This window comes from Paenibacillus chitinolyticus (assembly GCF_045038035.1).
In the GTDB taxonomy this organism is placed as follows: Bacteria; Bacillota; Bacilli; order Paenibacillales; family NBRC-103111; genus Paenibacillus_F; species Paenibacillus_F chitinolyticus_A.
In genome coordinates, this window is sequence record NZ_CP173427.1 from 3,625,505 (window position 1) to 3,683,047 (window position 57,543).

The window sequence follows — 57,543 nt, forward strand, 5'->3', positions numbered from 1 at the left end:
ACCAGCGTTTCCGCTCCCGTCGCCTCGCTCGTCGCGACCTCGCAAGCCGCGCGGACATCGGAGGCGCCGTAAGGCACTTCCGTGCCGTCGGCGATTCTCACCTGGACCGCGCAGCTGCTTCCGGCGTGCAGACGGCCGAGTTCGGACGCCAGTTTCGCGGCGGCCAAAATATCCTCGTCCGTTCCGAACAAAACGCGCTCCCCCTGGACAGGCTGCATATGCCGCAGAAAAATCGGCTCCTGCGCCCGGAGGACTGCCGAGATTTCGTCCCAGCTTCCGGGCGCTTCCGCAAGAAACGTCTCCGTCGGAACGAGCGTCCGGAATTTCACGCCGGGTATAAGCCGCCGGATTTCTTCCTGGGCATGCTGGGCGAACCCGCGGTTGGCCGTGCCGATGAGGCGGGCCGTGTTTGTAGTCGAATCATGTTCTGTCATTCCTTACAGCACCTTTATCCATGGTCTATTGCGGAACCACTCCACTTCGAGCGGTACCTGAAAAGCTTGGTAGAGATGTTCCGGCGTCAGCACTTCTTCCTTAGGTCCGGCCGCAATGATCCGTCCCTGTTCGATCAGCGCGACATGCGTAAACATCGGGATGATTTCTTCGATATGATGCGTGACGTAAAGCACGGTCATATCCTGATCGCTGAATTCGCGGATCGCCGCCAGCAGCTTTTCGCGTTCGTAAAGGTCCAGCCCGGAGCAGGGCTCGTCCATAATCAGGAGTTCCGGCTTCTGCATCATGGAACGGGCCAGCATCACTTTCTTGCGTTCGCCCTGCGAAAGCGTTCCGATCGACTGCATCGCGACATGCGGCAGTCCGATTCTTTCCAGCATGCCGATCGCTTTCTTTTTCACATCATCGGGAATTTCCTGGTAAAAGCGCAGATAGGCGTACTCGCCGGTCGCCACCGCTTCCCACACCGTATCCGCCAGATTCATTTTCTCAAACAGAGACTGGGAAATATAGCCGATCCGCTTGCGGACTTCGCGCACATCCACTTGACCGTATCGGTTGCCCAATACCTCGACTTTGCCCCTGGAAGGAAACTGGTAGCCGTTCATCAGCTCAAGGAGCGTCGTTTTGCCGGACCCGTTCTTGCCCAGCAGGACCCAGTGCTCGCCTTTTTCCGCATGAAAAGATACATCCTGCAGGATATGCCGTTCTTCGCGTATAAAATAAATATCGTTCAAATGAATCATGTCGAAGACTCCTCTCTTCTCTAAAAAAACGTATAAATGAGTCAGCCCCCGGCAAGCTCGGTCAACAAACCGGCAGGCGGAGGTCCCGGATGAAGAGAGGTTGTGGAAGGAACCGAAGCGTACAAAGCCCGGTACATCCGGTTCCGGCCTTCCAGGCTGGACGTGTGCAAATAAATGCGGGCCGGAAAAGTGCCGGTCCCGATCATCCAGGCTACGATATCCCACCCGGATTCGTCCCAGCCCAAATCGTAATCAAGCGACAGGATGTCCACCTCGCATTCCTGCAAAAGCAGCCGGCATTCCTCCACATTGCGCGCAAGAGTAAAACCGGCCGGACATCTGCGCTGATCGTCCAAAAAAACGTGAATCTTCATCAGGGTTCCTTTCCCGCCGCACCGGCTGTCTGCTTGACTAGCGCAATCTCTTTCCTGTGCGTACCGTCCGGGCCGCTGCCTGTTTCGAGCACAAGCGGAATCCCCCGCACGGTATCCGAAGCCAGTAAGGATTTGAATCCTTTCAGGCCGATATACCCGTCGCCGATATTGGCGTGACGGTCCTTGCCGGAGCCGTGTGGATAGAGGGAATCGTTGAGGTGCACGGCCTTCAAATGATCGAAATACCCGAGCTCGCCGCCTCTTTTCTCCACCTCGTCCCAATCGTTCCCGTGCCAGAGACCTGCCGCAAACGCGTGACAGGTATCCAGGCAGAAACCGATTTTGTCCGGATATTCCGAAAGCTGTCTGATCCGGGCCAGCTCCTCCATAGTCGTGCCCATCTGGGAACCGCTGCCGGCCTGGTTTTCAAGCAGGAGAAGCGCGCTGCCCCGCCACTGGCTCAGCGTCTTATTCGTACATTGTATTATATTTTTATAGCCTTGTAACGGATCTTTTCCGGAAAACTTCCCGAAATGCACGACCAGACCTACGGAACCGCACGCATCCACAATCTCAAGCGCATTGAGCATCGCTTCCACCATCACGTCCTGACGGCCGCCTTCCACGGCCGGATTCAGGGGATACGGTGCGTGCCCGATCGAAAGAAGGCCGTTTTCCCGGGAATATTCCGCGCACCGCCGGGCGTCGTCCCAGTCTACGTTTGTTTTCAGAATGAGGCTGCGGGGATTTTTCGGAAAATATTGAAAAGCCCCGGCTCCGATTGCGGAAGCGGTCACTGCGGCCTGGTAAAATCCTTTCCGGGTGCTGATATGCGACCCGATGTGAAGATCTTCTTTCTTTTTGCGCGCCATATTCTTCATTCCCCTCCGCTTATCATGTCTGGCAGTTGCCGCAAAAGAAGCATTTACGCGAAGACAGCGTCTGAAACACAATCGGGTTCCCGCATCTTACACACGGTTCGCCGCCCCGGTCGTAGACACGGCACAGCTCGTTAAAGCCGCCCGTCCGCTCATCCCCATTGTAGAGAGGCATCTCCATGTAGCCGCCTGCTCTGAGCGCTTCGGTAAGGACGCTGCGCGTCGACGTGTACAAACGGGCCGCCTCGTGCTCATCCAAAGCAGCCGGGCGTCTGGAAGGCAGGAGACCCGCGGCAAAGCAAATTTCGTCGGAATAGCAGTTGCCGATTCCGGCCAGCCAGTGCTGATCGGTCAAGCACGTTTTCAGATTGCCCTTGCCCCTTTTCAGCATGTCTGCAAACCGGGCGGCGGTCAAATCCGCGTCAAACGGTTCCGGTCCCAGGGATGCCAGCTCCGCTTCCAGCCCCTGTTTGCCGTACAGGTGCAGATACCCGAGCCTCAGCCCGATAAAATACAGGACCGTCTCCCCGAAGTGAAGCTCGATCTGCGTCGTCCGGTCGGGCTTGTCCGCTTCCGTGCCGAGAACCATCATTCCGCCCAGCATAAGATGTAGGAGCAGATAGCGTTCTCCGCTCAACGCGAAAACGAGCTGCTTCGCCCTCCGGTCCACGCGCTCCACGACCGCTCCCAGGACGGCCGCGCGAAACTCTTCTTCCGGTACGTTCAGCGATTTCGGTCTATTTACGGTAATACCGCTGATCGTGCGGTTTTGAATCCTTTTGTTCAATTCCTGCCGATAATGTTCCATTTCGGGCCATTCGGGCATAGGGCCACATCCTTTCTCCGGCTTCTTACTGGTATGTCCGTGCTCTTCCCCCTTTAAACGTTAAATTCTTCTTCAGCCCGCCCGCAAAAAAACAGCGCGGACCGTGATAGACGGTCCGCGCCGGGCTTTACTCATCGTTTTGCGTTGTACGATCACGAACGCATTGGAGACGGCGACGATGATAATGTCACCCCCGAGGAAGTGTACCCTCTAGGTGACCTCAGCGATATTCACAAGACGGCGGTCGCGCCCGCCGGAGCCTGCCGCCAGACGGATGCCCGATACGACTTGGGTGCGTAGACATTCTCCGCTTTTATTTAATAAAAAAAGGAAAACGCCCTGCCCGTAATGGGGCAGGACGACGTATGGAAAATTCGGACTGTGGAATTTTATTCCGCGGTAAGTGAATTGTGACGGGCGTCAAGCAGCGACGCTGCCCGCCGGTTCAGCCGGAGTTGCCGGACACGTCGAACAAACTGTCGGCCGCATAAGCGGGCCGGAGCTTGCCGGACGGCTTGGCGGACCTGGCTTGGCCGGGGGGCTTGGCCGGCTTGGGGAGGCCGGACGAATCAGCCGACTTCGCGGATGCCCCGCTCCCCGGGGCCGGCTTGCCGCTACCCCGGAGTTTGCGCAGCAGCCGTTCGATCCGGTGCGCGATCCGCCGCTCTTCGTCGGCCGCCTTCTCGCTGCGCCGCAAGAGCCTGCGTCTTTGGCGCAGGACGTCCAGCGCTTCGCGCGACAACTCCAACGCGAGCGGATAATCTTTGCAACCGTGCTCGTAGTGCATCGCGAGCTCGATATAGGCTTCCACCGGCGCCGCAGCCGCAGGTCCCGCCTGACGAATCAGCCGGGTCCACAATTCGACGGCTCTGTCGCGGACGCCGGCTTTTTTATAGTAAGCCGCGTAACGGAGAAGCAAATCGCCGCTGACCGTGTGCCCCTTTTCCTGTTGCTCTAACAGTCTGGTAAATCCCAATTCCAGAATCTTCTCGGCGGAAGGGAGGCGGTTCATTTTCAGCAGCCACTGGCCCAGGCGGAACAGGTCTCCGGGCGATTTTGGCTCCAGAGGCTCTTCATCGGCCAAATACCGTGTAATCAGAGCGGATAATGCCGCAAGGGACACTATATCCCGCTCGTTATGGACGAAGACGCCCCGCAGCACATCCGTGTTGCCTTCGGCCAGATACAGGACATACAACTCGGGAGCGAATGCCCCGGAAACGTCGTCTTCGCGTGCATACCCGAGCTGCGCTTCTTCCACCTTGCCCAGCCGTACGGACGGCATGGAATGCTTCCACAGGCTGCGGGAAGGATGCAGCAGATCCAGATGGAGCAAACGGTCGATGTCCGGCCGCATCCGGTTCAGAATAAACCGGTTCTGCAAAATCGGCCAGTCGAAGGTCCTCCCGTTGTAAGAGACGACATGGGTGAACCGCTCCATCTTCTCCTCCAGATAAGCCAGCATCGCACGCTCTTCGGCCGGATGCCGGATAAAAAGCTGCTCGACGACAAAACCGCCGGCTTCGTAATAGCCGATGCCTACGAGAAAGGCGACATTGCCCGCCCCGACTCCGAGACCGGTCGTCTCCGTATCGAAGAACAGGAGGCCTTCCGCATGGACCGGACCCGCTTCGGGGTGGAACGCTCCGAGCTCCCCGACATGCTCATGGAGCGCGTCAAGCCGGTACCGGCCATGGTAGGCATCCATCGGGTAGGTGCATATGCGCCGTACGAAGGACCCAGCCGGGAACTCGTACAGCTCCGCGCCCAGCTTCGCCCACGCTGCCGCCTCCGGATGCGCCGGGACCGGTGCTGCGGGAGCGACGGGCTCGCCCGCCTGCCCGCTTGCGGGCCGCGTGTCCGCCGGGGAGCCGCTGACGGTGTGCCCGGCATAGCCGTGGGCTCCCTCTGCCGGCGCAGAGGTGGAGACGCCGCTGACGGCGCTTTCTCCGCTGGCGACGGGCTCACCCTCCTGCCCGCTTGCGGGCCGCGAGTCCGCCAGGCCGGCCACTGCGCCGGCGGCGGGCTCGCTCAGCGGACCGGCGGCCTGTCCGCCGCCTTCCGCCGCTCCCGGCTGCGCCTGTTCCGGCGTCAGCTCAGCCTGCCGCTGTTCCGCTCCCGCCTCCGGTGCGGCTGCGGCCTTGCCCGGCTTCAAATGCCGGGCAAGCCGGTCGCGCAGCCCGCTCATCGGGCCGCTCCCGGCGCTGCCCAACCAAGGCCGTGCACCCGCTGCGCAGCGGGCGCGAAGAATCGTGGGAGTCCCCGCGTCTCGGGGGATTCAAGGATCGGTTGCGAACCGCCGGACTCACAAGTTTCGATCGCCAAAGCCTCTTCTGCACCCACAGGCTTTTTAGTTTGCTGTTCAGTCTTTCTGTTTCGGTACCGGTACATGACGGGCATCCATCCTTACATGGGCATTTTCGGGTAGCGGGTATTTAGCGTTCATCCGCCGATAACCTTGGACATACGAATATTGGTCGCTTCGAAACCGGCAGATCGATAGAGGTTGAGGGCGATTTCATTGTCTCCGAAAACGTGCAGTGAAATTTTTGGAGGAAAGTCCCTCTCTTTTATGAAAGCTTCCAGAGCCTGCAGCGTTTGCTTGCCAAACCCTTTCCCCCGAAAATCTTCACACATGCGAATCCCGTAAATAAATACATCCCGCTGTTCACTTCGGATTTTGATCCACAACGTGCCGACGATTTGATTGCTTTCCTCGTCCGTCGCATTAAATATATAACTGTCCGCCGTGTTTAATCCGTCCGGCAGCAGCTCTTTAAATTCACGGGCCGAATCTTCCTGCGCTTTCTCAGCCGCCACGTTGCCGGCTTTTGTTTTGCTTTCGGCGTATTCCTTTACGGAAAGCTGCAGCCACTCGTTAAACTGCTCGGGTAACATCGGTTCTAACGCGATCATATGAACACCTCCGTTTATTTCATAAGTTTACCGCTTAGAAGACTCGCGGAGATTAAAACTGATCCAACAACTGCAGGCTCGTTCGCTTCGCATGGATTCCTTCAATCTCGGACCCGATACAGGACGGGCAGCCGTCTTCGCACGGACATTTCTGAATGAGATTTTTCGCGGCCTTTCTGACTTCGTCGAAACGCGTATAGACTTCTTCGGCAAGGCCGATACCGCCGGGATAATGATCGTAGAGGAAAATCGTCGGCAGTCCGGTATGGTTCGCTTTAATTTGGGAAATCACATGAACGTCGTTCCGGTCGCACATCACCAAAACCGGCACAATGTGCTTCATTACGTTTGCGATGCCCCATAAAATTTGTTCCAGGGCTTTCGTGCCTACCTCCAAATCCGGTTCTTTCAGCTCTACCCATGCGGCGCTTGTATGCAGTTCTTCTTCCGGCAGATGGATAGGCCCCGATCCGATATTTTCTCCGGTCGTGAGTTTGATTTTCTTAAAAATAGTCGGAATGGCATTAATCGTCACATCCCCGAAGTTCAGGGAAGAGCGGTCCCGGGCCGACGTTTTGTCGATTTCCAATACTTTCAGCTGGATAGCCAGATTCGCATCGGTATAGTACTCCACGTCGACTTCGCGCACGTAAGCTTTTTTGTGCTCCCAATCCAGCTTCTCGACCTGATATTGCACGCCTTCGTGCAAATAAATCGCTTCGTCGTGCAGAAGCGTCATGGCGCTGAACCGGTCCATCTCCCCGATAATCCGTACGTTCGCCACATCGGATTGATCGACGATGACGACGTTTTCCTGGGAAGCCGAGCGCAGACTGATTTCATTGGCCGGAAACGACTGGCTGGCCCAATAAAACGTATCCCCGTTATGATGCAAGACGCGTTCTTCCACTAAAAATTCCATAATCTCGGCAACCTCCAGGGGGCCGAATTCTTCCGTCTCTTTGAATGGCAGCTCGTATGCCGCACATTTCAGATGATCGACCAAAATAATTAAATTTTCCGGATTGATCCGGGCGGCTTCCGGCGTCCTGTCGAAAAAATAGTCCGGGTTCTGGACTACATATTGATCGATAGGGGTAGAGCTGGCTACCATCACGATAAGCGCCTCTCCGTGCCGGCGTCCGGCACGTCCCGCCTGCTGCCAAGTGCTCGCGATGCTTCCCGGATAGCCGGTCATGATGCAAACCTGCAGCTGCCCGATGTCTACGCCAAGCTCCAGCGCGTTGGTGCTGACAACGCCCAAAATCTCCCCGGCCCGCAATCCTCTCTCGATTTCACGCCGCTGTTTCGGCAGATAACCGCCCCGGTACCCCCGGATGGATTTGGTCCCAAGCTCATTCTTAACGAGCTCCTGGATTCGGCTCAAAATAATTTCCACCCTGACCCGGCTTCTCGCGAAAACGATCGTCTGAATTTTATTTTTCAGAAATTGCTTGGCCAGGTTATTCACTTCCGCTGCGGCGCTTCTGCGGATATTAAGAGGCTTGTTCACGACGGGCGGGTTGTAAAACACGAAATGTTTCCGTCCTCTGGGTGCGCCGTTATCGTCGATGAGCCTCATCGGAGAGCCGGTCAGCTGCTCCGCAAGCTCTTTCGGATTGGCAATGGTGGCGGAGGTACAGATAAATACCGGATCGCTGCCGTAAAACTTGCAGATCCGTTTCAGGCGCCGGATAACGTTCGCGACATGGCTGCCGAATACGCCCCTGTACGTGTGCAGTTCGTCGATGACGATATATTTTAAATTCTCGAAAAGGCTGACCCATTTGGTATGATGCGGCAAAATGGCGGAATGAAGCATATCCGGATTCGTAATGACGATATGCCCCGCTTTCCGTACGATCTGCCGTATGGCCGGCGAAGTATCCCCGTCGTACGTGTAGCTTTTGATATCGATGCCCATTTCACCGATGATTTCGTTCAACTCGCTCTTCTGGTCCTGCGCCAGAGCTTTCGTCGGAAACAGGTACAGCGCGCGGCTCGTATCGTCATCCGCAATGGCCTGAAGCACAGGCAGATTGTAGCAGAGCGTTTTGCCGGAAGCCGTCGGCGTTACCGCCACGATGTTCTGTCCGGTGTGCACCGTCTCATAAGCGGTGTGCTGATGGGTGTACAGCTCCGTGATCCCCCGCTTTGCCAATGCGGACTTGATCCGGGTATCCACGCTCCCGGGAATGGCTTTCGTTTTCGCTTCCTGGGGTTCGATCTCGTGCCAGTTCACTATATTTTCATCGGTCCGGAGTTCCTGAATTAATTCGGCAAGCTGTTTCTTCCTCATGGTTCGCGTCCCTTCTTAACCTCAACTGCTTAGAACGGCTGTTCTCATTTATTATACGCTCCCCGGGCAAAAGAAAAAAAGCCCCAGTTTTTACGGGGCTTTCGTTAAGCACACCACCGGCGCCGGATGCGAGGGCAAGATCTTCTCTGCCCGCCGCTTCGTCAAGCAGGTTCGCTCCCTTCATCGCGATCGGGATTCCCTCGCCTGGACGCAAAAAAGGAGTGGACATCAAGACGTCCAATCCGGTCGGCACACGTTTATAATCTTGGAGAAACAGCGCAGTCTGCAGGGCTTATCCGTGAATACGAAAGCCGAACGGATATTGCATCCGGAAGACATGGCCGACTCGAGCGGTTCCATATACCGAGCCCTATACGGGCAGGCGTCCCACGGACTGAAACCGGCCATCCATCGCGGACCGCCGGATTCAAGGCCTTTATTAAGCGGGCGGAACCACACCCCCGGAAGAAGGGACTCCGACGGTCGCGCGGTATGCCGGCGGCAAAGCCATATCCCGCAGCTATCCGGTCCGTGACCTTTACACGAGATCCGACGAATCGTCATAATCATAGCGGATGCCATCCTGAACGGCGGTTGTGACGACGCTCTGCTCCTGCAAAGCCTGCATGGAACTCAACTGAAGCTTGTGAAGCACCTCGCGGTATTCCTCGGCTTTCGTCTCCTTCGTCTCGCTGCGGATGGCAAGCTGAAGGGCTCTTTCGATCGCAATAATATCCTGGCTCGTAAAATTCATGTTCAGCACCCCCATTTTGTTAAAATGAAGCTGTACTAGCATGCCCTGTTTTTTCCTGGCACATACACCGGCTTGTTTAGGATCCGCCGTTTGCGTCCAAATAAAGAGGTGAACCGTTGTTTGATATCGTGTCAGAAACAGACAGGAGGAATGGTCATGCCGGAACATCGTTTCGACGTACAAAATGAGCGTCATGCCGCTTACGACATCAATCCGATTTTTCTTAACCGCTGGTCTTCGCGGGCCTTTCTCGAAAAGGAAATCTCCAGTGAAATTTTGATGAGCCTGTTCGAGGCGGCCCGCTGGGCACCGTCCGCCAGCAATCTTCAGCCCTGGCGTTACATTGTCGCGCGTACGGAGGAAGAGAAACGGGTGTTCGCCGAATTTATTTCGGCTTCCAACAAAACCTGGTGCCTGAAGGCGCCCGTGCTTGCTCTCATCCTCTCTCATACGCCGTCACCCGCCGGAGGGGTGAACGGTTCTCACGCGTTTGACGCAGGAGCCTCCTGGAGCTATCTGGCTCTGGAAGCGGTGCGTCAGGGACTGATCTCCCATGCCATGGCCGGGTTCGATCGGGAGAGTGCCCGCGGGCTGCTCGCAGTGCCCGACGATTACGATATCCATGCCGTCGTCGCCATCGGGTATCACGGAGATGCGGAGTCGCTCTCCGAGCAGCACCTGCAGCGCGAACAGCCGTCGGGACGCCGCGAGCTCAAAGAGACTTTGTTTGCGGGCCGGTTCGGGAACTCTTTCGAATAATCCGAGCCGGTATAGCCGGTCCGGGAAGCCTGGGCTCCTCTCTTCTACACATAGGGAGGTTCCCAGGCTTTTTTTGTCCATCCCAGCTGTTCGGACAGGACTTTCATTTCCCTATCCAGCGTTACATCGATGCCGAACGGCAGCTTGTGCCCGTGCCAGAATCTCACTTCGCGCCACCTCACCACATAGCCTTCCTCATTCGAATCCCAGCTTACATGACTGCTCTGCGCAAAATCCAGAAATGCCCGGACACCTTCGGCCGCCATCGCCGCCTCGACCACCGGATGCGGCCGGTCCTTGATGTAGGTATCTTTCAACACAATCTGCGCCCCCCGTACCGTTCCGCTGTGAAAGCCGACTTCCGTTTCCGCCGCAAACTGCCAGCTCCTCCAAGTCAAACCCGGAACCAGCTGCAGCGGGCTGATTGCTCCGAACAAGTCTTTCGCATAACCGGTCAACCTGCGGAGAAGGATGCGCATATGAAACCATCGCGCAATGACATAAATAAAGCTGGCCGCATATACGGCAGCCATCCATATGCCCGGGTTTGCGGCTCCCGCCACCCACAGCAAAGCCCCGCCTCCGTGCAGCGTCAAGAGAAAAGGATCGGTAAGAGGCAGAATATCGAGGTGCAGCCAGCGGGAGGAAAAGGGTCTTAAGCACTGCACGCCGTAGGCATTCAGCAAATCCAGCCCGACGTGGAGCGTAACGGCCGCAGCCGTCCAGCCGAAGAGGAGAACGTAATGGTCCCATGCGCCGAAGAGCGCTGCGGCCAGAGCGCTCAGCAAAGCGGGCCAAACCAGAAGGGCCGGCAGCGAATGCGTGATACCCCGGTGGTGCCTGAGATAGACGGCATACCCTTTCAGACGCGCGATCGTATCCAGATCCGGCGCATGCGATCCCGCTACGGTAGCGGCCAGCACCGCTTGCAGAAGAAGCGGATCATTCGCGACCTCCGGCTGCAGTGTGGCCAATCCCGCCAACGTGACTCCGAAAAGCAGATGACTACCCGTATCCATTCTTATTCCCTCCCTGGAGTGCTGTTCATTCGGGGCATGCCCGGCTCTCCCCTGGGATCAGCCTAGCAAGCGTGCATCATTGGAGCGTTAGCAGAAGATGAAGATTTTATGAATACGGCATGCGCCAAAAGCGAATCGTAGGAGATGGAAAGGAGGGATACCGATGGCCAAAAAAGATAACCGCGGGGATAACGCCGTTCATTTGAAAAACAGCATCCGGAACACGGAAGCCCGCCTTCATGAATCTCAGGAATACCTGGACGAGCATGCGGACGAAATTTCCGCAACGGAACAAGCGACGCTGGAAGCCAAGAACGAACGCCGCCGTCAAAGCGTCCGCAGCTTCAAAAGTGAGCTGCAGGATGAAGCCAAATTCGATACGACCGAGTGATTCCGGTATTCACCGGTGGAGCGGAAGTATACAGCGGCTCTTGAGCGGCTGTAACACAAAAAAGTCCCGGCCGAAATCCAGCCGGGACTTTTTTCTATATGCGTTTGTGCATGGTCGGTATGCGTCCTCGAGCGGTTACCGCAACCCGCTGCCGCAAGCTTCCGCTCAAACCGGCTGACGACAGACAGGGGGCTTTCCCGCGTCTGTCAGCCGTTCCGCCCTGTAACGCGCGGATTCCGCCGTTATTGGCGCGGAGCCGCCCCGCTGTCGCTGCCTCTGGCGGAAACTTTCACCGTCATCGGAGGCTCCGTGCGATGAATCCGCCTTAAAGGACCGAGACCGCCCCGGTCTGAACGGCCCTGCTCAGCTCTGCTTGCGCGGGACAGCGTGGCTGTAGAAGTCTTCGGCCAGCCACGAATCCGGGTGGATCGCTCTCGCTTCCTCGAGAAGGCGCTCGGCCCCCTCTCCTTGATAGCGCGAGGAGATGTGCGTCATGATCAGCGCGCCCACGCCGCCTTCCGCGGCTGTGCGCGCCGCCTGTTCCGTCGTCGAATGGTCGTACGCCGCGGCAAGATCTTCCCGTTCGGCTCCGAACGTCGCCTCGTGAACGAGCACGTCGGCGCCTTCCGCAAGCAGCGCCGAATTTCCGCACGGCTTCGTGTCGCCGAGGATCGTGACCGTCCGGCCCTTGATCGAAGGGCCGACAAAATCGCTTCCGCGCAGCTCCCGCCCGTCCTCCAGCTTAACCGTCTGGCCCTGTTTCAGACGGCCGTAAAGCGGTCCGGCGGTAATGCCCAGCTCATGCAGCTTCTCCTGCTGGAGCTTGCCCGGAAGGTCTTTCTCGACGATGCGGTAGCCGAAGCATTCGATCCGGTGCTCCAGCGGAGCGGCTTCGACCCGGAACGTCTCGTCCTCGAAGACGACTCCGCCTTCGGACGGAATTTCCCGGATAGCCAGCTCATAGTCGAGATGAACCTGGCTAAGCTGCAGGGACATGTCCACATACGCTTTAATGCCCTTGGGTCCGTAAATCGTAAAGGGCGTATCCCCGCCCTGATAAGAACGGCTGCTCAGAAGTCCCGGCAGGCCGAATATATGATCGCCGTGAAGATGCGTAACGAACAGCTTCTCTGACTTGCTCAGCTTGACCGGCGATCTCAGGATCTGATGCTGCGTCCCTTCCCCGCAGTCAAAAAACCAGATGCTCCCCCGCTCCGGCAGCAAATTCAGCACAATGGATGTCACATTACGGTGTCTGGCAGGCATGCCTGCTCCCGTTCCGAGAAAATACAATTCCACGACCTTGTTCCTCGTTTCTGCAGATGTCAGTTCCCCTGCTTTTTAACATGCTATAAAAATTCGTTCCGGAAGTCAAACGGCTCTGTATCCCGCAAAAATGCTCCTTTTAAAGTCTCCGCAAGTTCCCTTCCGGCAGGAGTAATGCGGTCCTATACGCTCTTCCCCGATCTAGGCCCCGGTTCTTCCGCCTCCGCAAGAGGGCAAAAAAGACGGCTCTCGAGAGAACCGTCCTGCTTTGCGCAGCCTGACGGCCGAACCTTGCTTCAGCCGTCTATTTATTCATACTCATCTGAGGACGAGACGAAACGTTAAACTTTATCGACGTTGAAATATCTCGCCTGAGGATGGGCGAACACGATAGCCGATACGGACGCTTCCGGCTCCATCATGCAGCCTTCGGTCAGCTCGATCCCGATATCCTCCGGCTTCATCAGCTCGAACAACGGCTCCTGATCCTCCAGGTTCGGACAAGCCGGATACCCGAACGAGAACCGCTGGCCGGTGTACTTCGCCCCGAAACGCTCCTGCATCGTCATTTCGGCAAAATCCGGAATGCCCCAAACGTCGCGCATAATATGATGCACGCGCTCCGCGAAAGCTTCCGCCACTTCGAGAGCGGTCGACTGAAGCGCATGGGAGCGCAAATAATCGCCCTGCTCGCGCCATTCGCGCGCCAGCTCGCTTACGCCTTGCCCCGCCGTGACGACGAGGAAGCCGATGTAATCCATGACGCCGCTGTCTACCGGCTTCAAATAATCGGCCAGGCACAGGAACGGCTCGGTTCCCTGGCGAGGGAAGGTGAAGCGTTTGAGCACCTTCGACGTGTCTTCGGGATCGTACACGACGACATCGTTTCCGTCCCCTTGGGCCGGGAAGAACCGGTACATCCCCTGAGTACGGATGATGCCGTTCTTTTGCGCTTCGTACAGGATGGTGTCCACGGTGTCCTTCAGCTGCATGGCCTTCGGGTCCTGCTCGGCGATGAGCTTGTCGACCTTGCCTTTCAGGCCCAGGTGATGCCCGAGAAGCATCTGCATGTTCACGTACGGCATGAGATGGCCGACCGGGTAATCCCGCAGGACGTGGCGGTCCAGATCCGGCGGTACCGCCACCGGCAGGGTTCGGTCCACCGTGGACGAGAATACGCGCGTAAGGACCGGCATTTCGGTCCCTTCCTTGCGGCCGGCTTCCATCACATCGGAATCCTTCGATTCCCGAAGCTCCTGGATAAGACGCTCCCGCTGCACAGGGTCGCTCAGCTTGTTCGCGATGTCCAGACCGTCCATCGCGTCTTTGGCGTACAGGACGAGGCCGTCATACTCCGGCGAGATGCGCGTCTTGGTGAATTTCCGCGTCAGAGCGGCGCCGCCCACCATGATCGGAACGTCGATTCCGGCGTTGCGTAAATCCTGCGCCGTGACGATCATCTGCTGCGCGGACTTCACGAGCAGACCCGACAGCCCGATCGCGTCCGGTTTTTCTTTGCGGAAAGCCTCGATCAGCTGTTCCGGCGGAACCTTGATGCCGAGGTTCACGATCTGGTAGCCGTTGTTGGATAATATGATCTCCACAAGGTTTTTGCCGATATCGTGAACGTCGCCTTTTACGGTAGCCAGAATGATTTTTCCTTTCACCGCAGACTCGTTCTTCTCCATGAACTGTTCCAGATAAGCGACGGACGCCTTCATAACTTCGGCGCTTTGAAGCACTTCCGCTACGATCAGTTCGTTGTTGTTGAACAGGCGTCCGACTTCCGCCATCCCTTCCATCAGAGGACCGTTGATCACTTCCAGCGGCGAATATTTTTGAAGCGCCTGCTCCAGATCGGGAAGAAGCCCTTCCTTCGTTCCCTCGACCACGTAAGAGGCCAGCCGCTCTTCGAGCGTAAGAGTCGATATCTTTTCCTTCTTCTCAACCTTCTTTACCCGGAAATGAGCCACAAATTCGGCCAGAGTCTCGTCGTTCGTCTCGTAAATAAGCTTCTCGGCAAGCGTTCTTTCCTCTTCGGGAATGGACGCGTACCGCTCCAGCTTCTCCGTGTTCACGATGGCGTAATCGAGACCCGCTTTCGTGCAGTGGTACAAATAAACGGCATTCAGCACCTCGCGTCCGGCTTCGGGAAGACCGAACGAAACGTTGCTGAGACCGAGAATGGTTTTGGTTGCGGGCATCGCTTCTTTAATGAGACGGATGCCTTCGATCGTTTCCTTGGCGGAACCGATATACTGCTGGTCCCCGGTGCCGACCGGGAATACAAGCGGGTCGAAAATGATATCTTCGGCGTTCATCCCGTACTTGTGGACGAGCAGATCGTGCGAACGCTGCGCGACTTCCAGCTTATCTTCGCGCGTAATCGCCTGGCCGCGCTCGTCGATCGTACCGACTACCGCCGCGGCTCCGTAACGGTGAATAAGCGGAAGCACCTTCTCGAACTTCTCTTCCCCGTCCTCGAGGTTAATGGAGTTGATGATCGCTTTGCCCTGCGAGTGCTTCAGTCCCAGCTCAATGACACGCGTATCCGTCGAGTCGATCATGAGCGGAACTTTGATCTTTTTGACGACAAGCTCCAGGAACTTGGTCATGTCTTCCGTTTCGTCGCGGTCCGGGTCCTGCAGACAGACGTCGATGACGTGAGCCCCGCCCTTAACCTGGGCACGGGCGATCTCGGATGCCTCTTCGTACTTGCCTTCGGCAATCAGACGCTTGAACTTCCGGGAACCGAGCACGTTCGTCCGCTCGCCCACCATGTAGGGACGGTTCTCCGGCTCGATGTATACCGTCTCGATACCGGACACGGCAGACGGGTGCGTACCCAGTTCGGTACGCGGTTTGTAAGCGCTCAGCGTTTCGGCCAGCGCGCGGATATGAGCGGGAGTCGTGCCGCAGCAGCCGCCCGCGATGTTCAGCCAGCCCTGCTCGGCAAATGCGGCCATTTTCTTGGCCAGGGATTCGGGCGACTCATGATAATGTCCGTTCTCGTCGGGAAGACCCGCATTCGGATAACACGAAATATAAGTGCCTGCAAGCCCGGACAAGGTCCGGATATGATCCCGCATGAATTCGGGTCCCGTCGCGCAGTTCAGTCCGACCGAAATCGGATTGAGATGCTCCAGGGAAATATAGAAGGATTCGATATTTTGCCCGGCCAGCGTCGTGCCCATCGGTTCGATCGTGCCGGAAATCATAATCGGCAGCTCGATGCCCGTCGTCTTAAAAGCCCGCTGGATCGCGATCCCGCCCGCTTTTACGTTGAGCGTATCCTGGGAAGTTTCCAGCAGAATGGCATCGACGCCCGATTCGATCAAGGCGACCGTCTGCTCGTAGTAGCTCTCTTCAAGGTCCTCGAACGTAACGCCTCCGGTTACCGAAAGCGTCTTCGTCGTCGGCCCGAGTGCCCCGGCGACATAACGCGGCCATTCGGGAGTTGAATATTTCCGGGCGGCTTCGACGGCCAGTTTGGCTGCGGCAAGGTTAATTTCGCGCGCTTTCTCCGGTATATCGTATTCGGCCAGTACGACGCTCGTTGCCCCGAACGTATTTGTTTCAACGATATCCGAACCGGCTTCGAAATATTTCTCATGGATGCGCTGAATGACATCCGGACGTGTAAGAACGAGCATTTCATTACAGCCGTCGAGTTCTTCTCCTCCGAAATCTTCGGCCGACAAATCTTCCTGCTGGATCATCGTGCCCATGGCACCGTCCAGAATGAGAATTTTTTTCTGTAGTTGTTCTTTCAAACTAGGTTTCATCGTCCACCCTACCCTTTCCACGAACCTCCTGCTAGAACGCGCCCTTTAACGTAGAAAAGCGCACAAGTTAAGAAATAGTTTAGCAGATACGTGGGGCGAAGAAAAGAAAATTGTCGTTTTTCGCTGTAAAACGCAGCGGATTGTAAAAGCCTTCGAAACCGTAATGCGCGAACAAGAATATCTCCGGGAAACGGACGCCAAACTATAGTCGGGAAACATTTACTGAATGCAATCGAACGGAGGTGATTTGCATGAACAAACGGATGACAGCCTTGATCGGCATCCTGCTCGTAACCGCTTCGCTGGCGGCCTGCGGCCAAAAGCAAACCGCGCCTACGCCTCAGCCGACGACTCCGGCAGCAACGGCACCGCCCGCGGCGTCGCCGACCGCTTCCCCCGGTGCCGCTGCAGGAGGCAACGCGCCCGAAGGCGCAGGCAGCGGAAGCCAGACAGCCCAGGCCGAATCTCTCTACAAGGCCCAGTGTATCGCGTGCCATGGTGTCGATATGGGCGGCGGCGTAGGCCCGAACCTTCAAAAAGCGGGCAGCCGCCTCAGCGAGGCGGACGTCAAGAATATTCTTCTGAACGGAAGAGGCGGAATGCCGGCTTTCAAGGGCAACCTGAGCGATACGGATATTCAGGCGCTGGCCGCATGGCTCGCCGCCAAGAAATAACCGTTTCGCCTCGCCGTAAAGCTTTAACAAGCCATCTTAAACAAGCGCGCGGAACAGCTTTAGAAAACGGAATCTTCCGAAAGATTCCGTTTTTTCTTTTTCCTTACATACATATCGGCGAAAAGGTGATACTTGGATATAACCACCTATCTCGAATACCCCACTTCCCTTACAGGAGGAACATCATGTCAGAAAATCAGCAGACTAGGAAGCCCCGGGACGAATCCCGCCGGAAGTTTCTGAAACTGTCCGGCGTAGCGCTCGGCGGAATTGTGGCGGGCGGAGTCGTCGGAGGTATCGTCGGCAATTCCATGGCCAAGAACAAGCAGGCCGCTCCGGGCAGCCCCAAGGCTCACGGGCAGGAACAGCCGGGCAACGCCAAGGACTACAACCAGGCTCCCATGTTTTTCAATCAGGAGCAGCTGCGTATTACCGAAGCGGCGGCGGAGCGTATTTTTCCGAAGGACGAGCTGGGTCCCGGAGCCAGAGAGCTCGGCGCCGCTTACTATATCGACCATCAGCTTGCCGGCCAGTGGGGGATGAACGCCCGCGATTATATGATGGGCCCCTTTTATAAAGCCGAGGCGACTCAGGGCTATCAGGCCAGCTACAAGCGGCACGAGTTGTTTGTGATGGGCCTTACGGTCATGAACGACTACAGCAGGCAAAAGTACCAGAAAGGCTTCGCGGACCTGGCCGAGAACGAGCAGGACGAAGTGCTGAAAGCGTTCGAAAGCGGCAAAGACGTGCAGCTGAACGGCGTACCGAGCCAGACTTTTTTCGAAATGCTGCGCAGTTTGACCATCGAAGGCGCGTATGCGGACCCGCTTTACGGCGGAAACAAAAACATGGCGGGCTGGAGGATGCGCAAGTACCCCGGCGACCAGATGAGCTATACGGCGATCATTGACAAAAAAGAGTTTGCCGTCATGGAACCGCTCAGCCTGCACGACCACACGAATCATTCCTGACAAGGAGGACCAACGAAGAATGGCAACCAAACTTCCCAAAGTACCTATTCTGATCGTCGGAATGGGCTGGTCCGGCGGTATTCTGGCCGCGGAGTTAACGAAGGCCGGGCATAAAGTCGTTGCGCTCGAGCGCGGCAAAAGCCGCAAAACCGAAGACTACTACATGGCCCACGACGAACTCCGCTATTCCCAGCGCTACGAGCTGATGCAGGACTTGTCGAAGGAGACGGTGACGTTCCGCAGCAGCGAGAAAGTACGCGCCCTTCCGATGCGCTCCTACGGTTCCTTCCTGATGGGAGACGGCGTCGGCGGGGCCGGCGTGCACTGGAACGGACAGAATTACCGTTTCCTGCCGTACGATTTCGAAATCCGCACCAAAACGATCGAACGCTACGGCAAAAACAAAATTCCGCAGGGCATGCTGCTGCAGGACTGGGGCATCACCTACGACCAGTTGGAGCCGTATTTCGACAAATACGAAAAAATGGCCGGAATCTCCGGCGAAAAAGAACAAAACGAAATGGTCGGCAAGCGTTCCGCCGCCTTCCCGACCGGCCCGATGAAAAAGACGCCGGGGATGGTCCTTTTCGAGGAAGCCGCCAAGAAGCTCGGCTATCACCCGTATACCGTTCCGTCCGCCAACTTGTCGGAAAACTACACGAATCCCGACGGCATCGCCCGTGCCGCCTGCCAGTACTGCGCGTTCTGCGAACGGTACGGATGCGAGTACGGGGCGAAAGCCGATCCTGTCGTCACTGTGATTCCCGTTGCCGAGAAGACCGGCAATCTCGAAATCCGCACCAACTCGAACGTCATCAAGCTATTGCACACCGGGGGCAAAGTGACGGGCGTCGTGTATGTGAATACGCCAACCGGCGAAGAATTCGAACAGCCTGCCGACCTTGTCATCCTGGCGAGTTATGTGTTCAACAACGTCCGGCTTCTGCTCACGTCCAATCTGGGCAAGCCTTACGATCCGAAAAGCGGTACGGGCGTCATCGGCAAGAATTACGCCTATCAGATTACGGGAGGGGGCGCAGCCGGTTTCTACGACGACCAGGAGTTTAACATCTTCGCGGGTGCGGGGGCGCTGGGCAGCTGCTTCGACGATTTTAACGGCGACAACTTCGACCACAGCTCCCTCAATTTTCTGCACGGGGCGAACATCCGCTTCACCCAGGCCGGACTGCGTCCGATCGCCCACAACCCGGCGCCCCAAGGCACCCCGAGGTGGGGCAAAGATTTTAAGCAGACCACGATCAAATACGCCAACCGGTTCTTGAACGTCAGCACGCAGGGCGCCAACATGCCTTGGCAGCATCACTATCTGGATCTCGACCCGACCTACAAGGATATTTACGGGCTCCCCTTGCTCCGCCTGACCTACGATTTCGAAGACCAGGACAAGGAAATGGTCAAATACCTCGCCGAGAAAACGACGGCCGTGATGAAGGAAATGAAACCGACCAAGGTCGAGACGTCCAACATGATCAGCACCTATAACATCGTGCCCTATCAGTCCACCCATAACACGGGAGGCGTCATCATGGGCGCCGATCCTTCAACCTCCGCCGTCAACAGCTACATGCAAATGTGGGATGTCGAAAATCTGTTTGTCGTCGGCGCTTCCGCTTTCCCTCACAACAGCGGGTATAATCCGACCGGAACACTAGGGGCACTCGCTTACCGCGCCGCCGAAGGAATTTTGACTTATTTGAAAAAAAGCGGCCCGCTGGTCTGACACGCCAGGACCCTGGGCATGGAAATGAGGTGACTGCTTATGGACCGGCCATCCGAAATGATCGGTCATCTGGAGGAGCTGCGCAAACGCCTGATTCTGGTGGCGGCCTGCTTTTTGCTGGCTCTGATCGGAGGACTTTACGTCTCCCCCGCTATTCTGAACGCGGTAAAAGATTCTCCGGCGGCGCTTTCGTTTCACTGGAACGTGTTCGCCCTTCCGGACGGCTTGGCCATTTACATGAAATGCGCCGTTTTGTTCGCCGTCCTGCTTACGCTGCCGCTGCTCTTGTACCAGCTGTGGGCGTTTGTCAGGCCGGGCCTGAGCGAGCAGGAGGCCAAGGGGACGCTGATCTATGTCCCCGTTTCCTTCGCGCTTTTCCTGTCGGGCGCCGCTTTCGGTTACACGGTCGTGCTTCCGATGATGATCCGGTTCATGCAGACCATCAACCGCAGCATCGGGGCCGCCGAGACCTACGGCATCGACCGTTTTTTCGGTCTCGTCTTCAACGTCGTGTTCCCGCTCGGGATCGCGTTCGAGCTGCCGCTCCTCGTGCTGTTTCTGACACGGCTCGGTCTTCTGACGCCCGAAAACTTGCGTAAAACGCGCAAATATACCTACATCGGACTGGCAATCGTCGGAGCTTCGATCTCGCCTCCCGACTTCTTCTCCCACATTGCCGTCACGATTCCGCTGATCGCGCTGTTTGAATGCAGCATTCTTCTGTCCGCCCGCTATGTCCGTAAGATGAATCTGTCTGCCGGAACAAGTTAAGTTCAATCGGGACACCTAAATCAACCTGGAAAGGAGGCACATCTATGCTCAACAATATCGGCATATCGGGACTGCTCATCATCTTGATGCTGGCCCTCATTTTGTTCGGCCCTTCCAAGCTTCCGCAGCTTGGCCGCGCTTTCGGGGATACGCTGCGCGAATTCCGCACGTCGACCAAAGAAATGGTGGATGATGTGGAAAAAAGCATCGAAACGACAGACCGCGATAAACAATCCTGACAGCCTAGAGAATACATCGGGAAGCGGCGCACCGCTCGTCGCCAAGAAGCTCCTGACGTTCTCCTTTGTCATATCGGCTTGACTCTTTAACCGTATTTTTGTGCTGATTACCGTTCATCCCTGCTAGAGCGACATAGCGTATATGAAGAGCGCCTCTCCGCCAGGAGAAGCGTTCTTTTCAAATCCCATCGGAAAAGTCGTATTTTTTACCGGGAATCATCGACAGCCGGGAGTTTATCCTCTATAATCAGGTATAAACCTATTCCGACCTACGGGCGGCTATTATTTCCGAGAAAGAAAGAGGGATGAGAAATGGCTGAAATTCATATTCGCAACACGGGTGAACGCATTTCCGGAGAGGAGAATGTCCGGGCGTTTCTGGACCGCCAGGAAGTTCTTTACGAGCACTGGAACCCGGCTAAGCTGCCTGCCGACATTCAGGAGAAATTTATTTTGTCCGACGAGGAGAAAGCTCAAATTCTGAGCACCTACGACGAGGAAATCCGCGATCTCGCCAAACGCCGCGGTTACCAGACATGGGACATCATCGCGCTTTCCGACGCGACTCCGAACCTGGACGAGCTTCTTAAAAAATTCGAACAAGTGCATACGCACACCGAGGACGAAGTCCGTGCCATCACGGCCGGTAAAGGAATCTTTATCATCAAAGGTTCCGACGATGTCGGTTACTTCAACGTAGAGCTGGAAGCGGGCGATGTCATTTCCGTACCCGAGCACAAGCCGCACTTCTTCACTCTGATGGACAATCGTCAAATCGTCGCGGTACGACTCTTTATCGAAACCGAAGGCTGGATTGCCCACCCGTTCGAGGATCCGACTTTTCAAAAAGCATAAGATGCCACAAGCCGGGTAACGGCCTTTGCTCTCATTTGAACTTATAAAAGAAAAAACCCGCCGCTCGTTTTTAAACGAGCAGCGGGTTTTGTTTTATCCCGATATTTGAACTTCCCGCTCCGCTTCCAGAATACCCCGGATGTCGCGAAGAGAGGTGATTTCAAACGTTGGCTTGGCTTCTCCGTTAAAAAGCATGCCATGCCGGTTAATCCACATGTTCTTCATCCCGCAGCGGAAGGACCCGAGAATATCGGTCGTCAGCTTGTCGCCTACCATCACACATTCCCCGGCTTGCAGACCGAGAAGCTCCATGGCGTGATTGAAAATCGTGACGGCCGGCTTACCGTCACCGAAATCGCCGGAGATCACAATGTGATCGAAGTAAGGAGCCAGCTCCGGGACTCCCGCCAGTTTTTCGCGCTGCAGATCAGGGGATCCGTTCGTCAGCAGGAGCAATTTGTAAGACTTCTTAAGCTCGGCGAGCACTTCGAACGTCTCTTCGTAAACGATGGGACGAGATCTCCGTTCGGCAGGAAACTGCTCGGCGAGCCGCGCTCCCAGCTCCGGATCGTTAACGCCGAGAGCAGAGAGTCCGCGGGTCCACGCTTCTTTGCGGTAACCGGGCGCCAGAGCCTGCAGCTTGCGGAACTCTTCCTGCTTTCCTTCCGTAAAGTTGGCCCACAGCCCTTCAAACGGGTTGATTCCGATGTGCTGGGTGAAAGGAAACGTTTCGTAGGCTTCATACAAAGCGCGTGCTTCCTTGCGCACGGAAGCTTCCAGCTCCGCGGGATTCACCTCCGCATGGCGGGCCGCTTCCTCACAGGTAGCCTGAAACGCCTCCTTCACGCTCCGGTCATCCCAGAGCAGAGTGTCGTCCAAGTCGAACAAAATTGCTTTTACCGTCATCTTATAGATCCCCTTTACTGCCTCAGGCGGCCGATGATTTATTGTTCATCCGTATAATGGATGGAATCCAGCTGACCTCTTAGCTGTGTTTTCATAGCTGCAATATATTCTTTACGCAGTTCGTTGCGCTCCTCAAGCTCGGCCTCCGATAATCCGACGCTTTTTGCTTTCCGGGCCAACTCGTTAATGCGCTGTACTTTAAGTTGGAAACTGTCACTCATACGTAAACCTCCTATTCAGCCGTTCAATATCTTATACTTTGCCATTCGCTATGGGGATTGTCAAGAAGCCGCCTGACTTAAACAGACACGATAAACGATAAAAAGACATATCCTGTCAGGACATGTCTTAGGATTATCCAGTATTTTCATTTCGGTCCGGTAACGGTCTTGCGGATAGAGCATGGGAGCATGCGGTCACTTGCAGATAAACCTTCTAATAGAAGAAAGACTTACGGCAGCTTGATGACATCCCCTGCTTTAAGGACGTCTCCCGCGGATAACTGATTCACCTTGCGCATCTTGTAAATATACGCCCGCACATCGGAACCTTCCGGAGCTTGAGACTCAGCGATACTCCACAGCGTGTCCCCTCTTTGTACGATGACGGATGCCTCTGCGCTCTCCTGCTTGTTAGAAGCCGCAGCCTGATGTTGCCTGTCGGCCGGGCCGTTCTCGCCGCTCGCGAAAGCTTGAACCATAATGCCGCAGCTGAAGGCGATCAGCAGCACAACCGCGATTATGGCCGTTCGGACAATATTGCGATTAGAATTCCTTGCATATCGAACATTCGTTCTCTTATCTACTTTAAGGGCATCCTGTTCGCCCTTGAAATCGGAAACACGGGACGTAAAACGGCTGCTGTTCCCCTGATGATCGTTCGCTCTATTAACCGCCGTTGTAGGCGGTGAAGCCTTGTCGGACGCGGGCTGATCCCCGCTTCTTGTATGTAAGGAAAGTTCCGGATTGGCAAAGTATGCATTCATCAATAACGCCTCCAAACATTTGTTCTGTTTTGAATTTAACACGAACGAATGTTTGTGTCAACGCATTTTTTCGAACTTATGTTTGTACGAACTCCGGTTCTGTGCTATACTTTAGGTAATTTATACATACTGGAGTGATACGTAATGGGCAAGGTCTCGCAGCGCCAACTGGCCATCCTTGAATTTATCAAGAATGAAGTGAAAGATAAAGGCTATCCGCCATCCGTCAGAGAAATCGGAGAAGCCGTAGGCCTGGCATCCAGCTCGACGGTGCACGGGCATCTCGAACGTCTGGAGAAGAAGGGGCTGATCCGCCGGGATCCGACGAAACCGAGAGCCATCGAGATTACAGACGGGGATTCCGATTTCGCGCTTTCCATCGCACAAGTCCCTCTCATCGGCAAAGTGACCGCAGGTATGCCGATTACGGCTACCGAGAACATTGAAGATTACTTCCCCCTTCCGATGCACCTCGTAAGCGACTATAACGTCTTTATGCTTAATGTCGTGGGCGAGAGCATGATCGAAGCCGGCATTCACAACGGAGACATGGTGATCGTCCGTCAGCAGCAGACGGCGAACAACGGAGACATCGTCGTCGCCATGACCGATGAAGACGAAGCGACGGTGAAGCGCTTCTACAAAGAACGCGACCATATCCGTCTGCAGCCCGAGAATTCCACCATGGATCCGATTTTGCTCAATAATGTGACGATTCTGGGCAAAGTGATTGGTCTGTTCCGCAATATCCATTAATCCGGCCTTGGCAATGGAGCTGCCTATTACGCTACTAACATAGAAGAACCCGCAGAAATTGCTTTCTGCGGGTTCTTTTTTATGAGGCAGCCCGGGAGCTGCTTTTATGATCTTGGATACCAGCCTTCGATCGGCCTTACCCGGCTATCTTAGTAAAGCGTCATGTATTGCTCGCGTTCCCAAGCGTGAACTTGAGTGCGGTACATGTCGTACTCGATTTCTTTCAGTTCCACGAAATGCGCAAGCGCGTGTTCGCCCAGCGCGTCGCTGATTACTTCGCTTTTGATCAGCTCGTCAAGCGCTTCTCTAAGGTTGCCCGGCAGGCTAGGGATCCCCTGCTCGATACGCTCTTCTTCGGTCATCACATAGATGTTGCGGTCAGTCGGAGGCGGCAGCTGAGTTTTCTTCTTGATGCCGTCCAGACCCGCTCTCAGCAGAACCGCCAGAGCCAGGTACGGGTTAGCCGCCGGATCCGGGTTACGAACTTCAACACGCGTGCTGAGGCCGCGGGATGCCGGAATACGGATCATCGGGCTGCGGTTGCTCGCAGACCAGGCCACGTAACAAGGTGCTTCGTAACCGGGCACGAGACGCTTGTAAGAGTTGACGGTCGGGTTTGTAATCGCTGCGAATGCACGCGCATGTTGCAGGACACCGGCCATGAAATGACGAGCGTCTTCGCTGAGACCCAGCGGATCTTTCTCGTCCACGAACGCGTTCTCTTCGCCTTTGAACAAAGACTGGTTGCAGTGCATACCGGAACCGTTTACGCCGAAGAGCGGCTTCGGCATGAACGTAGCGTGCAGGCCATGCTGTCTGGCGATCGTTTTAACGACAAGCTTAAACGTCTGGATCTGGTCGGAAGCTTTAATCGCGTCCGCATATTTAAAGTCGATTTCGTGCTGTCCCGGAGCCACTTCGTGGTGGGAAGCCTCGATCTCGAAGCCCATTTCTTCAAGCTTAAGTACGATTTCACGACGGCAGTTCTCGCCAAGATCCGTAGGAGCCAGGTCAAAGTATCCGCCTTGGTCGTTCAGTTCGAGGGTCGGATTGCCTTTCTCGTCGGTTTTGAACAGGAAGAATTCCGGCTCGGGACCTACGTTCATCGACGTGTAGCCCATTTCCTCGGCTTCCTTCAGAGCACGTTTCAGAATTCCGCGCGGATCGCCGGGGAAAGGAGTGCCGTCTGGCAGATAAACGTCGCAGATCAGACGGGCAACTTTGCTTTCCGTCACCCAAGGGAAGATGACCCACGTATTCAGATCCGGGTACAGATACATATCGGATTCCTCGATACGCACGTAACCTTCGATGGACGAGCCGTCGAACATCATTTTGTTATCAAGCGCTTTTTGAAGCTGACTGACCGGGATTTCCACGTTTTTAATCGTTCCAAGGAGATCGGTGAATTGAAGACGAATAAAACGGACGTTCTCTTCTTTGGCGATTCTTAGAATATCCTCTTTTGTGTAAGAAACTGTCATAAACTTCTCCTCCTCATACCCCATGCTTTTTATTTTGGAAAAAATCGGGATAACTCACCTTGAATCAGCGATACCTGACCCGGACGCTTGCCTCCGCCGAGCAGCTGCTGCTTCAACATTTTGTGCAGCTGGGTGTCTGTCAGTTCTTTGCGTTTCACTTCGGTTTGTTCGGTAATAACGGTAGCTTCCTCGGAGTCTTTGGAGATCGGCAGCAGCACCTGTTTAATGCCCGCAATGTTAACGCCTTTCTCAATCAGATCCTTGATCTCAAGCAGTCTCTCCACATCGTTGAACGAATACAACCGCTGGTTGCCGGAGGTTCTGGCCGGGATCACGAGTTCGTGCTGCTCATAGTAACGAATTTGTCTGGCTGTCAAATCGGTAAGTTTCATCACAATACCGATTGGAAAAAGAGCCATATTTCTGCGGATATCATCACTCATGATCGATTCACTCCTGAACGTTAAGTTCTGCTCTTATTGTAAAGGAAAGTACGGAAACATGTCAAGTCATGTTAGATTAATTTACAAGAGAAAATAAAAAAGACATTCCGGCCCCCTAAAAAGCCGAAATGTCTGTTTTTTTTCCGTTTTCCGCGGATTATCCTTCTGCTTTTGCCCGAACCTCACATGACGTTTATAGCAGGCCCCGCTCCTTCATGTGCTGTAAAGCCGTCAGCACGCCAAGCTTACAGTGGGAATAGGTCAAACCGCCCTGCATGTAGGCGATATACGGCTCCCGGATCGGCGCGTCTGCGGACAATTCCAGGCTTCCCCCTTGGATGAAGGTGCCCGCCGCCATAATGACCGGGTGTTCGTACCCCGGCATATCCCACGGCTCCGGCGTCACATGCGCGTCTACCGCCGATGCCCGCTGAACCCCCTGCACGAACGTGATTAGATGCTCGGCGCTCGTGAACTCGATCGCCTGAATCAGATCCGTGCGGGGATCTTCCGGTCTCGGCCGGGTTTTGAAGCCGAGCTGCTCGAAAACGGCAGCGGCGACCACAGAGCCTTTTACGGCTTGTCCGACGAGATGGGGAGCCAGGAACAGCCCCTGATACAGCGAGCGGGTCGTTCCCAGCATGGCTCCGACTTCGCCGCCGATTCCCGGCGCCGTCAGCCGGTAGGCCGCCATCTCGACTAGCTCTGTGCGGCCGGCGATATAACCGCCCGAAGCCGCAAGCCCGCCTCCCGGGTTCTTGATCAAAGACCCGGCTATGAGATCGGCTCCGACTTGATTCGGCTCCAGCCGTTCGGTAAATTCGCCGTAGCAGTTGTCGACGAATACGATCAGGTCCGAACGGATGCTTTTCACAAGCTCCACCATTTCCCCGATGGCCGCAACGGTAAACGACGCCCGCCAGTCGTATCCTCTCGAACGCTGGATACCGATGACTTTCGTTTTCGGCGTAATCGCCGCACGGATGCCGGCTTCGTCGAGGGAGCCGTCAGCCAGGAGGGGAACTTCCCGGTAGCCGATTCCGAAGTCCTGGAGAGAACCGGTGCCGTCTCCCGGCTTCCCGATTACTTTATGCAGCGTATCGTAAGGCTTGCCCGTGATGTAAACCAGCTCGTCCCCCGGCCGTAATACGCCGAAAAGCGCCGTGCCGATCGTATGGGTCCCCGATACGAAATGAGGACGCACGAGCGCGGCCTCCGCGCCGAACACTTCCGCGTACACGAGATCCAGCAGCTCGCGTCCTCTGTCGTTGTAGCCGTAACCCGTAGAAGAAGCGAAATGATAATCGCTTATGCCCTGGTTTTGAAAAGCGGCGATAACCTTCCACTGGTTGTGGTCGATCGTCCGTTCAATCTCACGGAAGCGCGGCTGAACGCCTTCTTCCGCCTGTTCCATAATAGCCATGATGTCTGAATCAAATTGCATATCGTCCGTTCCCTCTCCCTTATTCTCCCTGCTTATCCTGCCTGTCCTTCTCTTCCTTAACCTCGTAAGGAGCAAGCAGATACTGCACTTTATCGTAATCATCCTTGTTAATGTTCACCCGGAACGTCAGTACATCTTCCTCCGCCCCGCTTTCCGCCACGTCGCCTACCCGGTACACAAGAGCGATCATATCTCCCTTATCCGCAGGAATACGGAACGTGCGGCTGTCTCCCATCAGCGTTTCCTGAATCAGGAGTCTTACTCTTTCCTGGTCTTCCTCGTCATAGGCGGAGATCCGCAAGTGCGGCAGGTTCGTCGTCAGCATTTGAAGCTCCTGCTCCGTGCACAAGTCGATCTTGTTAAAAAGCACCGCCTGGGGCTTGCCGCTCGCGCCCAAATCGCCGAGCACTTCATTCACTACCCGCATCTGCTCCTCGCGCATCGGGCTGGAGCTGTCCACGACGTGAAGCAGAAAATCGGCTTCGCAGGCTTCTTCCAGGGTGGCCCGGAATGCCGCTACCACATCGTGGGGCAGATTCTGGATAAATCCTACCGTATCGGTCAGCACGACCTCCTTGCCGCTCGGAAGCTCCAGCGTGCGGGAAGTCGGATCGAGCGTGGCGAACAGCTCGTTCTGCACGTACACATCCGCGTCGGTCAATTGGCGCAGCAGGGTCGATTTACCCGAGTTCGTGTACCCCACGAGAGCCACCTGGTAGACACCGGTTTTGCGCCGGCGTTCGCGGTGCAGCGTGCGGTGGCGGACCATCTCCTGAAGGTGCGCCTTCAGCTCGCTGATGCGTCCGCGGATGTGACGGCGGTCCGTCTCCAGCTTGGACTCGCCGGGACCTCTTGTCCCGATGCCCCCGCCGAGACGGGACAAGTTCTTCCCGTGGCCCGAAAGCCGCGGAAGCAGGTAGCTCAGCTGCGCCAGCTCCACCTGCACGATCCCTTCGCGGGTGCGGGCGCGTCCGGCAAAAATATCGAGGATCAGCTGCGTCCGGTCGATAATTTTGACGTCCAGCGATTCCTCCAGGTTGCGGACCTGCGCGCCCGACAGCTCCTGATCGAAGATCGCCGTCGTCGCCTGGTGCTCATCGATCAGGGCCTTCAGCTCTTCGACCTTGCCTTTGCCGATAAACCATTTCGTATCGGCGCTTTCCCGGTTCTGCGTCAGCGTTTCCAGCACTTCGACGCCGGCCGTTTCCGCGAGCTGGATCAGTTCTTGCAGAGAGTAAGCCACGAGTTCTTCATGCTTTTTCATTTTATCCGTGACCAGACTCACAAGAATAGCGCGGTCTTTCATTCCGGTTCTGACTTCATGTCCTGTTTGTTTCATGCAATGTCTCCTTCTGGGTATATGTATCGCCATATTGGTGGGAATTATAGGCTCGTTAGGGGATCTAAATCATCATTATCTCTCATTATTACCTTTTTTACAAAGGTATTCACCAATTTCTTTCGTGTCCGGCGAGGTCTCTTCATTTCATCGCCTATATGGGGTCTTTTCCCGCAGTGTTAAGACGGATGTAAGGCGGAAAAGCAAAAACGGCTGCCAAATAAAAAAACTTATCTTTTTGCAGATAAGTTTTTTCGCCCTTGTCTGTACGGATCGTGCTTCCTAGCCTTAGTCGGCGGTCTTCATGTCAGCCTACGACGCCGCTTAAGCCGTACATTCCCCATTTCGTTGATTTAAGAAACGCCGTACTCCATTTTAAGCTTATTTTCCGCCGCCGTTACATCTTGAGGCAGGATCTCCATCAGGTCCTGCTTGGACGGCTTTTTGTAGCGGCTTAATAACCGGACCGCCTGATTTCTGATCGATTTCTCAATCACGTTGCGTACGAACCGCGCATTATTGAAGTTAAGGCTCGTTTCCTTTTCCATAATAATGATGTCCCTCAGTTTATTGACCGATTCGAGGCGCATCGTGTAGTCACGCTCGTTGATCATCAATTCCGCGATTTGAATAAGCTGATCCACATTGTAATCCGTAAAATCAACCTGAATCGGAAAACGCGAAGGCAGCCCCGGATTTGTTGATAAAAAATAATCGATTTCGTCGGGATACCCGGCGAGGATCAATATAAAATCATTTTTGTGATCTTCCAGGCTTTTTACGAGACAGTCGATAGCCTCCTTGCCGAAATCCTTTTCCCCGCCCCTTGCCAGACTATAGGCTTCATCGATAAAAAGAATGCCGCCGAGCGCTTTTTTAATCAAATCCCTCGTTTTGATGGCCGTATGCCCGATATATTCTCCGACAAGATCGGCACGTTCCACCTCGATCAAATGACCTTTGCTAAGAACTCCCAGGCTTTTAAACAACTTGGCCAGTATTCTCGCCACGGTCGTTTTTCCCGTCCCCGGATTGCCTTTAAAAATCATATGGTAAACCTGCGAATTATCTTTAAGTCCGGCTGCGCTTCTCAACTTGTTGATATGCAGGGTAGCGTACATTTGATAAATAAGATCTTTCACTTCCTGCAGGCCGATCATCGTGTTCAGTTCCTTAAGCGTTTCGTTGAACGTTTCGGATTGGATGTCCAAAGTCGTGCTTTCCGGTTCCTGTATAAGTGGCGCAGCCTCTTGACTGTTGAACACAATATTGATCTGTGAATTGCTTCTGACCGTTATTCGTCTTGAAGTTGCGTCCATTCTCCTCACCTCTTTCGTAATTATATGCAGGGAAGGAACGCGGTCATGCAACAAACTTGGCGGCTGGACGGGCGTGTATTTTAAGGGAGGCTGGCGACCCGGGTGCCGGGTATCCAAACCAACCACCAATTTCCATATAATTGCCATATACTGGAATTCATGTTAAAGTCGCCTTGTGTATTCATCTTTTTATGGGGAAGTGAATCCGTGAACAAATTAATTTCGGCATTGCTTGCGGCGGCCGCTCCGGCAGTCTCTCCGGTCCCTACGGCTTACCCAGCAGCTATAGAATCCGAGTATACGGATGCCGCGACCGGTATCCGGTTCAGCACGTTCAGTATTCTCTCCGGGCACCGGGGAATTACGGATGCGGCCGTTCAATATACAGATCCCAAGCGTAAACAAAAGAGCCTTAACCTGCAAAGTAATCCCTCCCTGCCGCCGACGGAACAAATTTCCGAAGTTTACGATCACTCCGTATACTCCAACGCGGGAACGAGCATAATCGGCTTGAAGCCTAGCCAGAGAGAAAATGACGTTTTTCTAGTCTCCACCGCTCGCGGCAGCAGCAATACCATAACCGAGCCTAAGCAAATAAGCGCTTCTCTGGACATTAGCGGAGTATACAACAGCGGTATCGCCGGTCTTGTAAAGCTGGCCGTAACCGGAAACGCTTCGGGAGAATCCGTTTATACGTGGCCGGATTCCAAGGTGTACACGGCACCCGAAACAGTGCCTTTTCATCGGGATTATTATGGAGCCGTCCAATACGTTCCCTATTCAACACAGGTTCGTCAGACCGATATTTATAAACAATATTACAAATCCATTTATATAAGAGAGGTTCAATATGACCGGGGGATTGTTGAAACGGTTACTTCCAAAGCCCCGAAAACTATAGAATATTCTATTGACTTTTAGAACGCCCCTTAAACAGGTTTAAACCGGGTTTAAGCTTTCCTTTTCCTTATCGCAAAAGTTTCATGAAAAAGCCGGACCATTTTCGGTTTAACCAAAAATAAGAGGGGCGCCTCCGCCCCTCTTTCCTCAATATATTCACTTCAAAAACAGGCTCGCGTCAGATTTTTACCGGCTTAACGAAGTCATCAATCGCGCTCTTCCGTGCCGTCAGCCTGCTCCAACCGACCGGAGTCATCCTCTGCCGAAGCGTCACGATTTTCGTCTTCCTCCGGCGCCGCGGATATTTGCTTCGAAGCTCGGCTCCCTGCCGCGTCCAAATAAAGCGAATCCAGATCGGCACGCCAATCCGCGACAAAGTAGAGGATATACTCCGAAGGCACGCCTGCCATGTCCGCCTGATCCCAATCCCCGGCCAAGTCGGTAAGCCTCAGATCTTCTCCCTTATAGGGCCCCGAGGCAAAAAAATCGTTCGCCCAGTTCAGCTGGAAAAGATGGCCGTCAGGCGCCTGAACCGCAGTAGGCGCGTAGCCCATCCGGATCTCCTGCGCCCAGGACGTGGCCAGCCGGACATCGGCCGGAAGCGTATAAGGAGACGGCTCCACGCTTGCGACCTCGTCGCAAAAACGGATACGGCGGCCGTCCTGCCACAAATCAATCGGGGGCCGGCTTTGAAAACTGACGTACGCCATGTCGAACGTTTCGCCGCGCACGGTCGTCACTCGGCAGGGAACTTCCGCGGAAGTCCGGCCGCCTGCGATGCTGCCTTGAGCCGAGGCCCCGATTTTCTTCAGCTCGTCCCAAATTTCACCGGATACCTCGTAGGTGCCCGCATTCCAATGCTCCACCAGCCCGGCTTTGGAAGGGTGAATATACGACATCATAATGCCGTCCCTGCCCAGGTACCATCTGCTGCCGCAATTTTCGCATGCGTATTCCCAGCCGTGCTTCAGCTGTCTCTCGATCTTGAGTGCCCGCTGCACCTGCTTCGACTCGGCATCGTGGCCGTGCTGGAACCGGGCCCAGTTAAAAGAAATGTACTTCTTGCCGCTGCACTGGGGACATGCCGCCGGAGGCGATGATTTGCGGGAGAGACGAGGCATTACGCCTCCTCTCCTTTCAAAGTCAGCAGCCCGATAAATTCTTCCTTGCCGACTGCGCCGAAATAGGCGGTAATATCCGTCCCCTCGAGAGCCTGTTCCAGCGACTGGGTATCGTACTTCACGCCGGTAAGCAGGCGTTCGATTTCCTCGACATCTTTGACCCCGAAGAAGTCCCCGTAAATTTTCATTTTACCGATGCGGCCTTCCTCCAGATTCATCCGTACATCAATCGTTCCCACCGGAAAACGTTTGGAATTGACGAGCTCGCTTTTCGGCGATTTGCCGTAATTCCAATCCCAGTTGCCGTAGCGCTCCGCCGAAAGCTCGTGGATCGCCTTCCAGTCCTTCTCCGTTAAAACATACTGAGGCACTTCCGACGCGCTCATACCGAAAATATTTTCCAGAAGCTCTTGTCTGAATTCTTCGACGGTCATGGGCTTCTTAAGGAATTCCGTAATGTTGGCGACACGGCTGCGGATGGATTTGATGCCTTTGGATTGAATTTTGTCCGCTTTGACCCGGAGCGCCGAAACGACATGCTCGATATCCGACTGAAAAAGCAGCGTTCCATGGCTGAACAAGCGTCCTTTCGTCGCGAACATGGCGTTGCCCGAAATTTTGCGTTCTCCCACCTGAATATCGTTGCGTCCGCTCAGGTCGGCATCCACCCCCAGCTTGCGCAGGGCTTGTACAACCGGCTCCGTGAATTTACGGAAGTTATGGAACGATTCGCCGTCATCCTTGGTGATGAAGCTGAAATTCAGATTGCCGTGATCGTGATAAACGGCTCCGCCACCCGACAAACGTCTAACGACGTGAATCCCGTTCTGTTCCACATACTCCGTATTGATTTCCTCCACCGTATTCTGATTTTTCCCAATAATAATCGAAGGCTCGTTTATGTAAAAAAGCAGATAGGTTTCGTCTGCAGGCAAATTTTTGAGTGCATATTCCTCTATCGCCAAATTGATTTGCGGTTTTGTAATGGATTGATTGTCGATAAACAGCATAGGGACCTCCACAGCGTTTTTCTTTTATTTTAAATCATTTTTGTCGAAAAAGATATTTTCATGCCGGCGGCGGATCTGATCCTGTAAATGCTTGAATAAAAAGTAAGAACCATGTATTTTTATACATAACTATGCATGTTTATAAAATGCCGGCTCGTTTAATTGTTTCCCCTGTGTGGTAAAGACGAGTTAGGTCAAGGAGATGACCCGATGAACACGAAGACGGATTGGCTTGCTTTGGAAAAATGGGCCGCGGACCAGTGGCCGCCGGAAGAAAGTGAAGCGCTTGGCCATTGGCGCTTGAGAGCGTCGGGCGGGTTTACGAAGCGCGCGAACAGCGTGCTTGCCGTCGGAGACCTGCCGGATGATCCGGACTGGTACGAGCGGATACGCCGCTTCTATTCGGACCGCGGGCTGCCAGCCGTGTTTCATATCAGCGATTCGTCTCCGCCGGAGCTGGATCTCATGCTGGCAGACAAAGGCGGCATCGTTACCGCCCCCTGCCTCGGCATGATGGCTCCGGCAGCGGAAATGAACGCGAGGCTGCGTCCGCATCAAGACCGTACCGACGTCGCCGCCGAGCTGCTTGCGGCCCCGGACCCGGCATGGATGGAAGATTACATGCTGCTGGAAGGTCACGCCGAGGAAGCTCGCCCCTTCTACGAAGGTCTGCTGGAACGCATGCCCGCTCCGAAGGTCTTCGTCCGTCTGATGTCGGACGATGGAGAGACCGTCGCTCTGGGTACGGCCCACGCCTCCGGCGGCCGGGCGATTCTGTCCAATATCATTGTCTGGGAAGACCGCCGGGGACAAGGCTTCGCGAAAGCCCTGCTGGCTCATTTGGCTGCCTGGTGTGCCGACAGCGGCGCCCGGTCGGTCTTTCTGCAGGTACTGCAGGACAACGCGGCCGCGCTTCATTTGTATGAAAGCGCAGGATTCCAACCCGAATTCAAGTACCATTACAGGGTTTTGCAGCAAGGTTGATTTTTCCGTGAAAGGTAAGCTAAAAACAGAAAGGAGACGGTTTTCATGACGACGAACAATGAGCAGAAGCAGACATTCCCGCCGCAGCATCAGAACAATCAACCCGGTATTGAGACGCAAATGACTCCTCAGCCGCAATTCGAGGACAGCAAATACAGGCCGGCCGGCAAGCTTAAAGGCAAGGTCGCGCTCATTACCGGCGGTGACAGCGGGATCGGACGGGCAGTCGCCGTGGCTTACGCACAAGAAGGGGCGGACGTCGCCATCGTTTACTTAAGCGAGCATTCGGATGCAGAGAAAACCAAGTCCCTTGTAGAGCAGGAGGGCCGCAAATGCCTTCTGATTCCCGGAGACCTCGGAGACGAATCCTTCTGTAAAAAGGTGATCGACCAGACTGTCAGCGGGCTCGGCAAGCTCGACATTCTCGTCAATAACGCGGCGGAGCAGCATCCGCAGAACAGCCTTGAAGATATTACGGCGGAGCAGCTCGAAAAAACGTTCCGGACCAACATTTTCTCGATGTTCTTCCTTACGAAGGCGGCTCTCCCTCATCTAAAAAGAGGAAGCGCCGTTATCAACACGGCTTCCATCACCGCTTATAAAGGAAACCCGACGCTGATCGACTACTCGTCCACCAAAGGGGCCATCGTTTCGTTTACCCGCGCGCTCTCCCAATCCGTAATCGAAAAAGGGATCCGCGTAAACGGCGTAGCACCGGGACCGATCTGGACACCTCTTATTCCTTCCACCTTTACGGAGGACAAGGTAGCTGCTTTCGGTTCGGATACTCCTATGCAAAGAGCCGGACAGCCCGAGGAGCTCGCTCCGAGCTACGTCTTCCTTGCTTCGGACGACTCTTCCTATATGTCGGGGCAAATTCTTCACGTCAACGGCGGCACCGTCGTTAACGGTTGAGCCGATACCGGCAGGAAGTTAACGATAAGAACTGACGAAGAGACATTCTCTCGTCAGTTTTTTGCTGTCCGGACCCGGATATCTTGACAATTCTGTTAAAAACCAAAAAAAGACAGAAATATTTCTGCCGAATTGTCCGATATGGCTTGTCTTTTATTGGTAAATGGGGTATCTTACTAGAGTAGTAAAAATTTGATAGAGAAAGGAGGCGACAAAGATGGAAAAAATGTGCATGCAAATGATGATGACCATGTGTATGGATGAAATGATGTGCAAAATGAACACCATGAAATCCATGATGGACAGCATGATGCAAATGAATATGATGTCTGAAATGAATATGGATATGGACATGATGATGGGCAAAATGCAAGAGTGCGACGAGAAAATGACGATGATGATGAAGATGATGAGCGAAATGAAACAAATGTCTATGTAATCCGGACTTTCTAACTGAATCCCCTATTCATCCCACAATGAGTAGGAGCATCATCTCGGCAGAGCGGACGACCGCATGTCTTTTTTTTTGCCTTTTTAAGGCTTTCTGCCGTAAGAAGCCGAATGACTTCAAAACATGCTAGTCTTACTTGACCGCTAATATTTTCTTCGATATTTCAATCCTCTGCGATTTAAGAACCCATACTTGCTCCCGGATCGTTTCAATCTGAGTGCTGTCCTTGCTTTGCCTCAGCTGTTCGAACAGCTCCAGCATTTTCAGATTGATCGAATCATACATCTTCCAAAGATCTTGTCTCAACCTCGCCCGAATTTCCTGCTGGACGTAAATGTCTCTGAACTTGAGCATTTCCATTATCGCTTGCTGCCACTCTGTATCTCCAAGAGAGCCGGCGTAATTATACAGGTCCAGATGATCATCTACCCATTTACGGGACCATTCTTGTACAGAGGGGGTTCGCATGACCATCAGCTCCTTCAACACCTTATACCTAGTATTATACTGGGATTAATAAGAAATACAAGAGGCGAATTGAAATAATTTACATCTATTTTCAGCTCATAAAAAAACACCCCTTACCTGTTAAGTAAGGGATGTTGAATGTACGGCTGCTAGCCGTTATTTTGCTGCCGGTCACCGTCTCTGGAACCCGAGGTTCCCGATCCTGCCGGTTCAGACGGCGATGGGGGCGGTGTCGGAGAAACAGTTCCGCCGGAACTGCCGCCGTTTCCTGTGCCGCTGCCCGTATTGCCCGGATTTTTATCTTTGTCTTTATCTTTGCCGGGATTGCCGTTTCCATTTCCATTTCCGTTGTTATTCCCGTTTCCGTTGCCGTTGTTATTGCCGTTTGCATTCCCATTGCCATTCCCGTTATTGTTTCCATTGCCGTTTTCTCCGTTGTTATTGCCGTCCGGATTGGATGGCGTCGGAGTCGGCTCCGTTCCCGGAATGGTAACGGACGCAACGTTGGATTGAACCCCTGCGGCGTCTCCGTTGGCCGGAACGACATAGTACTCGTAAGTGCCGCCGGGCTGGACGGTTTGATCCATGTATTCCGTTGAGTTGGAAGGCGTAAGCTGGCTGAAGTCTGTTTCCCCCGGGCCTTTGCGGAAGACCTGGTAGGCGCTTGTTCCTTCGGCAGCCGTCCAGCTCAAGCGCACGCCGCTGTTTTGCCAGCCCGCTCTCAAGTCCGTCACGCTCTTCTTCTCTTGGACCGGAGGCTTCTCCTGCTCGATTTGTTTGCCTCCGCTTGGACGCTCGAAATCTTTTACAGGAATGCCCTTCATCGCTTCGGCCATGACGGCGCTAAAGACCATGTTGGCGCGGTCCGAATAATTTTTGCGAATATAGTGCTTCGAATCCGTCTTGTCGAAACCGGCCCAGACAGCTCCGGTCCACTGAGGCGTATAACCGACGAACCAGATATCGCGGTAGTGGGATTCCAGCCCCTTCAAATCCAGCTGGGTCGAACCTGTTTTACCGGCGAGAGGACGACCGAAATCCGCTTTTACACCCGTTCCGCCGCTGGATACGACTTCTCTCATCATTTGGGTCATGTACCAGGATGTTTTCTCGCTCATCACTTTCTTCGGATCGGCTTTATAATCGATTACGGTTCCGTCGCTTTTCTCGATTTTCAAGATCGCGTGTCCCTGATTATAAACGCCGTTGTTCGCAAAGGCCGCATAGGCTTGCGCCATCTGCAGCGGAGACTCCCCTTTGGTCATACCGCCCAGGGCGATGGCCAGATTATTGTCGTTTTCGTCGAACGTAATGCCGAGCTGCTTGGCGAAGTCTTTACCGGTGTTGATGCCGATTTTGCTTAACGTCCATACGGCCGGAATGTTTTTGGATTTCTTGATCGCATAGGTCATATCGACTTGGCCCAGGTACTGCCCGTCATAGTTTTTCGGGGCGTATTTGCCGAATTCCTGTTTCGTGTCGTCCAGAATGGACGTAGGCAGGTAACCCTTCTTCTCGATCGCAGGTGCGTAAACAACCAGCGGTTTAAACGAGGAGCCCGGCTGCCGCGGCTTATACGCACGGTTCCACGTTCCCGATTTATAGTCCCGGCCGCCTGTCATGGCGACGATTCCGCCGCTGGCGTTATCGACAATGACCATTGAGCTCTGCATCGGCTGCTCCGGTCCGTCCGGCTGGAACAGCTTCGCGTTCGTGTACGCCTTATCCATTGCCTTCTGAGCCGTGCTGTTCAGCGTCGTATAAATTTTATACCCGCCGTTCGAGATCTGTTCGTCCGTGACCCCATATAAATCGTAAGCTTCTTTGATGACGTAGTCACGGAAGCTCGGGAACAGGTTGCTTTGCGCAACCGGTGTCTGGGCTTTAGGATCGTAATCGACCGCCGCCGCCTGGGCGCGTTCCTCTTCGGTGATCAACCCTTGATCCGCCATAAGTCTGAGAACGACGCCTCTGCGGTCTTTGGACGCCTCGGGATCCGAGATCGGCGAATACTTCGAAGGTGCTTTCGGAAGACCGGCCAATGTTGCGATTTGCCACAATTGAAGCTGGTTGAGATCGGACACGCCGAAATACCGTATCGCCGCCGCTTTTACCCCGTAAGCCTGGCTGCCGAAGTAAATCCGGTTGAGATATTTCTCCAGGATTTGTTCCTTGGTATACTGATTGTCGATGGCCAGCGCGATGGACATCTCGGTCCCTTTGCGGAAAAACGTCTTATCCGAGTTCAGGAATACGTTCTTCGCGAGCTGCTGGGTGATCGTACTGCCCCCCTCGACTGCGCTCCGGGCGATAACGTCTTTGACGACCGCACGGCCGAGCGACCAGAAATCAACCCCGGCATGTTCGAAAAAGCGGCGGTCTTCCGTCGCCACGAAAGCATTCACGAGCTGCTTCGGAAACTGGTCGAACTTGACGTTCTCGCGGTTCTCCTTAATGACCTTGGCGATTTCCTGTTTGTCGGCATCATAAATAACCGAAGCGCCCAGGGCATCGTCCAGTTTGTCTATGTTCGCATTAAGGATTTTAAGACCATTCAAATAAACGACTAAATAAATGCTCATCGCGCATATAAGCGCGAGAAGGGCGGCAATAATCACACCCAATATAACCTTCGCCGCATTCCCCTTTTTTTTCGGTTTCTTGCCTTTCGAAGGCGTTTTACTGCTTGCTGCCATCAACGCTCCCTCTCTTTCTGTGCATGGCTCTCTCTCGGGCAGGCTGCCTTGCAAAAGTGTCAACCTAGTAAAAGAACAACCCTATAAAATAAGGTTGTTCCGGACGGTTCTTTAATTTAGACGAAGCAGGTAAACAAAAAGTTGCCGACTGCTTACTCGGCAGCAGACTGCTCAGGCGCCGGCATCAAAGATACGGAACGCTGAGGCGTAAATGTGGAGATCGCGTGCTTGTACACCATTTGCTGTCTGCCGTCGCTGTCGATAATGATCGTAAAGTTGTCAAAAGCGCGGATCAACCCTCTGATTTGAAACCCGTTGGTCAAGTATACGGTAACGGGAATGCTTTCTTTACGGAGCTGGTTCAGAAAATTGTCCTGAATATTGATCGATTGTTTCATCAGAAGGTCCCCCTTAACATAATCAAACTAAGCCAAGTCTAAAAGCAAGCGTTTGCTTATGCATTATATTCGTTATCGTGTACAAACTTTCCTGTTATTATAGCATGGAAATGTTCGAGATGCCCAGAAAAGTTTGCGGTATCCGTGACGTCTAACCACTGGATATCCTTCATGTGACGGAACCAGGAAAGCTGCCTTTTGGCAAAGTGTCTCGTGTCCCGTTTCAAGAGTTCGACCGCTCTTTCCAAGGAGATCTCCCCGTCCAGGTAAGAGACCATTTCCTTGTAGCCGAGGCCCTGCATCGCAACCGATTGGCGGGGGACTCCGCTTTCGAGCAGCCTTTTCACTTCATCAACCAGCCCTTCGGCCATCATGATGTCGATTCTCTCTTCGATGCGCCCGTACAGCAGCTGACGGTCCATGGTCAGTCCGACTATACATAGTTCGTAAGGGGATTCTTTTTTCTGGGCGGCGTTATGGGCCGATAACGGTTTTCCCGTCAGATGATACACTTCCAGCGCGCGGATGACGCGCCGCCGGTCGTTGGGATGCAGCTTAAGCGCGGAATCCGGGTCCACCTCGGCAAGCGTCCGGTGGAGAGCTTCATCTCCATGCTCCTCCGCGAACCGATTCTTCTGGAGGCGGAATTCCTCGTCCGCCCCGGCTTCCAGAAACTGATACTCGTAGCAGACGGATTCCACGTAGAGTCCCGTCCCGCCGACGAGAAAAGGCAGTTTCCCCCGCTCCGTAATCTCAGGCACAAGCTGCCTGACGCGCTGCTGAAACTCGGCTACGGAGTAAGGGTAACCGGGATCGTGAATATCGATCATATGATGAGGGATTGCGGCCCTCTCTTCGGGCGTCGCTTTCGCGGTCCCGATATCCATCCCTCTGTAGACCTGCATGGAATCCCCGGAAAGGATCTCGCAGTTCCACCGCTCCGCTATTTCAAGGCTCAGCTTTGTTTTGCCGACCGCAGTGGGGCCGATCAGAACAAGCAGCTTCGGTTTGGCGCCTGGGCTGTTCAGCATCGGATCACCCCGTATGCCAGCTTGCTGCCCGTAGGGACAGTCTCCCGGAAACCGAGCCGCTCGAATTCTCCGCTTTGCCGGCCTTCCTTGAGGATGACGCAGCGCCGGGCGACACGCCGGGCTTCTTCCACCGCGGCCGCTTCCAGAGGGCGGTCGTCCGCCGCACTGCGCAGAGGCGACAAACCCGAAGACTCCCGGATCGGCGCCCGGAACATCGGATCGAAATACACGATGTCGCAGCTGTTGTCCTGCATGGCGCGCAGCCCGTCAAGATGATCTCCCTGCCGGATGGCGACGCGCTTCATAGCGGCGTCGAATTCGGCTTCTCCCGTCCGGTAGGACGTGAGGCCCTGCTCGAGCAAATAAGCCAGAATCCGGCCATGTTCCCAAGCCGTTACGGAGCCTTCTTCCCCCACTGCGAGGGAAAAAAGGATCGAATCGGAAGCGAGTCCGGCCGTGCAATCTACAACGGCATCGCCGCGGTCCGCTCCCGACAATTGAAGAAGCGGATCGGAAGAACCCTGCCGAAGCCGTTTGTAGCGGACCAAGGCCATGCTCGGATGGAAAAAGAGCGCGTGAGGACCGCCGAAGTCATATTTTAAGCCTTCCTTCGTAATCAGAAGGATTTCGTTTTCTCCGAAACGCGTACGCAATCCGGAAAGCGTCTGCCGTTTTCGCGGTACAAAGCGGCCGTCCAGCGTCCGGGCTGCGGCGATCGCTTTGTCCACGTCTTCGGAGGCTGGGTCGTAAGATGTGGTTACAAGCACAACATTCCCTCATTATCCGTTAGCGAGTTTTAAACCGATGACGGGACGGTCGCCCGTTCCGCCAAAGGACATGTACACCATATCACAAAGACTTTCCGCACGTCAAAACGCGTGTTCGCATCGTCTTAAGCAGGCAGCAGGCCGGAAAGCGCGCTGCATCAGTGCATTTGCCGCTTCAATCAAGCGGATGGATACCAACTTTTACATGACGCGTTTGAACATTTTCTCCAGCTCGTAGGTCGAAAACGAAATGACGATCGGTCTGCCGTGAGGACACGTATAAGGATTGCCGCATCCGCCCAAGCGGTCAAGCAGCGCTTCCATTTCCGCGGTACTCAGACTCTGGTTGGCTTTGATCGAAGCTTTGCAGGAACATAGCGTGGATGATTTTTCACGCAGCTTGGACAAGTCCACTCCCTTGCGCTCCGTCAAAATCCATTCGCACATTTCCTCTACGATCGCCTGCTCGTCTCCTGCCGGAAACCAGTGCGGGTAGGCTCTCACCAGGTACGTATTACCCCCAAAAGCTTCCAAATAAACGCCTACCTGCTCCAAAAGCGGCAGCTTGTCCCGAAGGGCTTGAAAATCCGCCGAAGTAAACTCCAGCGGGATCGGAACAAGAAGCTCTTGGCTGGCTTCCTGGGGTTCTCCGAACTTGGTGTAGTAGTATTCGTAATTAATCCGCTCGTGGGCGGCATGCTGGTCGATCATATAAAAGCCCGCTTCGTTCTGGGCGAGCAAATACGTGCCGTGCAGCTGGCCGATCGGCGAAAGCGACGGGAAATCCGGCCGCTTGAGCGCTTCCTTGTCGCTGCGCGTAGGCAGCGCGGCAAGCAGGCTCCCCGCCGCTTCGCGGGAGTATGGCCGGTCGTCCTGCGCCGGTGCGCGGCCGGTCCGGCCTCCCGTGGCGGCGGCCCCGGAGCCGTCCGGAGCGCCGTAGGGCTCCACTGCGGACGGCCGGGATTGCGGCTCGCGCAGGCGGGAAGCTCCCGCATGCTGCGCGGCAGCCGTGGACACGCCGCCCGGGACTGCCGCGTCCGAGGCGGAGCCTGAGCGCCGATGGCCCGCCGCGCCCGGCCCGGACGAGCCCGCGGCTTCGCTGCCGGCGTCCTGCGCCGCGCCGCCCGGTGGCCTGTGCGCCGTTTCGGCCCCGGCCTGAGCGCGGGTTGTTCCGTCAGCGGGGAGCTGCCGCTCCCGCCCGCCGTCGCCGTCCGGTGCGCCGGTCTCTGCCGCGGAGCCTGCCGATCCGGCTCCGCTTTCGCCGGCGGCATCGGGCGGAGCAAGCGAGTCGAGCGAAGCCAGGCTGCGCCGGCGCTCGTCCGCCTCCTGGGCGGTGTCACGCCCTTCCCCGGCCCCTTCGCGGTTGTCCGCGGAAGCCGGAGCTTGTCCATCCGCGGGGACGGACAGCTGTTCTCTCCACTGCGCCGGTGTAATTCCCTGCTTCAGCAGGGGGTCGGCCTCCGGCCGGTACAGCGTCATCGTCTCCTGAACGAACGATTCCTTGATCCGTGCGGAAGCCTGAACGCCTTTCGGAATAAGAACCTGACGCCCCAAAGCTTCTTTGATCATGTCCTCGATCATTTTTACCAGCTCCGGCTCTTTGCTGAAACGGACTTCAAGCTTGGAAGGATGCACGTTTACATCTACAAGAGAAGGGTCCATCTCAATATGCAGAACGACCACCGGAAAACGATTGATCGGAAGAAGCGTATGGAATCCGTTCATAATGGCATGCTGCACGGCAAAGCTCCGCACGTACCGGCCGTTCACCATAATGGACATGGCGCTGCGGTTCGCCCGGTTCAGCTCGGGACGGGAGATGTAGCCGGAAATTTTGTAATCCAGGCTCTCTCCTCCGACCGCGATCATCTGCTTGCCGACAGCCGACCCGTACACGCCCGCGATAACTTGAAGCAGGTCGCCTCCGCCGAGAGTTTGCAGCAGACTGTTGCCGTTATGCTTCAAGGTAAAAGCGATTTCCGGGTGCGCCAGCGCGAGCCGGTACATATAGTCGGAAATATGACCCAGCTCCGTCTGGATGGTTTTCATATATTTCAGCCGTGCAGGAGTGTTATAAAACAGCTCTTTGACCGAAATATCCGTCCCTTTGCGGGCGGACGTTTCTTCCTGCGTTACGACGTCCCCGCCTTCTACGGCAAGCTTGCGCCCGAGACCGCTGCCGTCCGTCGACGTCACGAATTCCGTCTTGGAAACGGCCGCGATACTAGGGAGCGCCTCACCTCGAAATCCCAAAGTGCGGATGGAAAATAGATCTTTGCCAGACTGAATTTTGCTCGTCGCATGGCGGTAGAAAGCCAGCTCGCAATCCTCGCTCTCAATTCCGGAACCGTTATCGGTTACACGGATGAGCTGCAATCCGCCTTCTTCCGCCACGACATCGATGCGGCTGCTTCCGGCGTCAATGGAGTTCTCTACCAGTTCCTTCACGACCGATGCCGGACGCTCTACTACTTCGCCAGCTGCGATTTGGTTGGCGATATGCTCGTCAAGAAGCCGAATTTTGCCCATCTTAACCTACTCCTTCTCCGTTTCCAACTGCAAAAGATTATCGGCATCCTCCCAGTGCAGCTGCGGATAGATATCGTCGAATTTATCCAGATTGATGTAGCTCGTCCCGTTCTTAAGCAGAAGGGTGTCGGGCGACATCGCGAATGTGTGAATTCCTTTGCCCGTGCTTATGTTAACGGCCTGCGCGGTCTGATTCCACTTGATATCGGCGCCGATCAGGGCCGCCAGCGTACGGGAAGCGACGAATACGCGGCCTCCTTCGCGGATCGGTCTGTACGGCTCCGTCACTTCCACCTGATTGACGGTTACGTCATGCTTGGTTACCCGCACCTGGAAGGAATTCGTTCCCGCTTTGCGCAGGGCCGTAATGAGCTGGGCCGTATAGCCGTCCGCTTCGATGTCGGGCGCAATGCCGACTCCGTTGACCGGCTTCATTTTGGGCGTCAAATATTCTTCGAAGGTCACCTTCACGGCGCTTTCGTCGCTGAGACTGTGCAAGCTCTGCATGCTCCCCTTGCCGTAGCTCTTCATCCCGATAACCTCGGCAACTCCATAGTCTCTCAGGGCACCGGCAAGCATTTCGGAAGCGCTGGCGCTGTTTTCGTTCAGCAGCATGAATACCGGAAGGTTCTGAGTCGTCCCGCCTTTGATTTGCAGAGGCGTATCTTCGTTGTTACGGTTTTTCGTATGGGCGAAGACGCCTTCCTTGATGAACTTGGAGGCGATATTCTGCGCCGATTCCACGAGACCGCCCGGGTTATCGCGCAAATCGATGACCAGCGATTTCATGCCCATTTTTTGCAGGGCCGAAAACGTCGCATCGAAGATTTCATCGGCATCGCTTGAGAAGCTGTCGATTTTAATGTAGCCGGTGCTTGGCGTTATGAGGTAGCCCTCCACGTTCGGCAGATGTATTTTCGCCCGGGTTAAAGTCAGGTTCAGCTCTTTGCCGTCACGCTTGACCGTCAGTTCGATTTTGGTTCCTTCGGGGCCGAGAACACCGCTTACCACTTCGCTCAAGTTCTTCCCTTGCGTGGAAACGCCGGCGACTTTCAGAATGTAATCGCCTTTTTTTAGTCCGCCCTTCTCCGCAGGCGATCCATCGAAAATCTTGTCCGCGTACACGCCGATATCGTCGTAACCCATCTGGGCGCCGATTCCGTAATAATTGTTTTCCAGACTGTCCGTAAATTTTTCCAGCTGTTCTTTCGTGAAGTACGTTGTGTACGGGTCCTTGGCGTTAATTTTTTTCAGCATGTCGGCAATGCTCAGACCTTTAAGCTCACCGGCCGTAATCCCGCTTACATGGTATTGGCCGAGTACTTGTCTTACTTCATCCGTTGTCTGCGCGCTCTCCTGAGCCCATGCCGAAGCAGGGATTACCGCACCGAACAACACTGCGGCGGTTGCGGCCGTTTTTAATTTACGAATACCGGGAAAACCCATTCATAATCACCCTTTTATTAAGATACGATGCGACAGGAATACGGAGGCGGACCCTAGGTATCGCTTAATCCCGGCTTCGTGCGTCATCTTGTCGAGAATCATTTAGTTGGAAAAAAACGGTTTTGCGCTGTCAGTTCTGTAGTTTTTTCTTCAGCTCGTAAATGACGTTAATTGCCTGAAGCGGCGTTATGTTTAGCAGATCCAGCGCTTTAAGTTCCTCGATGACCGCTTGCGTCTGCGGGTCCGGCTTGGCGGAAGCCGCTTGTGCCCGGACCGGCTTCGCCTCCTCGAAAAAGCTCAGCTGCTCTACGGCGGAGCGCTGGGAAGCCGCTTCCTCCGGCGCACCGTAAGGAACGCTCGCCTCCCCGGCTCCGGATGCATTCGCGGACGTACGGGCCGCAGGCGCCCCCGTCAGAACGCCCCCGCCGGATGACCCGGCTCCCGGTTCCGGCCCTTCGGCTGCCGCTCGCGCCTCGAAAGTCTGCAAAAGCTCGTACGAGCGGGATATAATCCCGTCAGGCAGACCCGCGATCTGGGCGCAGTAGATGCCGTAGCTCGTACTGGCCGCGCCCCGGATCAGCTTGCGCAGGAACGTAACCTGCTGCCCGCTTTCCTTGACGGCCATGCAGTAATTCCGCAGCTGCGGAAGACTTTCTTCCAGATGGGCCAGCTCGTGAAAGTGTGTGGAGACGAGCGTTTTGCACCCGATCTCGTGATGGAGGAACTCGATGACCGCCTGAGCGATCGCCATGCCTTCTCCTGTCGAGGTTCCCCGGCCCAGCTCGTCGATAATGACGAGGCTGCGCTCGGTCGCCTTCTCCGTCATCACCTGAATGTCCATCATCTCCACCATGAACGTGCTCTGGCCGCCGATCAGGTCGTCGGCTGCACCGATCCGCGTGAAAATACGGTCGATGATCGGAATCTTCGCGCCGCTTGCCGGTACGAAGCAGCCGATCTGCGCCATCAGGCAGATAACGGCAACCTGGCGCATATACGTGCTTTTACCCGCCATGTTCGGGCCGGTAATCAGCAGCATGTTTCCGTCGCCGGCGGTGAGCTTCGTTTCGTTCTCGATGAACGCCCCGCTTTCCAGCACCGCCTCGACGACCGGATGCCTGCCTTCTTCGATGTGCAGATCGTAGCCGTCGCCGATCTCCGGACGGATAAACCGGTTGGACGCGCTCACCGCAGCCAGCGACTGGTACACGTCCAGCTCCGCTATCGCCTCGGCCAGCTTCTGGAGGCGTCCGATCTGCGAGGAAATCCGTTCGCGAAGCTGCACGAACAGCTCGTATTCCAGATCGGTGCGTTTGTCCTCCGCTTCGAGAATAAGCGCTTCTTTCTCCTTCAACTCAGGAGTGACGAAGCGTTCGGCGTTCGCGAGTGTCTGCTTTCGCTCGTAACGCCCTTCGGGAAGGGCCCCCACGTTGGCCTTGGTTACCTCGATGTAGTAACCGAACACTTTGTTATAGCCGACTTTGAGCGACTTGATGCCGGTCGCCTCGCGCTCGCTTCTTTCGAGCTCGGCGATCCACTTCTTCCCGTTGGTGCTCGCTTCGCGGAGCTGATCCAGGTAGTCGTGATAGCCTTCGCGGATCATGCCTCCGTCGCGTACGGACACAGGCGGTTCGTCTTCGATGGCTCCGAGAATCATCTCCGAGATGTCGGAGCAGGGGTCCATTTCGTCGACAAGCCGTTCGAGAACACGGGCGCCCGCACCGGCGCATACGTCCTTCAGACGGGGCACCTGCTCCAGCGAAACCCGGAGCGCGATCATGTCCCGCGCGTTTGCGCTTCCGTAGGCCATCCGGGCGACGAGCCGCTCCAGATCGTACACTTCTTTCAAAACTGTGCGAAGATCGTCGCGCAAAATAAACTGTTTGTACAGCGTCTCCACCGCGTCATGCCGGCTGCGGATCGCATCGGCCTGCATCAGCGGTTTCTCGATCCAACGGCGCAGCATGCGGGCGCCCATGGCGGTGACCGTTTCGTCAAGCAGCCACAGGAGCGACCCCTTACGGCTGCGTTCCCGGACCGTTTCCACCAGCTCAAGATTGCGGCGTGTGAAAGGATCCATCGTCATATACTGCTGGGGCGAGTAGGCGCGGATTTCTTTGATATGGGTCAAGCTCTGTTTCTGCGTTTCATGCAAGTAGGCCAAAAGTAGCGAAACGACGCGTCTTGCGGAGGCGTCCAGCTTCCCGGTCGCCCCTTCTCCGAACTGCGGCGCGAGCTTGTCGTCCGCCGCCCGCTCCCACGCCGTAAACACCGTGGACTTCGCCGTAAGCGGAATCTGGTTCCGGACCCGGTCAAGAAGCGGTCCGTCCCCGATAATCTCAGCAGGAGCGTACGCGTTCAGCTCGTCGATCAGCATTTGGAACGAGTCCGACAGAGAGGTTGCATACAATTCTCCGGTGGACACGTCGCAGGCGCTGAAGCCGTACCGGCCGCCGACCTGTGCAACGGCCGCTATGTAATTGTTGCTCGCGTCTCCGAGCGTCTTGCCGTCCATCACGGTGCCCGGCGTCACGATCCGGACAATTTCCCGGCGGACGACGCCTTTGGCTGCGGAAGGGTCTTCGACCTGCTCGCAGATGGCGGCCTTGTAGCCTTTCTCTATGAGACGGGAAATATAATTGTCCGCGGAATGATAGGGAACCCCGCACATGGGGATCCGTTCTTCCGTGCCGCCGCCGCGCCCCGTCAAGGTTATTTCCAGCTCGCGGGAAGCGTTGATGGCGTCTTCGAAAAACAATTCATAGAAATCTCCCAAACGGAAAAACAAAAAAGCATCCGGCACCTGAGCCTTGATTGCCAGATACTGTTGGATCATGGGTGTGTATTGAGTCATTCTAAACCTCCGACGAAACGTTCAGCGGATAAGGCTGTCTATGATTCTTCTATTATAGCATGTTTTCCTGCGCGGCATCCTGTTTCCGTCCGTAGGGACCGATTTTCCAGCTCCTCCGGAAATCGGCGAGTTCCTGCCAGCCCTCCATTCGCCGCGACTGTTCCCTCAGCGGACGCAAATACCTTGCGAATTCCCCGTACATGGGCTGTTTCTCGAGATCGGCCCATACGCTTTCCGCCGCATCCGCCAAGCCCGGCTTATTGCCGGCATAATAATTCTCCTGAGCCTCCATATCGTCCAGCGGCCTTTGGTCCAGCTCGAAATAACGGTCTGCGATAATCCGCGCAAGCGCGAACACGCCGAGGGCGATTTCGGGCGAAACCAGCCAGCTCGGAAGCGTCCGGTACTCGAACCCGCCGTGCCGCTGCCGGCGGTAATCCCCCAGCAGTCCGTATCGCGGTCGGCGCAGCGCGGTCGTCTCTCCCTCGATCATCATAAGAGGGAGCGCCAGGTAGTTATCCAGCGCGCGCAGCAGGTGCGAATTCAGCCAGCAGCGGCTGAAATGCACATGCCCGCCAAGCGGAAAGCCCGGCAGCGGCATGCCGCCGGCGATCCAGGCGAGGCTGTCGTCGCCGATCTTGCGCGCGGCCGTACGCATCGTCCGGCGCAGGTTGGCGGCCAGCTGCGCCGGTTCGCTGCTCGGCTGCGGCCGCAGCTCGGCCAGCGGCAGAATGACGCGGTGACCGCTGAGCACGATCGCGTCGCAGCCGACCTGGCCTTCCCGCTCCAGATACTTGGAGGCGGATACGACTTTGCCGCGCGGATTAACCAGCAGAAACTCGGGATCGCTCCCGAGTACCGCCGGCTCCGTCCGCGCCAGCTCCTGCGAGAGCTGCACGGCGTAGCGCCCGATGGCGTGCGCAAAGAGCGCCGCCAGCGGCTGGTCCGGCCGCGGCGAAGGATCTACGCGCAGCACGAGCGTCCTGCCGGACGGCTCGATCGCGACATGCACGAGGCCGTAGTCGAGGCCGAGCGCGTACACCGCCTTGACCGACTCGCGGACGGCGCGCTGGGTGTGAAACGTCTGCTGCTCCAGGCTCACTTCCTGAAAGCCGGACGGCTCGGTTCCGGCCGAGCCCGGAAGAAGCAGCAGGTTGTTTTTCTGCCGGTAAACGGCAAGGGCCTCCATATGGAAAACCGGTATGCGGTATTCGTAGGAATAAGGCCCCCCTCCCCGGCGAATGCCGCGATCGAAGCGGCCGGGCTCCGTATCACCCCGGGAGCCATGGATCGTCCGGATGCCGTGTACGGCAAGCTGCATCCTCGCGTCCTCTTCCCTCACCGCCAGCGAGACCGCTTCCGGAGGCTGGAGCAGAGCGCGCCGGGGCATTGCGGCCAAATCCCGCGCCTGTTCCGCCGATAATTTGCCCCAGGCTGCGATTCTCACAGGCGTCTTGTCCGGAAGCTTCTCCCCATGCGGAATGTTCAGGAGATCCAGTTCCCGTCTCATGACAGAATCCGTCTCTTTATCCCGCCCGGAGTACAGCACGAAGAGCTGCATAGTCGTCCTCCTCCCGGCTGCCCATTTTTACCCGGAGAAACAAAAAAGAGGGCAAACGCCCTCTGCCCCAGCTTCTTCCGGTGCATAAGATGAAGTAACCTTTAACTTAAATCATCTTCCAGCAGATCGGGGTTTAAATCTTCGAAATCTCCATCATCGCTGATGAGATCGAAGTCTACATGCTTCTCTTCGAAATCTCCGCCGCTCGGATCCACGATCACATGCACCTTCGTTTCCGCCGTCAGCTCCACATGGAATTCGCGCTCTACGCGGATCAGCACGTTCCCGCCTCCGGAGATGCTCGCTTCCACACAGTTCGGTTCCTGCGTTGCGACCGCAGAAACTTCCGCTGTGGCAGACTTATGCCGCTTGTCGAGGTACGACAAGCCGACTACCTCCGCATAAGATACCGTTTCTTTCGCGACATCGGTTTTCGTATTCCGATCATACGAATACCAGATGTTGATATCGTAAGTACCGACGACCTCGACTCCCTCTCCAGACTTGACGGCTTCGTACTGATTGTTGATAATCCAGGCGCCTAAGATACTGGTTGGAGCATGAGGCGGAGTCACGGTATGACTTACGTGCGAAAATTTGCGTCCTTTGCCGCAGACAGCTTTCACGATGATCTCTCTGCTTTGCAAATTTCTATCTATTGACATCCTTTCAACCTCCTCCATGCAATCATTCATTACAAGTGTATGCAGGACATAGGCGATTGTTGATTGAACGGACGCAATCAAATCAAGATAATTTGTAAAATCCGCATTAAATCAAGCTGCGTCTTCTTATAATAGGTAAATGGAAACAAACCGATTTAGATGAAATCGGGCCAGATTATGGTCACTCTTCAATAACCGTCTGCGGTTGAACGCAGCCGGTTATCTTTTTGTCCCTTTTTTCCGGAAAGGGCTTTAAATGTGTCGTGTTTCCGTTGCCGCAACCTCCAAACCACCGACTTCTTCCTCATAACGCTTGTGATCAACAGCTTTCGCCCCGCCGCGTACGGAGGTAATAGGCGAAGTCCGAGTTGTACAAACTGTCCTTTTGCTGTCTGACGGACCATGAACTGATGCGGCAGGCTGAATCCCCACCACGGTCCACAAACTCATCTGCAGCTCGATGTTTCGAATGTAATGTACATAACGGCATAAAAGCAGCGTATCAGTTGTCCTTGGTCAGATATTAGGAGTACTCAAGTGCTTTAAAATCGATCATGGAAACTTCATATATAGATGAACAATTTAAATAAGCGGTGCCGAAAACAAAATCTCCTCCCGCCTCCTTACGAAGTTCCGGTCCTGTAAGGTGATTTTTTTCACAACCTTGCGAACAGCGAATGAGAGCGGCTGAACGTACAAAAGAGATTCAAGGTAAATCAAATGATTCCCCACGGGATTATTATGCCTGTTATCGTATACGGCCGGGTTTTGAGGCTGACAGCATACGGGTTAAGCGCATTTTCCAATAAAAAAAACCCCTAAAAAGGGGCCTAAAATAGAAAGGTATCTCATTGTCCACTATCATTTTATGAAACCTATAAAATTTTGGATTGGACTTAGTTGATAGACACTAAACTGCTGTCCCTCCGCATTAACCTCTTTTTCCAACAATAGGTTAAAGTCCTCTCGTATATTAGATACCTGTCATAGGATGATCTTGTATTAAACATCCCGAGGAGGTATCTTAGATGAGTTGTCCACACAGAAAGAGATGTCACAAAAAAACGATTATCGTGTGTAAACCGAAGAGAAAAAAGAAAATCATTATTGTAAAAAAGAAAATCGTAAAAGTATCCTGTCCCCCGCCTAACGTAAACGTAACGCCCCTTCCTGGACCCCAAGGACCTCAAGGACCCCAAGGTCTCCCCGGTCCCCAAGGGCCGCAGGGAATCCAAGGTCCTGCCGGACCTCAAGGACCACAAGGACCCCAGGGACCCGCAGGCGGAATTTCATCGTTTGCCTTTTTGTGCAGCACAGAGGAGCAGACGATAGCCGCGGCAGCCGTACCCGGTGGGCAAGGCGGGGCCGTATCCTTTAACGGCTTCGTCATCAATGCGACAGCCGTCACGTTCGCCCCGCCGTCCAGCATTGTCATAAACGAGAGCGGATTTTATAAAATAACGTACGAGGTATTTCCTACACCCGGCAATAACGCTTTCGGCTTGTTCTTTGATCCGGATGCGGCCGGTCCCGTCCCTCCGGCTTTAGTCCCATGCAGCAACTACGGAACCAATGCCGGAAACAATCCGTACACCGGGCAGGTTCTCGTTCAACTAACGGCCGGCGGGGTATTGACCTTAAACCGGATAGATAATACGGGCGCGTTAACTTTACAGAACGCAATCGGCGGAGGAACTCCGACCGTAAGCGCCTCTCTTTCCATCGAGAAACTGGCATAGTTTTCATTTCAAATATATAAAAAGCCCCCAGCCGTCAGGCTCGGGGAAGTCGCCTAGGGCAACACATGATCAGGAGCGCGCGGACGCGGGCTTCTGTTTTTTTTGCTTTTTGGCGATGTTCAAATAATAGCTCAGTTCCCGGGTCAACTGCTGGAGGGCCGCTCTTGCTTCGAACTCGGAAAGCGTCTGCGGCAGCGTCTCCATCTTGAAGTTCGCCTGCAGGGCGCCCAGCTTTTTCTCCGAACGTCCGGTGTAGTAGTCTACTTTGCAGTCTTTGCTAAGCTCTTCGAAAATAGAAGCGAGACTTTCCCCCAGAGGCAGCTCCCGGCTGACCTGGGACACCAGCAGTGCCATCCGCTGAAGGGATTCGAACTGCTCGTTGCGCATGTAAAAATAGAGCTGCATGTCCGTATACGTATGAGTGCCGAAAAGCAGCGCGTTCTCAATCGACCGGCTGGCCGTTTCGGTTCCCGTTTTCAGCACTTCGTCCAGCTCGAGGAGTTCCTTGCCGTTCCAGACGACAGTCGTATCCCTTAGATGTTCGGCAATATGCAGAAACACATCCGAGAAAAGTCCCTCGACTTTAGCCCGATAAAACTCGATTTCTTTGTCCGCTTTGGGCATATACGAAATGTTGATCAGCGTGGCGCTTCCCAGCCCGACGATAAGAAGGAGGATTTCATTTAAAATAAGCGGGGCGCTGATCGACTGCGCATTATAAATGTGAAACATGGTTACGGAAGCCGTGACCGCTCCGTCGCTCAGCTTGATCCGGTGCAAGACCGGGAAAACGATAAGTACGAACAAACTGAGCACCCAAACATGGAAGCCGAGCAGGCCGAACAGGACGGATGCGAAAAGAACCGCCAGAATGGAAGCCGCGATCCGCTGAAAAGCGTTGTTGATGCCTCTGCGCTTCGTTACCTGAATGCCCAAAATAGCAAGAAGCCCTGCGGAATTTGGGCTGGTTAAGCCGATCCACCGGGCCAGAGTAATCGATACGATGACGGCCAGAGCCGTTTTTAAGACGCGAATGCCGATGAAAGGAATGTTCATAGATGTTTGCTCCGTCGAGTGGATTTTTTCTGTTTCGATTATTCCATGTTCGGCGATATTGTTCAAGTGTACCGGTCACAAGAACCGGAAATTTATGCTTCTCTCAGACTTACCGGCGGGACATCAGTATATTCTCCAGATAGACGACGGCCTGATACATAAAGGTCGCGACGATCGCGATGACGACCAGACTTGCTATGACGAGAGTGAAGTTGAACACCTGGAATCCGTATACGATGAGGTAGCCGAGTCCCATTTTGGAAACCAGGAATTCGCCGACAATGACCCCGACCCAGGCAAGGCCGACGTTCGCTTTCAACGTTGCCACTATCGTGGGAAAAGAAGCGGGAAGAATCACTTTGCGGAACACCTCGCCCCGGCTTCCCCCGAAGATGCGGACGACTTTCACGTAATTGTCGTCGACCTCCTTGAAGCTCCCGTACACCACAAGCGTCGTAATGATGACGGTAATCGAGAGCGTCGTCGCGATAATGGACAGCACACCGGGACCGAAGCCGACGATAAACAGCGGACCCAGCGCCACTTTCGGCATGCTGTTCAGCACGACGATATACGGATCGAGCACGCGCGACAGAAAGGGCGAGAACCAGAGCAGCATCGCCAGCGCCGTCCCGAAAAGCGTGCCGAGCACGAAGCCGACAACCGTCTCATAGACGGTATACCCCGTGTGGGGAAAAATGGAGCCGTCCGCGATTTTGGAAGCCAGGAGAACAAAAACTTTGCTCGGATAGCTGAACAGCAGCACATCGATCCATTTCAGGCGGCCCGCGGCTTCCCATACGCCCAGGCTGATCACAAGGATGAGCAGCTGGGTGACACGGACACGAACCACGACTTTGCGTTTGGTTTCCAGATGGGCCGCATGAATAGTGTCCGCAAGCGTTCCGCCGTCTGTATGCTCCTGGCCGGGCACCTGTGCGTGGATATCGGCTTCTTTATTCTGTTCGCTTTCCTCTGCCGGATGATGGTTCACGTTTCCGCCTCCTTTCCGCCCATACGCTCGAATTCCTGCCATATCTCGTGGAAAAGCTCGTGAAATCCCGGCTTTTCTCTCGCTTCGAAAGGCAGCGTCCGCCGGATAGCCTCAGGGACGGCAATCTCCCGCCGGATCCGGCCCGGATGCGGTTCAAGCAGGATAATCCGGTCGCTCATCGCGATGGCTTCCGTGATATCATGCGTGACGAGCAGCGCCGTTTTGCCGCGTGAACGGAGCGTCTGCACGACGAGATCCTCCAGCTGCAGCTTAGTCTGGTAATCGAGCGCGGAGAACGGCTCATCCAGAAGCAGCAGCTCGGGCCTCGCGGCCAGTGTCCGGACGAGGGCGACGCGCTGCCTCATTCCGCCCGATAGCTGGGCGGGCCGGTAATCGCGGAAGGCGGCAAGCCCCATCTCCTCCAGGAGATGATCGACGTACGCTCCCGTTTCCTTGTTCAGCCTGCCCAGCAGCTCGAGCCCGATGATGGCATTGCCGTAAATCGTTCTCCACGGAAACAGATAATCCTGCTGAAGCATATACCCGACCCGGGAAGTAGGGGCATCCATTTCCCGGCCGTTAATCAGCACCTGCCCCCGGGTGGGGCGGATCAACCCGGCGATTATGGACAAAAGCGTCGTTTTACCGCATCCGCTCGGGCCAAGCAGGCTGACGAATTCACCCGGCCGGATGGTCAGTTCGATTTTTTCCAAGGCCGGGTTCGCCTGGGCGTCCGACACGTACACATGCGTCATGCCGCTAACCTGAACCGTGGCCGCTGTATCCATGGTCGCATCCCTCCTTATCGCTTGCACGAGAAAGGCCCCCGCAGCCATAGCCGGCAGCAGCGGCACTAAGCAGGCCGTGCCTGCTCACTTCACGTTCACCTTGGCTTTCTCGGCAAAACTGTTGTCCACCAGCTTGCTCCAATCGGCTTTCGTTTTCAATTCACCCGCTTGAGTCATGACGTCCTGGAGGTTGTTCCATTCCGCTTCGTCGATGACGGGGTCGCCGGCGTAGGTGTTCTGGTCTTTATACCGTTTCACCACGCTTCTCACGATTTCCGGATCGGTATCCTTAAAATAAGGAAGAACCGCATCCGTGATTTCGTTGACGCTTTTCGCATGCATCCAGTTCTGGGCCCGCTGTACGGCATTCGTAAACTTCTGAACCGCATTCGGGTTTTTCTTGATAAAGCTTTGTTTCGCCATGTAAACGGTGTACGGCAGTTTGCCGCTTTCGACTCCGAACGAGGCCAGGACGTAGCCTCTTCCCTCTTTCTCGAATACGGACGCCTGAGGCTCAAAAAGCTGGACATATTCCCCGGTTCCGGAAGAAAAAGCGGAAGCGATGTTCGCAAAATCGACATTTTGGATCAGGTCCAAGTCCTTGCGAGGGTCAATGCCGTGCTTGCGCAGCGCAAACTCTCCAGCCATTTGCGGCATTCCGCCCTTGCGCTGACCGAGGAAGGTTTTTCCTTTAAGCGCGCTCCAGTCGAAATCTCCGGCCGGTTTCGTGCGCGATACGAGAAAGGTGCCGTCCGTCTGCGTAAGTTGGGCAAAGTTGATGACGGGATCGTCGCTTCCCTGCTGATACACATAAATCGACGTTTCCGATCCGACCAGCGCCACGTCGATTCCGCCGGACAGGAGTGTGGTCATCGTTTTGTCCCCTCCAGCCGTAGTCGTCAGGTCCACTTCCAGCCCCTCGTCCTTGAAAAAACCTTGCGAAAGCGCGACATATTGAGGCGCGTAAAAGATCGATCTCGTGACTTCACCGATACGGATTTTGCTGACTTCTTCCTGTTTCGAGCAGCCCGGCAGAACCAATCCCGCCAACAGCACCGACAGCAGGAGGAAGACGATAGATCTTCGTTTCATGGCGTCTCCTCCATTCTTCTTGATTGCTATCAGCATATGCACAAGCAGGCGGGCGGGTTAACGGACGGAAGGCCTTCAGCGCAAAAAAAACGCCCCGAAAGGCGGTGGCCGAAGCGGCCAACGTCATCCGGGGCGTTTTTACAACTTCTATCAGCTTAAGCCATAAAGCGGCTTATATTTGTCCTTGAGGTAATCCACCAGATACTGCGGATTGAGATCCTCGCCCGTCACGCGGCGGACGATCTCGTTAGGCGTCTGGGATTTTCCGTAGCGGTAAATGTGCTCGACCAGGAACTGTTTGATCGGAGCGAAATCGCCTTTGGCCAGCAGCTCGTCAAACGCCGGAATCTCTTTGCGCAGCGTGTTGGTGAACTGGGCGGCGTACATGTTTCCGAGCGCATAAGACGGGAAGTACCCGAAGGAGCCGCCGGCCCAGTGCACATCCTGGAGCACGCCTTCCGCGTTCGTGTCCGCCTCGATACCCAGGTACTCGCGGTATTTCGCGTTCCAGGCTTCCGGCAGATCGGCGACTTTGAGCTCGCCGCTGAACAGCGCTTTTTCAAGCTCGTAGCGGATCATGATGTGGAGATTGTAGGTCAGTTCATCCGCTTCGATCCGGATCAGCGAAGGCTCGGTATGGTTAATCGCCCGGTAAAACGCCTCTTCGCCCACGTTATCGAACTGTCCGGGGAAGGTCCGCTGCAGGTCGGCGTAGTAGCGGGACCAGAACTCGCGGCTTCTACCTACCATATTCTCCCAGAAACGGGATTGTGACTCGTGAATGCCCATCGACGTTCCCGTACAGAGATTCGTTCCGATCAAGTCTTCCGAAATGTTCTGCTCGTAGAGCGCATGCCCGCACTCGTGAATCGTACCGAAGAGCGCGCTTGTCGCATCTTCGGGCAAGTAACGGGTCGTTATCCGGACATCGCCCGGGTTCAGGCCGGTCGCGAACGGATGAACGGTTTCGTCCAGCCGTCCCGCTTCGAAGTCGTACCCCAGTTCCTTTAAGATGAACAGCGAGAAATGCTTCTGCTTCTCTTTGTCGAACGTCTGGCGCAGGAACGAGCGGTCCGGCTGCGGCGCTTTTTTGATTTCGGCCAGGAGAGGCACCACTTCGCTGCGGAGAGCTCCGAACACTTCGTCCAGCTTCTCGACGGTCATGCCGGGCTCGTACATATCGAGAAGGGTATTGTATTTATGCCCTTTGTAGCCCCAAAGGTCGACGAATTCCAGGTTCGTCTCCACGATTTTTTCCAAGTACGGCTGGAACATGGCGAAATCGTTCTTTTCCTTCGCCTCTTCCCAGACGCTTTCCGCTTTGGAAGTCAGTACGACGTATTCTTGATACTTCTCAGGCGGAATCTTTTTGCTGCGGTCAAATTCCTTCTTCGCTTCTTGAACGATGCGGCGGTTCGTTTCGTCCAGTTCCTCGATGCGAGCCGTATCGGAGAGGAAATCCAGGTATTCGCCCATCTGGTCGGATACCGATAACCGGAACGCTTCGGTGGACAGCTCGCCGATGACTTCGGAACGCTCGGATACCCCCTTCTTGGGAGCGCCGGTGCGCAAGTCCCAATAAATGAGGCCGACTGCTTCTTCATAATGTTTGATTTTGCGTATGTATTTGCGGAATTCATCCAGTTTGCCCTGATAGTCTGTCTGGCTCATGGTGGATTCTC

General features: G+C 55.1%; 51 protein-coding genes (1 of these 51 running past the window's edge). 14 read left to right on the forward strand and 37 right to left on the reverse strand.

All coding sequences use genetic code 11. From position 1 onward, the window contains the following. From ACI48J_RS16085 to ACI48J_RS16125, 9 genes are all read right to left on the reverse strand, one after another. Nucleotides 1-434: the beginning of an SAM-dependent methyltransferase gene (locus ACI48J_RS16085; RefSeq protein ID WP_405079229.1), read on the reverse strand. Its footprint begins 613 nt before the window's first position; 434 of the gene's 1,047 nt are visible here — the first part of the coding sequence; it begins with the start codon at nt 432-434; the stop codon falls past the left edge of the window. 3 nt (nt 435-437) lie between these two features. Then, entirely contained in the window at nt 438-1,202 is a 765-nt protein-coding gene (locus ACI48J_RS16090; RefSeq protein WP_326057102.1) for an ATP-binding cassette domain-containing protein, read from the reverse strand. Nucleotides 1,203-1,243: 41 nt separating this feature from the next. Beyond that, the gene (locus ACI48J_RS16095; protein WP_405079230.1) at nt 1,244-1,576 is read right to left on the reverse strand and encodes a cyclic-phosphate processing receiver domain-containing protein; all 333 of its coding nucleotides are present in this window, start codon (nt 1,574-1,576) and stop codon (nt 1,244-1,246) included. Beyond that, on the reverse strand, nt 1,576-2,448 hold the full coding sequence (locus ACI48J_RS16100) for a deoxyribonuclease IV (protein ID WP_405079231.1): 873 nt from the start codon (nt 2,446-2,448) through the stop codon (nt 1,576-1,578). Before ACI48J_RS16100 ends, ACI48J_RS16095 begins: the two co-directional genes overlap by 1 nt. A gap of 22 nt (nt 2,449-2,470) precedes the next feature. Further along, nucleotides 2,471-3,280, reverse strand: coding sequence for an Fpg/Nei family DNA glycosylase (locus tag ACI48J_RS16105; RefSeq protein ID WP_405079232.1), 810 nt, complete (start codon nt 3,278-3,280; stop codon nt 2,471-2,473). A gap of 445 nt (nt 3,281-3,725) precedes the next feature. Beyond that, entirely contained in the window at nt 3,726-5,468 is a 1,743-nt protein-coding gene (locus ACI48J_RS16110) for a ribonuclease H-like domain-containing protein (protein ID WP_405079233.1), read from the reverse strand. 254 nt (nt 5,469-5,722) lie between these two features. Continuing rightward, on the reverse strand, nt 5,723-6,196 hold the full coding sequence (locus ACI48J_RS16115; RefSeq protein ID WP_405079235.1) for a GNAT family N-acetyltransferase: 474 nt from the start codon (nt 6,194-6,196) through the stop codon (nt 5,723-5,725). 52 nt (nt 6,197-6,248) lie between these two features. Beyond that, nucleotides 6,249-8,495 carry a DEAD/DEAH box helicase gene (locus ACI48J_RS16120; protein ID WP_405079236.1) on the reverse strand — a complete coding sequence of 749 codons (2,247 nt, stop codon included), beginning with the start codon at nt 8,493-8,495 and terminating at the stop codon, nt 6,249-6,251. A gap of 538 nt (nt 8,496-9,033) precedes the next feature. Further along, on the reverse strand, nt 9,034-9,291 hold the full coding sequence (locus ACI48J_RS16125; protein WP_405079238.1) for a hypothetical protein: 258 nt from the start codon (nt 9,289-9,291) through the stop codon (nt 9,034-9,036). A 114-nt stretch (nt 9,292-9,405) separates the two neighbouring features. On the opposite strand from ACI48J_RS16125, the gene ACI48J_RS16130 reads away from it, so the two are divergent. After that, nucleotides 9,406-10,008, forward strand: coding sequence for a nitroreductase family protein (locus tag ACI48J_RS16130; RefSeq protein ID WP_405079239.1), 603 nt, complete (start codon nt 9,406-9,408; stop codon nt 10,006-10,008). 44 nt (nt 10,009-10,052) lie between these two features. Here the strand turns inward: ACI48J_RS16130 and ACI48J_RS16135 are convergent, their stop codons facing one another. Then, nucleotides 10,053-11,027: a metal-dependent hydrolase gene (locus tag ACI48J_RS16135; RefSeq protein WP_405079241.1), complete on the reverse strand. Its 975-nt coding sequence runs from the start codon at nt 11,025-11,027 to the stop codon at nt 10,053-10,055. A 163-nt stretch (nt 11,028-11,190) separates the two neighbouring features. Between ACI48J_RS16135 and ACI48J_RS16140 the strand changes: the two genes are divergently transcribed. Then, nucleotides 11,191-11,418 (forward strand): small acid-soluble spore protein Tlp, encoded by a 228-nt coding sequence (locus ACI48J_RS16140; protein ID WP_326055163.1) that lies wholly within the window; start codon nt 11,191-11,193, stop codon nt 11,416-11,418. Nucleotides 11,419-11,781: 363 nt separating this feature from the next. Here the strand turns inward: ACI48J_RS16140 and rnz are convergent, their stop codons facing one another. Next, entirely contained in the window at nt 11,782-12,717 is a 936-nt protein-coding gene (gene rnz / locus ACI48J_RS16145; RefSeq protein ID WP_326055165.1) for a ribonuclease Z, read from the reverse strand. A 308-nt stretch (nt 12,718-13,025) separates the two neighbouring features. Next, complete coding sequence (gene metH / locus ACI48J_RS16150) at nt 13,026-16,469, reverse strand: methionine synthase (RefSeq protein ID WP_326055166.1); 3,444 nt, start codon at nt 16,467-16,469, stop codon at nt 13,026-13,028. A 251-nt stretch (nt 16,470-16,720) separates the two neighbouring features. Here metH and ACI48J_RS16155 point away from each other — a divergent pair, with 251 nt between their 5' ends. From ACI48J_RS16155 to ACI48J_RS16180, 6 genes are all read left to right on the forward strand, one after another. Then, a complete protein-coding gene (locus ACI48J_RS16155) occupies nt 16,721-17,143 on the forward strand; it encodes a cytochrome c (RefSeq protein WP_326055167.1) in 423 nt (140 codons plus the stop codon). A 185-nt stretch (nt 17,144-17,328) separates the two neighbouring features. After that, nucleotides 17,329-18,114: a gluconate 2-dehydrogenase subunit 3 family protein gene (locus ACI48J_RS16160; protein WP_405079243.1), complete on the forward strand. Its 786-nt coding sequence runs from the start codon at nt 17,329-17,331 to the stop codon at nt 18,112-18,114. A gap of 19 nt (nt 18,115-18,133) precedes the next feature. After that, nucleotides 18,134-19,855: a GMC family oxidoreductase gene (locus ACI48J_RS16165; RefSeq protein WP_405079245.1), complete on the forward strand. Its 1,722-nt coding sequence runs from the start codon at nt 18,134-18,136 to the stop codon at nt 19,853-19,855. A gap of 39 nt (nt 19,856-19,894) precedes the next feature. After that, nucleotides 19,895-20,626: a twin-arginine translocase subunit TatC gene (gene tatC / locus ACI48J_RS16170; RefSeq protein WP_405079246.1), complete on the forward strand. Its 732-nt coding sequence runs from the start codon at nt 19,895-19,897 to the stop codon at nt 20,624-20,626. Nucleotides 20,627-20,670: 44 nt separating this feature from the next. After that, nucleotides 20,671-20,865 (forward strand): twin-arginine translocase TatA/TatE family subunit, encoded by a 195-nt coding sequence (tatA, locus tag ACI48J_RS16175; RefSeq protein WP_009674378.1) that lies wholly within the window; start codon nt 20,671-20,673, stop codon nt 20,863-20,865. Between the two features lie 312 nt (nt 20,866-21,177). After that, nucleotides 21,178-21,720: an acireductone dioxygenase gene (locus tag ACI48J_RS16180; protein WP_326055171.1), complete on the forward strand. Its 543-nt coding sequence runs from the start codon at nt 21,178-21,180 to the stop codon at nt 21,718-21,720. A gap of 93 nt (nt 21,721-21,813) precedes the next feature. Here the strand turns inward: ACI48J_RS16180 and ACI48J_RS16185 are convergent, their stop codons facing one another. From ACI48J_RS16185 to ACI48J_RS16195, 3 genes are all read right to left on the reverse strand, one after another. Beyond that, nucleotides 21,814-22,626 carry an HAD family hydrolase gene (locus tag ACI48J_RS16185; protein ID WP_326055173.1) on the reverse strand — a complete coding sequence of 271 codons (813 nt, stop codon included), beginning with the start codon at nt 22,624-22,626 and terminating at the stop codon, nt 21,814-21,816. Between the two features lie 38 nt (nt 22,627-22,664). After that, nucleotides 22,665-22,847, reverse strand: a complete 183-nt coding sequence (locus ACI48J_RS16190) for a DUF896 domain-containing protein (protein WP_009674341.1) — start codon at nt 22,845-22,847, stop codon at nt 22,665-22,667. Between the two features lie 230 nt (nt 22,848-23,077). Beyond that, nucleotides 23,078-23,611 (reverse strand): LysM peptidoglycan-binding domain-containing protein, encoded by a 534-nt coding sequence (locus ACI48J_RS16195; RefSeq protein ID WP_405079247.1) that lies wholly within the window; start codon nt 23,609-23,611, stop codon nt 23,078-23,080. A gap of 144 nt (nt 23,612-23,755) precedes the next feature. Between ACI48J_RS16195 and lexA the strand changes: the two genes are divergently transcribed. Continuing rightward, nucleotides 23,756-24,367, forward strand: a complete 612-nt coding sequence (lexA, locus tag ACI48J_RS16200; RefSeq protein WP_009674317.1) for a transcriptional repressor LexA — start codon at nt 23,756-23,758, stop codon at nt 24,365-24,367. A 149-nt stretch (nt 24,368-24,516) separates the two neighbouring features. Here the strand turns inward: lexA and glnA are convergent, their stop codons facing one another. From glnA to ACI48J_RS16225, 5 genes are all read right to left on the reverse strand, one after another. Further along, on the reverse strand, nt 24,517-25,851 hold the full coding sequence (gene glnA / locus ACI48J_RS16205) for a type I glutamate--ammonia ligase (RefSeq protein WP_326055176.1): 1,335 nt from the start codon (nt 25,849-25,851) through the stop codon (nt 24,517-24,519). Between the two features lie 29 nt (nt 25,852-25,880). Then, a complete protein-coding gene (locus ACI48J_RS16210) occupies nt 25,881-26,294 on the reverse strand; it encodes a MerR family transcriptional regulator (protein WP_009674344.1) in 414 nt (137 codons plus the stop codon). 193 nt (nt 26,295-26,487) lie between these two features. Next, on the reverse strand, nt 26,488-27,738 hold the full coding sequence (locus ACI48J_RS16215; protein WP_405079249.1) for an aminotransferase class I/II-fold pyridoxal phosphate-dependent enzyme: 1,251 nt from the start codon (nt 27,736-27,738) through the stop codon (nt 26,488-26,490). Nucleotides 27,739-27,757: 19 nt separating this feature from the next. After that, nucleotides 27,758-29,077 carry a GTPase HflX gene (gene hflX / locus ACI48J_RS16220; protein WP_405079250.1) on the reverse strand — a complete coding sequence of 440 codons (1,320 nt, stop codon included), beginning with the start codon at nt 29,075-29,077 and terminating at the stop codon, nt 27,758-27,760. 353 nt (nt 29,078-29,430) lie between these two features. After that, the gene (locus ACI48J_RS16225; protein ID WP_326055180.1) at nt 29,431-30,396 is read right to left on the reverse strand and encodes an AAA family ATPase; all 966 of its coding nucleotides are present in this window, start codon (nt 30,394-30,396) and stop codon (nt 29,431-29,433) included. Nucleotides 30,397-30,603: 207 nt separating this feature from the next. Between ACI48J_RS16225 and ACI48J_RS16230 the strand changes: the two genes are divergently transcribed. After that, nucleotides 30,604-31,317: a hypothetical protein gene (locus ACI48J_RS16230; RefSeq protein WP_405079251.1), complete on the forward strand. Its 714-nt coding sequence runs from the start codon at nt 30,604-30,606 to the stop codon at nt 31,315-31,317. A gap of 185 nt (nt 31,318-31,502) precedes the next feature. Here the strand turns inward: ACI48J_RS16230 and ACI48J_RS16235 are convergent, their stop codons facing one another. Next, complete coding sequence (locus tag ACI48J_RS16235) at nt 31,503-32,417, reverse strand: hypothetical protein (protein ID WP_405079252.1); 915 nt, start codon at nt 32,415-32,417, stop codon at nt 31,503-31,505. Continuing rightward, on the reverse strand, nt 32,417-33,427 hold the full coding sequence (locus tag ACI48J_RS16240) for a lipoate--protein ligase (protein WP_405079254.1): 1,011 nt from the start codon (nt 33,425-33,427) through the stop codon (nt 32,417-32,419). Before ACI48J_RS16240 ends, ACI48J_RS16235 begins: the two co-directional genes overlap by 1 nt. A gap of 210 nt (nt 33,428-33,637) precedes the next feature. Between ACI48J_RS16240 and ACI48J_RS16245 the strand changes: the two genes are divergently transcribed. The 3 genes from ACI48J_RS16245 (at nt 33,638) to ACI48J_RS16255 (ending at nt 35,765) form a co-directional block, all read left to right on the forward strand. Continuing rightward, entirely contained in the window at nt 33,638-34,411 is a 774-nt protein-coding gene (locus ACI48J_RS16245; RefSeq protein WP_405079256.1) for a GNAT family N-acetyltransferase, read from the forward strand. Between the two features lie 45 nt (nt 34,412-34,456). Next, nucleotides 34,457-35,326 (forward strand): SDR family oxidoreductase, encoded by an 870-nt coding sequence (locus ACI48J_RS16250; protein WP_405079258.1) that lies wholly within the window; start codon nt 34,457-34,459, stop codon nt 35,324-35,326. A 217-nt stretch (nt 35,327-35,543) separates the two neighbouring features. After that, nucleotides 35,544-35,765 (forward strand): hypothetical protein, encoded by a 222-nt coding sequence (locus ACI48J_RS16255; protein WP_009674360.1) that lies wholly within the window; start codon nt 35,544-35,546, stop codon nt 35,763-35,765. 144 nt (nt 35,766-35,909) lie between these two features. Here ACI48J_RS16255 and ACI48J_RS16260 read toward each other — a convergent pair whose 3' ends face one another. The 10 genes from ACI48J_RS16260 to ACI48J_RS16305 form a co-directional block, all read right to left on the reverse strand. Beyond that, nucleotides 35,910-36,245, reverse strand: a complete 336-nt coding sequence (locus tag ACI48J_RS16260; protein ID WP_405079260.1) for a hypothetical protein — start codon at nt 36,243-36,245, stop codon at nt 35,910-35,912. Nucleotides 36,246-36,394: 149 nt separating this feature from the next. Then, the gene (locus tag ACI48J_RS16265; RefSeq protein WP_405079261.1) at nt 36,395-38,941 is read right to left on the reverse strand and encodes a PBP1A family penicillin-binding protein; all 2,547 of its coding nucleotides are present in this window, start codon (nt 38,939-38,941) and stop codon (nt 36,395-36,397) included. 152 nt (nt 38,942-39,093) lie between these two features. Next, nucleotides 39,094-39,339 (reverse strand): RNA chaperone Hfq, encoded by a 246-nt coding sequence (hfq, locus tag ACI48J_RS16270; RefSeq protein WP_009674373.1) that lies wholly within the window; start codon nt 39,337-39,339, stop codon nt 39,094-39,096. Nucleotides 39,340-39,395: 56 nt separating this feature from the next. Next, nucleotides 39,396-40,370 (reverse strand): tRNA (adenosine(37)-N6)-dimethylallyltransferase MiaA, encoded by a 975-nt coding sequence (gene miaA, locus ACI48J_RS16275; RefSeq protein WP_405079263.1) that lies wholly within the window; start codon nt 40,368-40,370, stop codon nt 39,396-39,398. After that, the gene (locus tag ACI48J_RS16280; RefSeq protein ID WP_405079265.1) at nt 40,364-41,137 is read right to left on the reverse strand and encodes a class I SAM-dependent methyltransferase; all 774 of its coding nucleotides are present in this window, start codon (nt 41,135-41,137) and stop codon (nt 40,364-40,366) included. The genes miaA and ACI48J_RS16280 overlap by 7 nt, the downstream gene beginning before the upstream one ends. Before the next feature lie 201 nt (nt 41,138-41,338). Next, complete coding sequence (gene mutL, locus ACI48J_RS16285) at nt 41,339-43,666, reverse strand: DNA mismatch repair endonuclease MutL (protein WP_405079267.1); 2,328 nt, start codon at nt 43,664-43,666, stop codon at nt 41,339-41,341. 6 nt (nt 43,667-43,672) lie between these two features. After that, nucleotides 43,673-45,112: a S41 family peptidase gene (locus tag ACI48J_RS16290; protein ID WP_405079269.1), complete on the reverse strand. Its 1,440-nt coding sequence runs from the start codon at nt 45,110-45,112 to the stop codon at nt 43,673-43,675. 130 nt (nt 45,113-45,242) lie between these two features. Further along, nucleotides 45,243-47,966, reverse strand: a complete 2,724-nt coding sequence (mutS, locus tag ACI48J_RS16295; protein ID WP_405079270.1) for a DNA mismatch repair protein MutS — start codon at nt 47,964-47,966, stop codon at nt 45,243-45,245. A gap of 52 nt (nt 47,967-48,018) precedes the next feature. After that, a complete protein-coding gene (locus tag ACI48J_RS16300; RefSeq protein ID WP_405079271.1) occupies nt 48,019-49,527 on the reverse strand; it encodes a putative amidoligase domain-containing protein in 1,509 nt (502 codons plus the stop codon). Between the two features lie 101 nt (nt 49,528-49,628). Beyond that, nucleotides 49,629-50,192 (reverse strand): outer spore coat protein CotE, encoded by a 564-nt coding sequence (locus ACI48J_RS16305; RefSeq protein ID WP_326056552.1) that lies wholly within the window; start codon nt 50,190-50,192, stop codon nt 49,629-49,631. Nucleotides 50,193-51,496: 1,304 nt separating this feature from the next. Between ACI48J_RS16305 and ACI48J_RS16310 the strand changes: the two genes are divergently transcribed. Then, nucleotides 51,497-51,931 carry a hypothetical protein gene (locus tag ACI48J_RS16310; RefSeq protein WP_405079273.1) on the forward strand — a complete coding sequence of 145 codons (435 nt, stop codon included), beginning with the start codon at nt 51,497-51,499 and terminating at the stop codon, nt 51,929-51,931. A gap of 69 nt (nt 51,932-52,000) precedes the next feature. On the opposite strand, the gene ACI48J_RS16315 is transcribed toward ACI48J_RS16310, so the two are convergent. From ACI48J_RS16315 to ACI48J_RS16335, 5 genes are all read right to left on the reverse strand, one after another. After that, the gene (locus ACI48J_RS16315) at nt 52,001-52,987 is read right to left on the reverse strand and encodes an aromatic acid exporter family protein (protein WP_405079274.1); all 987 of its coding nucleotides are present in this window, start codon (nt 52,985-52,987) and stop codon (nt 52,001-52,003) included. Nucleotides 52,988-53,096: 109 nt separating this feature from the next. Then, nucleotides 53,097-53,981, reverse strand: a complete 885-nt coding sequence (locus tag ACI48J_RS16320; RefSeq protein WP_405079275.1) for an ABC transporter permease — start codon at nt 53,979-53,981, stop codon at nt 53,097-53,099. After that, nucleotides 53,978-54,769: an ABC transporter ATP-binding protein gene (locus ACI48J_RS16325; protein ID WP_405079276.1), complete on the reverse strand. Its 792-nt coding sequence runs from the start codon at nt 54,767-54,769 to the stop codon at nt 53,978-53,980. The genes ACI48J_RS16320 and ACI48J_RS16325 overlap by 4 nt, the downstream gene beginning before the upstream one ends. 84 nt (nt 54,770-54,853) lie before the next feature. After that, nucleotides 54,854-55,861, reverse strand: a complete 1,008-nt coding sequence (locus ACI48J_RS16330) for an ABC transporter substrate-binding protein (protein ID WP_405079277.1) — start codon at nt 55,859-55,861, stop codon at nt 54,854-54,856. Between the two features lie 150 nt (nt 55,862-56,011). Then, nucleotides 56,012-57,532, reverse strand: a complete 1,521-nt coding sequence (locus ACI48J_RS16335; protein ID WP_326056539.1) for a carboxypeptidase M32 — start codon at nt 57,530-57,532, stop codon at nt 56,012-56,014. Between the last annotated feature and the right edge of the window lie 11 nt (nt 57,533-57,543).

Excerpts from the sequence above, each read along its gene's own strand:
- ACI48J_RS16250 (WP_405079258.1), top strand. The coding sequence starts at position 34,457 with ATGACGACGAACAATGAGCAGAAGCAGACATTCCCGCCGCAGCATCAG.
- mutS (WP_405079270.1), bottom strand. The coding sequence starts at position 47,966 with ATGACTCAATACACACCCATGATCCAACAGTATCTGGCAATCAAGGCT.
- glnA (WP_326055176.1), bottom strand. The coding sequence starts at position 25,851 with ATGACAGTTTCTTACACAAAAGAGGATATTCTAAGAATCGCCAAAGAA.
- ACI48J_RS16105 (WP_405079232.1), bottom strand. The coding sequence starts at position 3,280 with ATGCCCGAATGGCCCGAAATGGAACATTATCGGCAGGAATTGAACAAA.
- ACI48J_RS16160 (WP_405079243.1), top strand. The coding sequence starts at position 17,329 with ATGTCAGAAAATCAGCAGACTAGGAAGCCCCGGGACGAATCCCGCCGG.
- ACI48J_RS16245 (WP_405079256.1), top strand. The coding sequence starts at position 33,638 with ATGAACACGAAGACGGATTGGCTTGCTTTGGAAAAATGGGCCGCGGAC.
- ACI48J_RS16140 (WP_326055163.1), top strand. The coding sequence starts at position 11,191 with ATGGCCAAAAAAGATAACCGCGGGGATAACGCCGTTCATTTGAAAAAC.
- ACI48J_RS16185 (WP_326055173.1), bottom strand. The coding sequence starts at position 22,626 with ATGACGGTAAAAGCAATTTTGTTCGACTTGGACGACACTCTGCTCTGG.
- ACI48J_RS16315 (WP_405079274.1), bottom strand. The coding sequence starts at position 52,987 with ATGAACATTCCTTTCATCGGCATTCGCGTCTTAAAAACGGCTCTGGCC.
- ACI48J_RS16110 (WP_405079233.1), bottom strand. The coding sequence starts at position 5,468 with ATGAGCGGGCTGCGCGACCGGCTTGCCCGGCATTTGAAGCCGGGCAAG.
- ACI48J_RS16195 (WP_405079247.1), bottom strand. The coding sequence starts at position 23,611 with ATGAATGCATACTTTGCCAATCCGGAACTTTCCTTACATACAAGAAGC.
- ACI48J_RS16215 (WP_405079249.1), bottom strand. The coding sequence starts at position 27,738 with ATGCAATTTGATTCAGACATCATGGCTATTATGGAACAGGCGGAAGAA.
- ACI48J_RS16260 (WP_405079260.1), bottom strand. The coding sequence starts at position 36,245 with ATGCGAACCCCCTCTGTACAAGAATGGTCCCGTAAATGGGTAGATGAT.
- ACI48J_RS16305 (WP_326056552.1), bottom strand. The coding sequence starts at position 50,192 with ATGTCAATAGATAGAAATTTGCAAAGCAGAGAGATCATCGTGAAAGCT.
- ACI48J_RS16265 (WP_405079261.1), bottom strand. The coding sequence starts at position 38,941 with ATGGCAGCAAGCAGTAAAACGCCTTCGAAAGGCAAGAAACCGAAAAAA.
- mutL (WP_405079267.1), bottom strand. The coding sequence starts at position 43,666 with ATGGGCAAAATTCGGCTTCTTGACGAGCATATCGCCAACCAAATCGCA.
- ACI48J_RS16165 (WP_405079245.1), top strand. The coding sequence starts at position 18,134 with ATGGCAACCAAACTTCCCAAAGTACCTATTCTGATCGTCGGAATGGGC.
- ACI48J_RS16100 (WP_405079231.1), bottom strand. The coding sequence starts at position 2,448 with ATGGCGCGCAAAAAGAAAGAAGATCTTCACATCGGGTCGCATATCAGC.
- ACI48J_RS16155 (WP_326055167.1), top strand. The coding sequence starts at position 16,721 with ATGAACAAACGGATGACAGCCTTGATCGGCATCCTGCTCGTAACCGCT.
- tatA (WP_009674378.1), top strand. The coding sequence starts at position 20,671 with ATGCTCAACAATATCGGCATATCGGGACTGCTCATCATCTTGATGCTG.
- hflX (WP_405079250.1), bottom strand. The coding sequence starts at position 29,077 with ATGAAACAAACAGGACATGAAGTCAGAACCGGAATGAAAGACCGCGCT.
- ACI48J_RS16210 (WP_009674344.1), bottom strand. The coding sequence starts at position 26,294 with ATGAGTGATGATATCCGCAGAAATATGGCTCTTTTTCCAATCGGTATT.
- ACI48J_RS16290 (WP_405079269.1), bottom strand. The coding sequence starts at position 45,112 with ATGGGTTTTCCCGGTATTCGTAAATTAAAAACGGCCGCAACCGCCGCA.
- ACI48J_RS16090 (WP_326057102.1), bottom strand. The coding sequence starts at position 1,202 with ATGATTCATTTGAACGATATTTATTTTATACGCGAAGAACGGCATATC.
- tatC (WP_405079246.1), top strand. The coding sequence starts at position 19,895 with ATGGACCGGCCATCCGAAATGATCGGTCATCTGGAGGAGCTGCGCAAA.
- metH (WP_326055166.1), bottom strand. The coding sequence starts at position 16,469 with ATGAAACCTAGTTTGAAAGAACAACTACAGAAAAAAATTCTCATTCTG.
- ACI48J_RS16115 (WP_405079235.1), bottom strand. The coding sequence starts at position 6,196 with ATGATCGCGTTAGAACCGATGTTACCCGAGCAGTTTAACGAGTGGCTG.
- ACI48J_RS16330 (WP_405079277.1), bottom strand. The coding sequence starts at position 55,861 with ATGAAACGAAGATCTATCGTCTTCCTCCTGCTGTCGGTGCTGTTGGCG.
- ACI48J_RS16225 (WP_326055180.1), bottom strand. The coding sequence starts at position 30,396 with ATGGACGCAACTTCAAGACGAATAACGGTCAGAAGCAATTCACAGATC.
- lexA (WP_009674317.1), top strand. The coding sequence starts at position 23,756 with ATGGGCAAGGTCTCGCAGCGCCAACTGGCCATCCTTGAATTTATCAAG.
- ACI48J_RS16300 (WP_405079271.1), bottom strand. The coding sequence starts at position 49,527 with ATGCAGCTCTTCGTGCTGTACTCCGGGCGGGATAAAGAGACGGATTCT.
- ACI48J_RS16190 (WP_009674341.1), bottom strand. The coding sequence starts at position 22,847 with ATGAGTGACAGTTTCCAACTTAAAGTACAGCGCATTAACGAGTTGGCC.
- hfq (WP_009674373.1), bottom strand. The coding sequence starts at position 39,339 with ATGAAACAATCGATCAATATTCAGGACAATTTTCTGAACCAGCTCCGT.
- ACI48J_RS16325 (WP_405079276.1), bottom strand. The coding sequence starts at position 54,769 with ATGGATACAGCGGCCACGGTTCAGGTTAGCGGCATGACGCATGTGTAC.
- ACI48J_RS16180 (WP_326055171.1), top strand. The coding sequence starts at position 21,178 with ATGGCTGAAATTCATATTCGCAACACGGGTGAACGCATTTCCGGAGAG.
- ACI48J_RS16135 (WP_405079241.1), bottom strand. The coding sequence starts at position 11,027 with ATGGATACGGGTAGTCATCTGCTTTTCGGAGTCACGTTGGCGGGATTG.
- ACI48J_RS16120 (WP_405079236.1), bottom strand. The coding sequence starts at position 8,495 with ATGAGGAAGAAACAGCTTGCCGAATTAATTCAGGAACTCCGGACCGAT.
- ACI48J_RS16125 (WP_405079238.1), bottom strand. The coding sequence starts at position 9,291 with ATGCTAGTACAGCTTCATTTTAACAAAATGGGGGTGCTGAACATGAAT.
- ACI48J_RS16095 (WP_405079230.1), bottom strand. The coding sequence starts at position 1,576 with ATGAAGATTCACGTTTTTTTGGACGATCAGCGCAGATGTCCGGCCGGT.
- ACI48J_RS16130 (WP_405079239.1), top strand. The coding sequence starts at position 9,406 with ATGCCGGAACATCGTTTCGACGTACAAAATGAGCGTCATGCCGCTTAC.
- miaA (WP_405079263.1), bottom strand. The coding sequence starts at position 40,370 with ATGCTGAACAGCCCAGGCGCCAAACCGAAGCTGCTTGTTCTGATCGGC.
- ACI48J_RS16255 (WP_009674360.1), top strand. The coding sequence starts at position 35,544 with ATGGAAAAAATGTGCATGCAAATGATGATGACCATGTGTATGGATGAA.
- ACI48J_RS16240 (WP_405079254.1), bottom strand. The coding sequence starts at position 33,427 with ATGCTGTTTATCGACAATCAATCCATTACAAAACCGCAAATCAATTTG.
- ACI48J_RS16335 (WP_326056539.1), bottom strand. The coding sequence starts at position 57,532 with ATGAGCCAGACAGACTATCAGGGCAAACTGGATGAATTCCGCAAATAC.
- ACI48J_RS16235 (WP_405079252.1), bottom strand. The coding sequence starts at position 32,417 with ATGCCTCGTCTCTCCCGCAAATCATCGCCTCCGGCGGCATGTCCCCAG.